This window comes from Candidatus Chloroploca sp. Khr17 (genome assembly GCF_004138165.1).
Lineage (GTDB): Bacteria > Chloroflexota > Chloroflexia > Chloroflexales > Chloroflexaceae > Chloroploca.
On sequence record NZ_RYFF01000023.1, the window covers coordinates 1 to 57,671 of the forward strand.

Below are 57,671 nucleotides of genomic sequence, written 5' to 3' on the forward strand. Positions count from 1 at the left end.
ATTTCTCCAAACGACCACCGACGTACGCGAGTATCGACGCGCCATCGCGGTGCAGTTGGCGCTCCAGGGTACACCCTATGCAACCATCCAGGAGGTGCTTCCCGTTTCAAAAGCGTTTGTCAGCAAATGGAAGAAGATCTATCACGCGTTGGGAACCGACGGTTTGCGCATCGGCTACCGTGGCTCGGAAAGCTATCTGACGGCGACGCAACGGACGGAGGTGCTCATCTGGATTGCCGCGCAGTCCCCCTGCGATGTCGCACGGTTGCGGGCGCATCTGCAGGACCAGTATGGGGTCGTGTATCAATCGGATCAAAGCTACTATGCGCTCCTCCACGCCGCCGGCCTGAACTGGAAGAAGGTGCAGGCGAGCAATCCCAAAAAAACGATGCCCAGGTCGCCGCGAAACATGCCGAACTGACCGCGTATGTGACGGAGCATCAGGACGCAATTGAACGAGAGGAACGCGTGCTGCTCTTTGTGGACGAATGCTTCCTCCATTGGGGGGACGTCTGTGGGTATGCTTGGGCCAAGCGCAACGAGCGCGCGACGCTCGACGTCGTCAACACGCAGGCGCGCCAACCTTTTTATGGAGCGCTCGACGCCTTGACGGGCGAGATGCACCTGATGTCCTATCCGGTGACCCAAACGGACAATACCACCGATTTCCTGGTCGAACTGCGCCTGCGCTATCCGGACGCCAAACTCACGATCTGCTGGGATAATGCACGCTGGCACAAGGGGAAGGAGATGGAGCGCTTTCTCGCCGAGGTGAACGGTGACCTTCCCCCTGAGGATTGGCCGATCACCTGTATCAACTTTGCCCCCCATGACCCGACCCAGAACCCCATCGAAGAAGTTTGGCGCCAAGGCAAAGCTGCCATCCAGAAGCTTCGCCTCGTCGCTACGAAGTTTCAGGACGTCATCGACGCCTTTGAGCAGGGCTTGGAACGCCACACCTTTGACTTTCCCAACCGTCAGCGTTATGGCCGTTTACAAATAATTTAGGACTGCTATATGAAATGAATCTTTTCAATTACGAGGCTCACGACACTCACAGGACACCAGAACAACTCAGGGAAGACCATGACCAGCTTTCGGATCAACTTCGTCACCGAACATGACAAGGCTCAGTGGCGTGTCCTCTTTGACGGGTACGCTGACTTCTATGGTGCGCCGATGGATGACGCCACCGCAGATAAAGTCTGGGATTGGCTGCTTGATCCAGACCACGTCTTGGAAGGCTTGGTCGTGCGTGATGAAGGCGGAGCTATCGTTGGCCTTGCGCATGTCCGCGCCTGTCCCCGCCCCCTCGGCGGCTGCGATGTCGGCTTCCTGGATGATATGTACGTCTCGCCAGAGGCTCGTGGCAGCGGCGCGGCAGATGCTCTGTTCGAAGGTTTGCGCGCCCTAGCCGCCGAGCGAGGTTGGCCGGCGCTGCGCTGGATTACGCAACACTTCAACGAGCGCGGACGCGCGTTCTATGACCGCTACACCTCCGGCCCAAGCGACTTCATTATGTACCAGTGGAAGCAGGGTTAGGCCTGCCCACCCGCATGCGTCTAACATCGAGTTGGAGTCCGACCGTTCTAAAGCCGTGCGGCGGCTTTAGAATGGCGGATCAACTCGGGCGTTAGCCACCGGCCTACCGCGGCCTCCCAGCGCAGGGAGGGTGTAGGTCTTTCCGGCGGCCAGGCAAGGGGGGCTTCTGGGACGACCACATCAAGCGCTCCGCGAAGAGCCGCCGCAAGGCCCCGATCTACTGGCTACTGCAAGCACCCAGCGAAACTACGCGCTCTGGATCTACCTGCACCGCCTGGATGACGATACCCTCTCGAAGGCGCTGGTGAGCTATGTTGAGCCGAAGCTGCGCCGCGAAGAGGAGCGCCTGGCGAGCCTCTGCGAGGCAAAGAGCCGTACAATAGGGTATGATCTCCGTCAGGCCGAGCGTGCCATCGAGCGACAAGAAGGCGTGATCGCTGATATCCGCGAGCTGCGTGACCGGCTCGACCGAGTGGTGGCGCAGCATCACCCGACCTTTAGCACCGCCGTGATCGAACGGTTTGCGGCTGAGCTTGGCATCGCCCCCAGCATTGTCGTTGGGCGGCTCCAGCGTGAGCAATACGTACCGTATAGCCATTTCAACCGCCTCAAACGAGTCCTACCTGATTGAGTAGCGCGATGAGCAGGCTAGGCATGAGAGTTTCTAGGAGGACTCTACCGGTTCGAAGTCGGCCTCGCCGCCGACACGGGCAAACTGCGGGTCACGGACGGCATCGAGGGCAAGGTGAATTAGGTGAGTGAGGAGTACCAACCATGCAAGAACAAGAAGCGGCAAAGAACCTGGCCCAGGGTGCCCTGGCCGATACGGGCAATGCCATCGGGGTGCTGCGTCGGCGTGAGATCGAGGCGCGGATCGTTGGGCCGTTGTTAGAGGCGCTCGGGGCTGAGTTTGGGCGTGAGGCGGTGCTCGAGGTCGCCCGCACGACGATTGTGCGGATCGCCCGCGAGCAAGGGGCGCAACTGGCCGCACAGGTGGGCCGCAATGACCTCGGTGCCTTTGAGCAGACGCTGGAGGCCTGGACACAAGACGATGCGCTGCGCATCGAGGTCGTCGAGCGCGATGCGCAACGCTTTGGCTTCAATGTGACGCGCTGTCGCTATGCAGAACTCTACCGCGCGCTTGGTATGCCTGAACTTGGGGCGGTGCTCTCGTGCAATCGCGATTATGCCCTGATCGAGGGTTTTAACCCTGCGGTTGAGTTGACCCGAACCCAGACGATTATGCAAGGGGCGAGTCACTGCGATTTTCGTTATCGGCTCGCTGAGGCTGCCGCAGGTGAACCAGAAAAACCGTAGACCGTTGGCAGATAGAGCCGTACCTTCAGCGGATCGCGTGGGATGCGGGTCTGCCCCGAACGATTGTCACCCCAGCAGCGCAGTGTCCCACCCTCCAGCAAGGCACAGGTATGGCCGTGGCCTGCGCTGATCTGGGTCGCGGGAGCAAGATCGGCTGGCACATCCACCTGACCATGGTCGTCACTGCCCCAGCACCGCACAGCCCCATCGCTCGTCAAGGCACAGGAATGCAAGCCGCCGGCACTGATCTGGGTGGCAGGGCCGAGATCAGGCGGCACGGTGGCCTGTCCTGCTAGCTTGCCCTCCCAATCCACATTGTTCCCCCAGCAACGAACCAGGCCCTCGTCTGCCAACGCACAGGTATGGTATGACCCTGCACTGACCTGCGTAATCATACCAAGATCTGCTGGGACGGTCGCCTGTCCAAGCGGCTGATCACGCCAATCTGTATTGCTGCCCCAGCAGCGCAGAGTTCCGTTGCTGGTCACGGCACAGGTGTGATAGCCGCCGGCACTGATCTGGATGACCAAACCAAGGTCACGAGGCACCGTTGCCTGACCCTCCCAGTTGTACCCCCAGCAGCGTACGTCGCCACTGCTCGTCAGGCCACAGGTATGTTCGCTGCCTGCGCTCACCTGGGTAACCGTGCCAAGGTCAGGTGGTATGGTGGTCTGGTCATCTTTGTTGTCGCCCCAGCAACGCAGATGGCCGCTATCAGGTATCGCACAGGTATGAAACCAACCAGTGGTCATCGCGGTGACAGGGCCAAGATCCCGTGGCACGGTCGTCTGAGCTGCGATGTTCTCGCCCCAGCAGTGCGCCACCCCGGTACCACTCAACGCACAGGTGTGCCCCCAACCCGTGCTCACCTGCACGGCATCACCAATATCAGCCGGAACATGCGCCTGTCCATAGGCGTTGTAGCCCCAGCAGCGTACTGCTCCATTGACTGTCAGCACACAGGTATGCCCCCAGCCAGCACTGAGTTGCGTCGCACGCCCAACCTCAGACGGCACGGTCGTCTGGGCATGGGTATTCTGGCCCCAGCAGAGGACAAGCCCCCCGCTGGTGAGCGCACAGGTATGGTACCATCCGGCATTGACCTGGGTAAAGCGTCCAAGCGTGCGCGGTACGGTGGTTTGACCATCGTCATTGGCCCCCCAGCAGCGCACTTCGCCGGTCGTGGTCACGGCACAGGTATGGTACCATCCCGCACTAACCTGGGTAAAGCGCTCATAGCCGCCAGGCGCGATGGTCTGACCGTCGTCGTTGGCCCCCCAACAGCGGATCACTCCACTGCTCATCAAGGCACAGGTGTGGCCCCAGCCGGCACTGACCTGGGTCACACTGCTGAGGTCAGGCGGTACCGTGGTCTGACCATCATCATTATTGCCCCAGCACCGCACCTCCCCGGTCTTCACCAGCGCACAGGTATGCAACCCACCGGCACTCACCTGGGTAACGATGCCAAGCTCACCAGGCACGCTCGCTTGACCATCAGCATCCCACCCCCAACACCGCACCTCCCCGGTCTTCGTCAGCGCACAGGTATGCGCCGAACCTGCACTGACCTGGGTGACAAGGCCGAGATCTGTGGGCTGATCACTGGGCAAGCCCCAACACGAAAGCTGACCCACACCATTGATTACACACGTATGCGTGCCACCTGCCTCAACAACCGGTAGCGCAGGGAGACTCGCCGGGAGCACCGGGGTGGTTGCATAGGCGACCGAAGCGGGTTGAGCCGCATTGCCCGCTGGCAACCCGGTAGTGGCCCACAACTGCGCTGCCCCCAAGCCAAAGACCGTTCCGAGGCACACGAGCAAAGATATGGCCCAACCGTAGCGAATCATGCCGTCTATCCTTAGACAAGGAAATAGGGAATAGGGAATAGGGAATAGTGAATAGGACGAGCGTATCAGGAGGGGTTGTATCACCCTGGGCGAAGCGAAGGATCTCGGGCGTCCAGTTGGCAGCGCTGCTTCGCTGCGCTCCGAAGTAACAACATCTCATGCGCGGAGCGCAACGCCTCCGTTGTCATTCCGAACGAAGCCGCAGGCGCAGCGAGGAATCTGCACTGAGTCGTCATGGAAGACCCCTCACTTCGTTCGGGGTGACAAGGGCGAGTCTGGGCAACACTCTGGTTGCTCACGGCGTCACTGGCCCGCGGGCCATGTGATACTCAGGGTGACAAAAAGTCAGAAAACTTCATTCACAGACTAATCAGTAGTGTGTAACAAAAGTTTCCCGGTAGCGCCGCCGACCACGAATACTGAGCACGAATATACGAATAGGAGCGTTGCGGTGCGGTATTCGTTTATTCGTGGCCCCCATTCGTGGTCGGCGAACGCCCCCCCTTTTCAGGCAGCGTCTGACGAGCGTTGGAGTAACCGGCGCACGATCAACATCTGGGTCAGCGCGAGGCTACGGCTATGCTGAGCGGTATCGTCGGTTCGGATCTGTCCAAGATTGACACACTCGGCCAGTTGAAAATCGGGAATGCCGACGCCGAGAATCATCGCGGCTGCCGTCGCTGCTGACTGGCTGATCGTGGCCTCAATGGTCACCAGATCGGCGGGCTTGCCATCGTCATCCTGGTCGAGTTGCGTGATACGCAGGCCAGGCACATTGGCCTGTTGGAGCCGCGCCAGCAACGGATCGAGTGGGGTTGCGCGATCGGCGCGGCGCAGGATCAATTCGGCATCAAGATCGGGGTTCACGCCACTGGGACGATCATGAAAGCGCACCACCACATCGGCCAACACGCGCTGCACCCGAATAAAGCGAGCCCCATCACGTTCGCGCCGCTCACGCTGTTCCAATACTTCGGCGGGCGTATACCCACGCTCACGCACGTCTCGCGCCAGTCGCCACGCTCGCCGCAGCGCCTGGTCGGGTTCAAGATAGACCGTCAGATCAAAGAGCGGTAGCAGATCAGGCAGCGCCAGCGTCAACATCCCATACGCCAGCACCAAACCTGTCGCCGCAACCTCTTCGGGGCCACGCAGCGTACCGGTGCGATGGTCGTAGAAAGGCTTGCGGACGGTGCCACCGGCCCGGAGGGTCGCGAGGTGCTGCATCATCAATTCGAGATCGTTGGCGGCTGGATCGGCTTCGGTGAGCCCACGAGCGCGGCGATCGGCGCGCGAATACCGATAATAGTCATCGAGACAGATCGGCGTCACCCCCTGATTGCCAAGCAGACGCACCACCCCGCGCACCAGGGTCGTCTTGCCGGAAGCCCCATCACCGACAAGCCCTAACATCAATGGCTGCATCGTTTCCATCTAGGTTCGTGATTTCCAATCGGCAAGAAATTGTTCAATCCCGCGATCAGTGAGTGGATGGCGCATGGCCTGTTGCAGCACCTTGAAAGGGCATGTCGCAATATCGGCCCCGGCAAGCGCCGAATCAATAATATGGCGTGGGTGGCGAATCGACGCCGAGAGGATCAGCGTCGTAATGGCGCGATCCTGACGATAGATGGTCGCAATTTCGCGGATCAGTTGCATCCCATCAACGCCCGTATCGTCAACCCGCCCAACAAAGGGACTAATGATAAAAGCCCCTGCCCGCGCCGCCATCAGCGCCTGGGCTGCATTGAAACAAAGCGTCACATTCGTGCGAATGTCACGTTTCGCCAGTTCATAGACCGCCTTGAGACCCTCGGTGGTACTGGGCACCTTGATGATGACGTTCGGATGCCACGCGGCATATTCCAGGCCCTCTTTGATCATGCCCGGGGCATCGAGCGAGATGGTTTCGGCACTGATGGGCCCATTCACCAGCTCGGCGATCTCGCTAATCGTCTGCTGGAAATCCGCCCCCTTCTCGCGTGCAATCAGGGTTGGATTGGTCGTGACCCCGCTCAAGATACCCCAACTCGCTGCTTCGCGAATCTCGATGAGATTCGCGGTATCCAGATAGAGCTGCATGACGTCTCCTTTTGCGTTGCTTAGGCAACATTTTGGCTATTATAGCATGCTCCTCATTGCTTGACGGGCTTGCAACTGATCGGCTACAATCGCGTCCATCCTTGACGATCCCCGCCGGAGGCAAAACCTATGGCTCAGTTCCTGGTCACAGTTGTTCCACGCGAGCCGACCGCGTATCACGAGCAGTTGCATCTGCTCTATTTGCTTGCTGGTGAAGCGTTGCACGCTGCATCAGTTGCCCGCCTGACCGACGAACTGTTGCACGATCCCGTGGTGCAAACAGCGACCTGGTGTGCGCTCGATCGAGTGGCGCTGGCGACCGAGCCGATCGTAGCTGCGGCCCACCTCATCGAGGTCGCCTATCGTCCGGGGGTCACCGATAACGAAGGTGAAAGTGTGCGGATTGGGGCCCACCGCCTCGGCATCGAAGCGGTGGAACGCGCCCGCGCTCTGCGACGCTATCTCTTGCCACCCAGCGGCGATCCCGCGCAACGGGCCAGCGAGCTCGCCATCGATCTGGTGCAGACGACCTTGATCTATCAACCTGGCGGTGCGTTTGATGAGCGCCTGGGTTTCTATGACACCCTGCTGGCGGCCCCAACCGAGCACGCCCTCCATGTGACGGCGGTGCCTTTGTTGGCTGCCGATGATGAAACGTTGCTCCGCATGAGCCGCGAGGGCGTGCTTGCGCTCGATCTGGCCGAAATGCAGGCCATCCGCGCCTATTTTGCGCACCTCGGGCGCGACCCAAGTGATGGCGAGCTCGAGACGCTCGCCCAGACGTGGAGTGAACATTGCAGCCACAAGACGTTTAAGGCTGAAGTTAGGTATCAACAGGATCTTCGTGAAGACACCGCAGCACCGCCTCCCGGGGCTCCAACGCTCTATCCGATGTGGCACGAGCTTGCCAATGCGCCAGTGACGATCAGCAGTCTGATCCGCCACTATCTGATGGCGGCCACCGACGCAGTGCTCGCCGCCCGCGCGGCGCACACCAGCACGCCGTGGGTCTTGAGTGCATTTGTTGATAACGCGGGCATCCTCGCCTTTACCGACGAGCACGAGGTTTCGTTCAAGGTCGAGACCCACAATCATCCGAGTGCGCTCGAACCCTTCGGCGGGGCGAATACGGGGGTCGGCGGGGTGATCCGTGATGTGCTCGGTGTTTCCGCTGAACCAATCGCCAATACCGATGTGCTCTGCTTTGGGATGCCCGATACGCCCCCTGAGCGCTTGCAGCCAGGGGTGTTGCATCCGCAGCGTGTCGCCACCGGGGTTGTTGCCGGCGTGCGCGACTATGGCAACAAACTGGGCATTCCGACGGTGAATGGGGCGGTGCTCTTTGATCCGGGCTACACGGCCAACCCGCTCGTCTATGCCGGCACGGTCGGTTTGGCCCCGCGGGGCTACCACCCGCGCCAGGTCGCCCCAGGGGATGCCGTGGTCGTGCTTGGCGGGCGCACCGGGCGCGACGGCATTCACGGGGCGACGTTTAGCAGCATCGAGTTGACCCACGAGACAGCGACGACGGTGGGCAGTGCGGTGCAGATCGGCGACCCGATTACCGAAAAGAACGTGCTTGATGTGCTGCTCCAGGCGCGTGATCGTCGCCTCTACAGCGCCATTACTGACTGTGGCGCGGGCGGGCTCTCCTCAGCCGTTGGTGAAATGGGCGCCGAGTGCGGCGCAACGGTGGAACTAGCACAGGTTCCCCTGAAGTACGCCGGCTTGCAACCCTGGGAAGTCTGGCTCTCGGAGGCGCAGGAGCGCATGGTGCTTGCGGTGCCCTATGCGAACCTCGACGCATTCATGGCGCTCTGCGCAGCCGAGGATGTCGAAGCAACGGTGATCGGGCAATTCACCAACGACAAACACCTGCGCGTCACGCACAGTGGGCTGAATGTGGTTGATCTGACGATGGACTTTCTGCACGATGGAAGGCCGCAACGCATCCTTGAGGCCCGCTGGTCAGGGGAAGGCAAACCCGCCCCCCTACCGGCAACCGGCCCGTCCGACCAAACTGCGGGCGAGCTCCTGATGGCCTTGCTCGCACACCCCAATATTGCCTCAAAAGAGGCGATCGTGCGCACCTACGACCACGAAGTGCGTGGCGCAACGGTGATCAAGCCGCTGGTCGGGGCACAGATGGATGGCCCCGGCGATGCGGCGGTGCTGCAACCCGTGCCAACGACCACGCGTGGTCTCGCCCTTGGCTGTGGCATCAATCCACGTTACGGGTACCTTGACCCCTACTGGATGGCGCTCGCCGTAGTTGACGAGGCCCTACGCAACGTCGTTGCTGTCGGCGGTGACCCCGCGCAGACAGCGATCCTCGACAACTTTTGCTGGGGCGATCCACGCCAACCTGATCGCATGGCCGGGTTGGTGCGCGCCACCGCAGGTTGTTATGATGCCGCCGTCGCCTTTGGCACTCCCTTTATCTCGGGCAAAGACTCGCTCAACAACGAGTACCGCGACGCTGAGGGCAACCGGGTCGCGATTCCACCGACGCTGCTCGTCTCGGCGCTGGCCTTTGTCCCCGATGTACGCCACTGCGTCACGATGGATCTCAAGCGCCCAGGCAATGCGCTCTACCTTGTCGGCACGACCCGCGCCGAACTCGGGGGCAGTCACCTCGGCCTCGTGGATGCCCATGCGTATCCCGGTAGCACCCAGGTGCCCCGGGTCGACCTGGAGATAGCGCGCACAACCTTCAAAGCGATCCATGCGGCCATCACAGGCGGACTGGTTGCCGCCTGCCACGACCTGAGCGAAGGCGGGCTTGGGGTCGCCGCTGCCGAGATGGTCATTGCGGGCCAGCTTGGGCTCGACCTGACGCTTGATCCGATCTTGCTGCCCGAAGGCGTCGCCGTCACCTTGTATAGTGAAAGTCCGAGTCGTTTTCTGATCGAAGTGCCGGTAGAAGAGCGTGAAGCATTTGAAGACGCCTTGCGCGGAGTGCCGTTGGTGCGGCTTGGGACGGTCACCGTTGACCCACACCTGCGGATCGAAGCCGAGGGTGCGAGTGCGCTCAACTTGCCGCTTGAGGCGTTACGCACAGCGTGGAAGAAGTAAGGGGAACCTACGGCCCCCAAGCAGCGCTGCTTTGCTGGCAAAGCAGCAAGTTATAAAGGCAGCGGCTCAGCCTCGACTTGGTGAATGTATGCGCGAATATCCTATCTTTGATGAACTACGGCAGCGGATTTACCCAATGCTCAAACCGATCCAGTTGCTGGTGGCGATTCGCGAGCGCAAACTCCCGATGATTGTCTACCGCCCCTTCCTGGCCGATCTGATGCTTACCTACGTCATTGATGAACAGACGAGCATTGCCTATCTCAATGAGGATCATCTGGAACGTTGGGAACTGACGGAACACGACCTGCACCCAACGGCGATCGCCAATCTGCGCCAGCGTACCGAAGAAAAGACCAGTTACACGATCGCTGGTGAGGGGGCTTCGCGACTTCTGATCTATAATACCCTTGACGGGTTTGATGCAACCCGTCTGCTCTTGCCGAAGCTGCTCGAGCGCCATCGCATCAATTTTCCTGGGCAGATGGTAATCGGCATTCCCAATCGCGACTTTCTGATTGCCTTTAGCGATGCTGACCGCGAGATCCTGACCAATGTCGCGAATCAGATCCAACGTGATGCAGCCGAACGCGACCACGGGTTGACCGATCAACTCTTTACCCTGCGTGGAGGCCAAATACGTGAGTATGAGTGGCAGTAGCAGCGGCGACACACGCCGCTGTGCTTTTACCAGGGCGGGGCTCAACCTGACCTGTCGCAACGGCGTATGAGCGAATTTTTAACGATTCTCCTGTTGCTGATCTGGTATGCAGCCATCGGCTCTTTCAGTTGGACGCAACGTACACCCATCTACCTCTTTACACTGCTTGCCGGTCATGTGAGCGCCCTTGCCCTCCCCCTCTGGAGCCTTGCGTATGGCGTTGAGTATCGCCTTGATGTGGTGACTGTCCAGATCCTTGCGGCTGAACCTGTTCCTTTAGGAATTATGTTAAGTAGTGCCTGGCTGTTTCCCCTACCAGCGCTAGCCGTCTTTACGCTCTACCGATTGCGCTGGTGGTTCCCTGGGCATGTCACCGGTCTGCTCACCTATCTGGTCTTCCTGCTCTACCACCTGCTCATCGAAGTAGCAGGGATGCGCCTGGGGTTCTGGAGCTACGCAGGCAACGGCGAGCTGCCGTTCGGGTTGAGTGCTTCGCTGCTCGCGGCAATGATGGCGAGCCTGATCAGTTACGGTCTGCTCTACCTGCTGCTGGTCGTCCAGCGCTTTGCGTGGTCAAGCATGCTCATCGCGTTGCTTCCAGCGATCCTGGGCTTGAGCCTGCTGATGTACGGGGTGCTGGGGGCGCCACTCTGGCTGGCATTGGTGCTAAACGGGGCGGACTGGACGATCACGGCCGGCCTGGTCAGCACGTTGCTGTTCCTAGTCTGGGGATGGCAGATCATCACCAGAGGGATCAAGCAGACTGAGCAGCGCTATGGCGAGGTTCGACGGTGACGAGCTTGACGCCTGACATGCTGATCGCGGCGTATAGCCAGGGCATCTTTCCGATGGCGGATGAAGACGGCGCCATTGCGTGGTACGAACCCAGAATCCGAGCTATTATCCCCCTGGACGGGTTTGTCGTGCCACGACGACTGGCGCGTACCGTGCGCAGCGGGCGCTTTGAGGTACGGTACGACACGGCCTTTCGCGACGTGATGCAGGCCTGTGCCGAACCAGCCCCGGGCCGCGAGCAGACCTGGATTAGCGACGAGATGATCGCGGCTTACACCGTCTTGCAGCGGCTCGGCTTTGCGCACAGCGTCGAATGCTGGCGGGACAACCAGCTTGTCGGGGGGCTGTACGGGGTCGCCCTTGGCGGCCTCTTTGCGGGCGAGAGCATGTTTCACTGCGAGCGTGATGCGAGCAAAGTGGCGCTGGTGCATCTGGTCGAACGATTGCACGCCGGGGGCTTTGTTTTGCTCGATTCGCAGTACATTGTGGGCGACCATATGCTACAATTCGGTACCATCGAGATCTCACGCAATGAATACCATCGCCGCTTGCGCGCAGCCTTGCGTGTAACGGCCCGGTTTTAAGGTGTTATGGACGATCTGCTGCTTGAAGAATACGAACTGTGCGCTGCCTTGCGCACCTGGATGGAACAGGCTCCGCCAACGGCGTTTGCGGTCTCACTTGAACGACTCAGCGATGGGCGCGTATTGCTGCGCCCGTTACCTGAAGCAAGCCCGGAATTGCTCGCCCGCCTGCGCATCACGATGGCAAAATATCGTGAAGCGCTGATGAACCTGACCTGAGGCCTATGCACTATCTGCATGCAACCGACCTCCTCATTATCCATCAAGCGCTGATCGAGCAGTTTGGCGGGATGCCCGGCATTACCGAGGCGGGCTTTGCCCGTCTGCAAGCTGCCGCCGCGACGCCGCAACAAAGCATGTTTGAGGTCGATTTATATCCTGATCTGGCGAGCAAGATCGGGGCGCTGGCCTATGCGCTTATTCGCGGGCATCCCTTTTCGGATGGCAATAAACGCGTTGCGGTTGTGGCGCTTGACCTGATGGCAACGCTGAATGGGGCACGGCTCACCGCGAGTAACGATGAGATGTATGCCCTAGCACTTGAGGCCGCTGAACATCACGCACGGGCCGAGGTTATTGCCTGGGTACGTGAACATCTGATGGTGACAAACGCATGACCCACCATATTACGCTGGGGGATTTGGTAGATATTCGTGACCGTATTGCCGTCGATGATCCATGGCGTTTCGAGATCGTCAATTCCTCGGGGCTGCTCTCGGCGCTCACGACGCCCTTTCAGGCCGCCTTTGGGCAAGAATCCTTTCCCAGTCTCGCCGACAAGGCTGCCGCCCTTGTCTTTCTGCTGATCGCGAATCATCCCTTTCGTGACGGCAACAAACGCATCGCCGGCGAGGCGATGCGGCTCTTTCTCAGCCGCAATGGCTTGGCCTTGCAGGCAACCAGCGAGGATCTCGATGCCCTGACGAGGCTTGCCACGACCACGCACGATCCCCGTGATCGCCTGCTCACCACCTGGATCGTGGAACATACCACGGCATCCCCCCCGGGTGCGCCTGCTGTGCTGTGAAGTAAGCCGTACGTTGCAGGGAGGTTGGACGACTTCGCCGCCCACACCTCCCTGCAACAATTCACCCTCTCGCCAGATGAGGAATATGTCACAAATCTCGGTTTCGTGCCATAAATCTTTTGACATTTGACGATCAGAGCGTTATAGTTTGATATGGTTTTTAAGACTACGCCATCAGGAGCAGGAGTCTCTATGAGCAAGAAATGGGTCTACCTCTTTCGTGAGGGTGACGCGACGATGCGGGATCTTCTTGGCGGCAAAGGTGCAGGTGTAGCCGAAATGACCCGCACCGGTGTGCCAGTGCCACCAGGTTTTACCATCACGACTGAGGCTTGTAACACGTATTACGATGTCGGACAGCAATTTCCTGAGGGTCTGTGGGATCAGGTCATTGCCGCAATGAAAGACCTTGAGGTGCAGACCGGCAAGACGTTTGGCGATCCAGCCAACCCGCTGCTTGTCGCCGTCCGTTCCGGGGCCAAGTTTTCTATGCCGGGCATGATGGACACCGTGCTCAACCTGGGGCTCAACCAAGCGACGCGTGAAGGGTTGGCCCAGTTGACCGATAACCCACGCTTTGCCGCCGATGCCTACCGCCGCTTTGTCCAGCTCTTTGGCAAGATTGTGCTCGGGGTTGATGGCGAGCGTTTTGAGCATGTGTTGGACGAGGCCAAAGGCCATGGTCAGCGCCAGGATACCGATCTTTCGGCGGAAGAGTTGACCAAGATCGCCGAGACGTTCAAGGGCATTATCAAAGAAGATGCCGGCGTCGAATTCCCCGAAGACCCGTACGAGCAGTTGCGCGAAGCGATTGCCGCGGTCTTCCGCTCATGGAATGGCCGACGCGCCCGCGATTATCGGCGCATCAATAAGATCTCTGATAGCCTCGGTACCGGCGTCAATGTGCAGTCAATGGTCTTTGGCAACATGGGCAACGACTCGGCCACTGGTGTTGCGTTTACGCGGAACCCCAGTACGGGCGACTCGGCGATTTTCGGTGAGTACCTGGTCAATGCCCAGGGCGAAGATGTGGTCGCCGGGGTGCGTACACCTCAGCCGATTAGCAAGCTGCAAGAGACGATGCCCGAGGTCTATGCCGAGTTTGCAACGATTGCCAAGCAACTCGAGCAGCACTACCATGATGTGCAGGATGTCGAGTTTACCATCGAGCGCGGCAAGCTCTGGATGTTGCAGACCCGCGCTGGCAAGCGCACCGGGGCCGCTGCGGTCAAGATCGCGGTCGATCTCGCCCACGAGGGCGTCATTGATAAGGCAACCGCAGTGCAACGGGTTGACCCGCACGCGCTTGACCAGTTGCTCCACCCGATGATTGATCCCGAGGCCCGCAAGACGGCGACGGTGTTGACCACGGGTCTGCCTGCTTCGCCCGGCGCGGCGAGTGGCAAGGCGGTCTTTGACCCCGATGAGGCCGAGTTGCTGGCAAATACGGGCGAGAAGGTGGTGCTGATTCGGGTCGAGACGGCGCCCGAGGATTTCCACGGGATGGTCGCTGCGCAGGCAATTCTGACCGCCCGCGGTGGTATGACGTCGCACGCTGCGGTGGTTGCCCGTGGGATGGGCAAGCCGTGTGTGGCTGGCGCCGGTGAACTGCGCATCAGTTACGCCGATCAGTCGGTGACGGTTGGGAATGTGACGATCCGCAAGGGCGATTGGGTGACCCTTGATGGCGGCACCGGCGAGATCTTTGCCGGGGCGATGCCAACCGTCGAACCTGAATTGTCCGATGACTTTGCTGAGTTGATGAGTTGGGCCGATGAGATCCGGACGATGGGCGTGCGCGCCAATGCCGATGTGCCCCACGATGCCGAGGTCGCCCGCCAGTTTGGCGCCGAGGGCATCGGGCTCTGCCGCACCGAGCACATGTTCTTTGAGGGCGACCGCATTGATGCCGTGCGCGAGATGATCCTCGCTGATACGGTCGAGGATCGCCGCGCCGCCCTGGCTAAGATCGAACCCTTGCAGCAGAGTGACTTTGAAGGGCTCTTCCGGGCGATGGACGGGTTGCCCGTCACTATTCGTACGCTTGACCCGCCGCTGCACGAGTTCTTGCCCCACGACGATCACGAGATCGAGGCCCTTGCTGCGAAGTTTGGTGCCGATCCCAGGCGGGTGAAAACCAAGGTCGAAAGCCTCCGTGAGGCCAATCCGATGCTTGGTTTCCGTGGTTGCCGCCTGGGGATTATCTACCCTGAGATTACCGAGATGCAGGCCCGGGCGATCTTCAAGGCCGCCGTCGCCGTCAAACGCGAAGGCGTTGATGTCCATCCCGAGGTGATGATCCCGCTGGTCGGCCATCTCAGTGAACTCAAGCCGCAGGAAGAATTGGTACGCAAGGTCGCCGCCGAGGTCTTTGCCGAGGCGGGCATCGAGATTCCGTATCTGGTGGGCACGATGATCGAGTTGCCCCGCGCAGCCCTGACTGCCGATGAGATCGCCGGTGTCGCCGAGTTCTTTAGCTTCGGGACCAACGACCTGACGCAGACGGCCCTCGGGCTCTCGCGTGATGACGCCGGACGCTTCTTGCCCCTCTACGTCGAGCGCAAGATTATGGCCGACGATCCCTTCCAGACGATTGATCAGCGTGGCGTTGGTCAACTTGTTCAGATGGGTACCGAGCGCGGACGGAGCACCCGGCCCAATCTGAAGGTCGGTATCTGTGGTGAACATGGGGGCGATCCGGCTTCGGTCGTCTTCTTCCACCAGGTTGGCCTCAACTATGTCAGTTGCTCACCCTACCGGGTGCCAATTGCCCGCCTCGCAGCGGCGCAAGCCGCGATTGGCGATGCCAAGCGCGATAAATAAGTGGCTCTCTGCTGACGCCTGTCTTGATGGGCGTCAGTAGCGACGTTTCATAGCGAGGGACGCGACAAGCACGAGGATTGCGTGGAGCGTCACCGCGCTGGCGTGAAAGGAGGTCTGGATGAAGCCTGAGTGGAGTGGAAGTCCGGAAGTTGGGCCTACGGTCTTGATGTTTACCCTGGCCGGGGCACTGTCGTTTATGTTGCTCGTCTTTGTCTTTGCTTTTTACTGGTAGAGATAGTGACGAATACCGAGCGGCCCGCCCGTCCTTGCAGGACGAGCGGGCCGCTCGGTGTTTTGCTTGTACGAGGCCCTCACTTCGCCTCTCCGCCGTCGTGGTCGGGCCTCAGCCCGACCACGACGGCTTCGATTACCCCTGTGCGCTCGAAGATGCTGCGACTCGTCGCGAGACCCAGGGTGTCTCCAGGTATCGTCTGTGTGGTACCGTCGGTGAGTTGAAGCGTGATCTGCGCCCGGTCGCCACGCTGGTAGACCACCGGTACCTGGCAGAAGGTGAAGGCGAGCGCATCCGCCGGGAGGGGCAGGGTGCGACGCTGGCCGGCGACATCAAGGTAGTTGAAGACACTCGCTGCACGCCCCCACTCGGCGGGATCGAGCAGGTGCGGGCGGAAGGCGAGACATCCGCCGTCAACCACAAGGCCGAGTTCACCCATCCGCGTGAGCAGTTCCTCTTTGACCTGACCGGTCATGCCAGGTTGTTGCGCCCCACGTCCAAGCGGGGTATGCGAATAGGGATCGAACGGAAAAGCCCCGTACGTGGCCGGGTCTTTGCAAAAGCCGAGCCCCGCCCGTACGCTGTGGTACGCCTCGGCAAGCCCGTTGATCGTCACAGCATCAGTACCGTCGGCAAGAGCCCGCGCATGCGTCTCTTGCACCGCCAGCAACAACTTGGCAACCATGTGCCAGTAGATGCTGCCGAGACCCTCGTAGGCAAAGAAACTGCCCGAGCGTCCGGTGAATTCGCTGTGACGAAAGACTTCTTCAAAGAGCGCGGCCAGCCTGGCACCATCGGTGGCAACGTGGGGCGCAAACTGCGCGTCACGACTCAGTTCGGCCAAGAGCGCCTGCAGATCACGGAGGTTGTGGAGATCGCCGCCAAAGTGGTAATCACCGTCAGCGTCGCGCACAAGCAGTCGGCGATCACCAGTGGCTTCGAGCGCCGCAACCAGCCCGAGATCCTGCAGATGCGTGGCCGCGACATGGTTCTTCTGCAGAAAACCGGGCAGATCGCGATTCGGATAGAGGATGTAGCTCTGCTGGTCGGCTCGGTAGAGGGCACTGGTGCGCAGCGTGCCGAGCAGCGCCAAACTCGCTTCCGCACTCAGCAGGCCCGACGAAAGGATGGCGACTTGGCCCTCCAACATTTCGCCGAGCCGACCAATGGACGCCCGATCCTCCTCAAGCCGTAAGAGATTGTAGCTGTGATAGAGGCCGTCGTCACGCCGATTGACCTGCAGGCTCTGTTCGACAAAAGCGAGCGCAAGCTCGAGACGCTCAACGACGGTGCTGCGTGCGAGCAGGCGGAATGCACCGCTCAGCCCAGAGGCATAGAGGCCTTCGCGGTAATGCTCGCCCACACTGCCCAGCGCATCCATCAAGATGCGGCGGCTTGCATCGTCAAAGCCAGTCGGCAGCAACAAGCAGGCCGACTCCAACAGGCCAAAGACGCCGTCGAAGAGCGAGCGCAGCTCGGCGGTTACGGTGAGATCGCCGGGACTACTGGCAAACAGGGCACGGCAAAAGATGAGGTAGCGCCGCAGGTAGGCGAGGGTGACCACCGAGAGGCCCTTGCCGACGAGAGCATTGTTGGCATCGTTCCATTCAGGGCGCTGGGTATTCATCCAGATGCCGCCCTCGGGCACGAAATTGACGAGCTTGGCAAGCAACAGCACCAACAACTTTTCGGCCAGACTCACGTGGAAGACACGTCCGTCGGGGCCGGGGAGGAGTTTTCCATCGGCACCCTGCGCGGCAACCCGCTGCTCGATCAGGCGCTCACGCTCCCAGTCAAAAACAATCGTAGCGGTTGGATCGGCAAGCAGCGCCGCATACGGCTTAATGCGGTACGGCACCTCAACATGGCTATAGCAGCGCCGGTTGAGCAGCGTACTGAGCCGCCCCGGCTCAAAACGCTCAGTAGCCTCGAGCAGCTTGAGCAAATAGATAATCTGGTGGTCGCTCCAATAGCCAATGTTCGCCCAGGGATTCTCGGGCTCGGGCACTTCCCATTCAACACCCGACCGGGCGAGCCGATACGGATTGTAGCCATCAGCGGTCGTGGCATTGAGGAAGAGCGCCACCATGCTTTCGAGGTAGGCCGGAAACGCATAGCCGAGTGGTTCCCAATTCTGGAAAAGGTCGCGCCAGTTGCCCTCATACGTGAGGCGGCGGCACCCGTCGTGGGTACGGACATTGATCCTGAAGCGATTCCACGGGCGACTGGGATCGCCGTGGCGACGGCTGAAGGTGAGGGGCAAATATTCGGTGCAGAGTCGTTCGAGATCGGGAAGCCCACTGGCCGTCGCCTTCTTCCGCAGGTCGCGGAGTTCAAACTGACGGGGCAGATGCGTAAAAAAAGCGCGGTGCTGGTCAAGCAGGTGCGGGCTCCGGTCAGCTATAAAAGCACGCAGATCATCAGCATCCAGACGATAGCCCTCGGCAAAGACCCCGCCGCGCATAATATTAAAGAGGGTATTGGCGGCGTGATGGGCAATCGTCATCGGATCGGCGCTCTGTTGCAGACCATCGGCGGCAGCGACGAGCGCCTCGACCTCAGCGCGGCCACGGGCAATGTCGGCCTCGAGGTCAGCGACGAGGCCGGCGGGAGCATCGCGCAGCGCCCGCGCAAGATCGGCGACCGCAGCGGCATCCTGGGCCACATCGGCCACGATACGCCACGTATGGGCCGTACCGGGGGCCAATTCAAGCGTCGTAGCAAGCAGATACGCGCCGCGTTGGCCGCGCACATCGTGCTCGGGGACGAGGGGCGCATTGCGGCGGAAAGCCCTGACCTGCGCCGAAGAGAGCAGCGTCACCGCGTTGGGCAGCCCGTGTTGCCAGGCCACCGTCGCCCGCAGCGACTCGCTCGCCTCGGCGAGATCCGTGAGGGTGGAACTGAGCGCAAAGATCGCCAGGCCACTCGGGTCAAGCTCGGTGCGCTTATAGGCATCGAGCAGATTGCTCAGCTGTGACTGGGTAAGCCTGGTCACCCCGTGAGGCAGCATATTCTGCAGACCATCAAGCAGACGGATCGTACATGGCGTCCCAGTCAGTTCGTGGAGGCGACACGTACGCACAAAACCAAAACGCGGGCTTGTCTGCCAGGTCATCGTACACGCAAGCCCGAGCTCATCGTTCACCTCTTCAAAGATCAGGGTCGTGCTGAGCGCATCCTTGTAGAGATGCTGCGTAATCTTTTCATCGTATTGGTCACGGCGCACAAAAGGTTCCCAGATATGGGTAAGGCCCGCACGAGTAACCGCAACGACCGTCAGCGGGCCGGTGTGGGCATGGCTATCATAGAGCCGATCCACCGTCTCGTACGGAAAAAGCGCCGTATCAGGACTCACGCGGCCAGCGGTGAGGCCCCCGCTGCTCGTCACAAACATCCAATGATCAGCCGCACTCACCAAACTCATCAGAAAGGGAGGCATCTGATCAATGTTGCTGATCCGGTAACACGCCAACCCTTCGCGCTCCACAAAATCACCCTGCACCTCAACCATATGCATAGCTCCTCACCCCTTGCTGGGCGGGGCAGCGGCAAAACCGCTGCCCCGCCCAGCAAAAAACCTTACCCCTTGACGGCACCTGCGGTCAAGCCTGAAACGATATAGCGTTGCAGGACAAGGAAGAGCAGCAACATCGGCAAGGTCATAATCAGAACGGCAGCGGCGAGCGTCGGCCACTCACTGCCATAGACGCCCTGGAAGACGATCATGCCACGGGTGATGGGATAGTAATCCTTGCTGGTCAAATAGATCGTCGGCAAGATCAGTTCGTTCCAGATCCCGATGGCGTGCAGCACCGCGATCGTCGCAATCGCCGGCTGGATCAACGGAAAGACAATCGAGGTCACAAAGCGGAAGTAGCCGCAGCCATCCATCGCCGCCGCCTCGTCCAACTCGATTGGCAACGTCTTGATATAGTTGACCAGGATCACAATGCCAATCGGATTGACCAGGAAGAGCATCACATAGCCGAACGGGTTGTTGTAGAGGCCCAGGCCGAGCATCAATTGGAACTGAGGAATCAGCGCGACGGGCAAAAAGAGCGCAATGACATAGAGCGTAAGCAACCAACCCGCACCCTTGACATAGCCACGGGAAATCGGGAACGCGACAAAGACCGCCATCACCACATAGACCACCGTCGCCGAAACCGTATAGAGCAGCGTATTGGTCATGTAACGCAGGAAATTGGCCCGCTCCCAGGCATCAATGAAATTCTGAAAGTGCAAGCCAGAGGGCAGCGCCGTCGCACTCTTCATAAACTCGGGCATCGTCTTGAGGGACGTAATGACCAGCATCATCAACGGCCCGAGGTAGACGATGGCAAAGAGACCAAGAATAAGATAGGAGACCAAGCGGATCCAGTTGAAGCGTCTGACCGGAAATGATCGTTGCTCAGGAAGCGCCTTTGTTTCAGGGTTCGTTATGGTACTCATCCAAGAATCCTCTTTTCACGCTGCTGGAGGAAATACTGCACCGGCAAACCAATCGCCAGCACGATAAAGAAGAGCACAATCGAGGCCGAAGCCGCATAGCCCTGGCGGAACGCACTCGTCACACTCCCCGAGGTCTGCCCAAAGCCCTGGGCAAAAATGAGATAGCCGAGCACCTGGGTACCATTGCGATAGCCGATGAGCACCAGGAACAACTGCCAGGCCTGGAGTGAGCCGATGATATTGAGCAGCAAATTCGTATTGACACTCGGCGTCAAGAGCGGCCATGTCACATGGCGAAAGGCTTGCCAGCCGCTCGCGCCATCAATGCGCGCACTCTCGTAGAGATCGGAAGGGATCGTCTGCAACCCGGCGATGAAGATCATCATCGTCACGCCAACATTAGCCCAGATCTGGACAAAGATCACCCAGGCGATCGCCGTCGAGGGTTGCCCACCGAGAAACTCCGAGCGGATGCCAAACGGCTCAAGCATCGTCGCAAGCGGCCCACCGAGCGGATAGAGAAAGAGTGACCAGATCAGACCTTGGATCACCGCGCCGAGGATCACCGGCATAAAGAAGATCGTCCGAAAGATATTGACACCAATCAGACGCTGGTTCACCAGCAAAGCAAGGAAAAGCCCAAGACTAAACTGGATGCTGGTCACAAAAAACGAAAAGACGAGCGTTCGCCAGAGGGCCCCGTAGTTATCGATGGAAGCCTGGCCCATAAAGAGGAACTCGCGATAATTCTCGAACCCAATCCAGTTGAGTTGCGACCCCTGGATGCCACTGGCATCCGTGAACGAATAGACCGCCGTCGCCAGCGAAGGGCCGAGCATAATCAGGACGTAAAAGAAGAAACCGGGGAGTAATAGCAGATAGGGAGCCCACCTCGCTCGGCCACGCCCAAAATGATAGTTATGCAAGCTACACCTCCACACTGAGTAGTTGGGGAAATAAGTTTTCTGGGGTCGTTCGCCGACCACGAATGGGGGCCACGAATGAACGAATACCCCACCGCAACGCCCCTATTCGTTTCTTCGTGATCAGTATTCGTGGTCGGCGGTGCTACCGGAACACTTCATTCACACACCACTGAGTAGTGTATGAACGAAGTGTTCCAGGGAGTGCCGACTTCAGTCGGCTTCCGGGTCAGCCGACTGAAGTCGGCACTCCGCCTATGCCCAGTTGCACTACTTTTCAAAGAAGCTCACGCAAAGGCGCGAAGGGTGAACGTACCTACGCGAAAGTCCTTGCGCCGTTGCGCCGTTGCGTCAAAACAACCGCCTTCTTTGCAAGGCATTGCGCCTAATTGCTATCGAGACCCGACTGCAGATCAGACTGCACGCGATCGGCAAGTTCCTGAGGATCATCAAAGGTACCAAAGGGCTTGAAGTAGGAAGCAAACGGATTGGCATACTCGCCGGCACCCTTGGGGGCAACCCAGTACTGCTCGTAGCCTACGCGGAAATTCGCGAGATAGGGAGCCACTTCCGAGCCGATAAAGGTATCGAGCGTAGCGCCGGGCTGCGTCGGAATAAAGCCAACGGCATTGATAAAGGCCTGATAGTTCGCTGGCTCTGAGAAGGCCGTCAGATACTTGATGCCCGCCTCGGTATTGGGGCTCTTGGCGGCAAGTGCCCAGCCCTGGTCATACTTGCCAAAGAGGAAGCTGTTGTCAGCAACATCATTGCTGCCTGGGAAGGGAATATAGCCCCACGCAAACTCAGGCTCAGCCGCCTCGATCGCCGAAGCGTACCAGGTACCACCGGGGAACATCGCGACCGCACCCGAAGCAAAGCGACCAGGCGCAGCATCGCCCGCGATCCCACTCGCCCCTGGCTCCATCATCTGCTGAGCATAGATCTGCATCCGTTCCCACATCACCATCGACTCGTCATCGTTCCAGGTTCGCGCCCCAGTCCAGAGGTCTTCGACCAGTTGGGCCTGATCGGGGAACAACGCACCAATCAACCCATAGGCCCCGACGAAGATCGGCCAGCCATCTTTGCCACCCGCCGTCATACAAGAGATATTCGCCTGCGCAAAGGCATCACATGCTTGCACCAACTCGTCCCAGGTGGTGGGTACGGCAACATTGTTGGCCGCAAAGAGATCCTTGTTGTAGTAGATGCCACTGTACGAGACACGGCCCAGGTTGATATGATAGACTTGGCCGTTGTAGGTGCCCGCATCGCGGATCGAGACCTCGTCATAGTTCTTGACGAACGGCTGATCGGTGATATCAAGCAGCAGACCAGCCTCAATCAGGGTCTGCCAGTTCGGCGGCGTCACATTGGACATGAAGGGTTGAGCCTGATTCGAGAAGCCAAAGATGCCAATCACATCAATGTCATTGGCCGTCAGGCGGGTCTGCGTCACCGTGCTAAGTTCATTCGCATTGACGACCGTCATATCAACCTTAATGTCGGAGTTAGCGGCCTCAAAGGCCTTATTGAACTCCTCCATAAAGGCGACCATTGGGGGATTCTGATGGACAAGCACGCGAAGGGTTGTCGACGAACCGGTGGTAGTCTGACCGCCCGGGGTGGACGAAGAAGAGGCACCACACGCCGACAGGAGCAGCGCAAAGACAAGGATCACGCCGAACATCGTTGAACGCCATCTAGACATACGAAACCTCCCAGAGCTTTGAGCGACACGTCGCCATTGACTTGCAACGATGCGTTGCCGGTGCATCATTTGACCGGTGTTGGCTCGTTGCCTGATTAAGAAAGCGGTTTCAGAAATTCAGACTCACCACAATGGTATGTTCTGGGGCTTGCTACAGGTAGACGTCGCCCTCACGTTCGCCGCAAAAGAGCACAAAGAGCACAAAAAGACGCAACAACTCGTCCTATGTTTGGACACTTGACCTTTTTTTTGCGGCAAATACCAATGTGCCCATACGGTGCGATGCAGAGCGGCAGTCAGCGTGAGTAACTGTGAAAAACAGGTATGATGATGTGGATACCACGGATCCTGAACTCTGAAACCGATTTCATTATACAAGGTTAAAATAATCCTGTCAAGTTGTTTTAGGCTTAAATCTGTGAAATCGCTTTCAAAATCATGCCGCTCAAGTGTTGGCTATTTTTTGCTTCTATGGTAGAATACGTCGGTCTATTGCGCATAACAGTTCTTGAAACCGCTGTCAAAGAATAGGGCTTGTTCCTATGTCAAAGCAACCAACCGTCAGTGATATCGCCCGGCTCGCCCATGTCTCGCCAAGCACGGTTTCGCGGGTACTCACCGGGAACAGCCGGGTTCACCCGGCCAAGAGTGCGGCGGTGCTTGCGGCCATCGAGCAGTTGAACTTTCGGCCCAACCTGACGGCCCGTGCGCTCGCGCTTGGGAAGTCGATGGTGATCGGTATTCTGACCCAGAGCATGATGAGCCAGTTCTATGGCGAGCTCGCCCAGGGCATCGAAGATGGCCTGGCAGGCAGTGGGTACCAAGGGGTCTTTGCGAGTGGTCACTGGGAGTCGCTCGATGAACAGGCGGCGCTCGATATTCTGCTGGCCCGCCAGGTTGATGGCCTGATCGTGCTGGGGGGCTATCATCCTGATACCGCTTTGCGTGCGATCAACAAGCAGATCCCGTTGATTGCCGTCGGACGCCACATCGAGGGGCTCGAAGATCACTGCATCCGCGTCGAGAATGCCTCTGGCTCTTTTCAGGCTGTGCGCCATCTGATCGATCTCGGGCATCGGCGCATCGCCCACATCGGTGGCATTCCATCCCACCTTGATGCGTGCGAACGGCAACGCGGGTATACCGAGGCGCTCACCTCAGCCGGGCTGGCCGTTGATGAACGCCTGATCGTCGAGGGTAACTTCACCGAACAGAGCGGCTTGCTCGCCCTTGAGACACTTCTAGCGCGGGGGAGCCATTTCACGGCGATCTTTGCCGCCAACGACCAGATGGCCTACGGCATCAGGCTCGGCCTCTACCGCCGCGGGCTGCGTGTGCCCGATGATATTTCGCTCGTCGGCTTTGACGATCTGCTCGGCTCAGTCTATACCACCCCGCCCCTGACAACCGTCCGCCAATCAATGCTTGAGCAGGGCCGCCAGGCCGCCCGTGGGTTGCTACGCCTGCTTGCCAACGAGCCACCCGCGCTTCCCTCGATCACGACCGAACTCGTGATTCGGGAAACGACCGCCCGCGTACGCGGCTAAGGCAAGGCTGAGGCGCAGCGGAGTGCGCTTCACCTATCAGGGCCACGTAGGAGTAACTGGGGACGTTCACGCTCAAGATAGGCGAGCTCCCACTCGCTCGTAAAGAGCAGCACCGGATCACCATTGTGATCGCGCATCTGGCGTACCGTCGAAAAGAGCCGCGTCTCAGACAACACCTCGGGTGTGCAGGTCGGCCAACGGGCAGTGGTATATGCCAAAGGCTCAAGGGTGGTCTCGACATTGTACTCGGCGGCCATCCGCGCCTGTACCACATCAAACTGCAACTCACCGACAGCAGCGAGAATTGGCTCACGCCGCAGGCCATCAGGGTCATAGAGCAACTGCACAACCCCTTCTTCAACCAGTTGTTCAAGGCCCTTGTGGAATTGCTTGTGTTTGGCGAGGCTGCGATTCTGCAGTACCGCAAAACACTCGGGCGCAAAACGCGGGATGGCGGTGAACGTCAAGGGTGATCCGGCACAGAGCGTATCACCAATGGCAAAAACCCCAGGGTTCGTCACGCCGATCACATCGCCCGGGAAAGCCTCGCTCACCGTCTCACGCTCGCGGGCAAACATCCGACTCGGGCGGGTGAGCCGGATGCTCCGCCCAAGGCGCGGGTTCTGAACCTGCATATCCTTGGTGAAGCGACCCGAGCAGACCCGAATAAAGGCGGTGCGGTCGCGATGCTGGGGATCCATATTGGCCTGAATCTTGAAGACAAAGCCCGCGAAGGGTTCAGCAATTGGATCGATCAAGCCCCGGTCACTCATCCGCATCCCAGGCGGCGGGGCGAGTTCAACCAGCGTCTGCAAGAAGGCCTCGACCCCAAAGTTGTTCAGCGCACTGCCAAAGCAGACCGGCGTCACCTCACCGCGGAGGAAGGTTGCCTCATCAAACGCTGCGCCAGCCCCTTCCAGCAGCGCCACATCATCACGCAGGCGCTGGGCAGCCGCAGCGCCAATCAGGGTCTCAAGCGCCGGATCAGCGAGATCAGCCACCTGAACTGGCGCACGGTGGGCACCATGGGCGGTACGCGTAAACCGTAGCACCTGACGCTCAGACAGATTGTAGACGCCCTGAAAATCCCCGCCCGAGCCAATGGGCCAATTGAGCGGCGTCGCACCGATGTCCAACACCCGCTCGATCTCGTCAAGCAGATCAAGCGGCTCGCGCCCTGGTTGGTCAAGCTTGTTGATAAAGGTCAGAATCGGCACCCCCCGGCGGCGACAGACTTCAAAAAGCTTGCGCGTCTGCGCTTCAATGCCCTTCGCGGCATCGAGCACCATAACGGCACTATCAACCGCCATCAGCGTACGGTAGGTATCCTCGCTGAAATCCTGGTGGCCGGGGGTATCAAGCAGATTGATCCGATAGCCGGCATAGTCAACCGCCAGCACCGTGGACGTGATCGAAATGCCACGCTCACGCTCCATCGCCATCCAGTCAGAGGTCGCATGGCGCTGGTGCTTGCGGGTTCGCACTGAACCGGCAAGATCGATGGCCCCCGCGTAGAGCAGCAACTTCTCGGTGAGCGTTGTCTTGCCTGCATCGGGATGCGAAATAATCGCAAACGTACGACGGCGGGCGGTCTCGGAAACCAACTGCTGATCGGCAAGCGTTTGCTCAGTTGGTGGGGTGATCATCATAGACATCAGGCAGGTATCTCCTGGGATAACGTGGACAGCATCAATGCAGTTCATCGCGCCGCGTATCGCTCTGGGTTTTCAAGGCAAGCACATCCTGAACAAGATCACTCCGCCCGCTGCCACCAACCAGAAGCACGGTGGCCGGGAGTTCGCTCTGGTTGGCCCAGGCAAACGCCATCCCAGAGGGCAGATAGGCACTATCACCAGCCGAAAGGATCTCAACTCCATCATTAGTAACAAGCGCAAGGCTGCCGCTCAGCACCAGCGCAAACGTATCGTGGCGATGCACTTCGGGATGCTGGCTACTCATCCCCGCAGGCGCAATGACCAACTCAACGGCGGCGAGACGCCGCTCAGGCGAAGCGTCGCTCAGCACGCTGATCGTCGTCTGGGAGCAGGCGCTCGTATGGCTCGCACGATCACCACGGCGAATTACCGTTCGCACCGCAGCATTCTGTTCAAGCGAGCTAAAGAGTTGGCCGAGGGTTACTCCGAGGGCACTGGCAATCTTCTCGAGTGACGCAAGCGAAGGCGAGGCGGCATCGGCCTCAATCTGCGAGATAAAAGAGGGCGAAAAGCCAACCTGGGCGGCCAACGTCCGCACCGAAAGCCCGCGCTGGGTACGCAACTCGCGCAGCATTACCCCAAGGCCCTGATGAGCCCGTTCTCCTGATGCCATCCAGATGCATCCCTGTTATACCGTGCGCAGCAATTGCGTCGTAACCTCAGGCCCATATTGTACACTAGTATTGTATATATGTGAAACAGGAGTGATCAAGTACGCAGGGCTGATTGCCGAGGCGAAGTTGACGGGGGTGGTGCAGACCCGCGTTGAAGTCGCAGCACCTGCCCGATGGGAACACCGCCTGGGTCGTGGCCGCCATCTGGGTGGATCTGGCCGCATGGCAAGCCATGGGTGCGCGGTTGGGCTGGCAGGTCTCTGTGACCAACACCACGCCTGCGCAGGATGACGTCGCGGCGCTGGTGACAAGCTCTCACCAGCAACCGGTGCATGAGCGCAGCTTCAGTCGGCTCAAGACGCGCAATCTGCACGCCCCAGCGGCGCTAAGCCCAAAGTCGGCGCTTTTTCAGGCCCGGTAGCCTTCAAAACGCTTTGAAAACGGTGAGCAACGCGATGGTCAAGCCGCTTATTGGCCCCCCCGGGACCATCTTCACAGTGATCGGCATTGGTTTCGCGCCGGGTGAGAAAGTCGGGGTCTACGTCACCGCACCGGATGGACAGGTCGATGGCGCACCTTTCCAGATCGGCGCGAACGGCGTTGGCTTCACAGATAAAGTCTCTTTTGAGACGGAGGCGGATATCCAGCTTGGTGTATGGGCAATGACCTTTGAGGGGGTGAGCAGCGGCCATAAGGCCATCGCCTACTTCCGCATTCAGTAGCACGCGCTGTTCAGGGAGGGCAAGCCCTCCCTGAGAACCCCTCCCTACCGCAACTTTTCCCTGGAAGTCTTTAGAGGCTGCCTGAAAAGGGTGTGAAGGCGATCCGGCGCCGTGGTTGCGGCGCATCACGATGAATGAGCAGGTAGGCCAGGAATGCCTGGAGGCGCGGCGCATGCAGGGTATGCAGCGGCGTTCCGCCTACGTACACCTGAAAGGTTCCGAGCATCTGGATCGACATGGGCTGATGATCCATTGCCGCTCTCCTGAACCGTACATAATATGCTGCAGCCATCATCAGAATCAGAACTGCGCATATTCGGATAGCCGCTGAATGAAGCACAAGCGACTGTTACGACAGGTAGCAAAACATCAGATAGTGAACAAACACCTGCTTATCGTAGCATAAATCAAGTGAAATGACTGGAGCGAAAAGGAGTTGCTAACTTATGGTATATTGCCTTAACGGATGCCTGCTTCTACGGTGAGGCGGGTAAGCTTGGTACAATAGCAACAGCATCTTCCCTGCCCTGCTGAGGATACGCTATGCGCGAGATTGACGTCATTCGTGAAACCCGTCGGTTGTTCCAGGCTCACGGGTTGCTTGGGCAACCGATCCTGGATCTCTATACCGATGCACATCCATCATTAATAGGCGATCCTTCTTTAGAGCCATTTCAGCGCTTCACCCTCCAATTTGATGCGTTTGCCACCCATCCAGATCTGGTTGGCCGCCTCGCTGATGGCGCAACCATGTTTGCAGTTGAAGCCAAAGGCGAAATGGATTGGCTCAAAGGCCTCGCCCAGGCCGAGACCTATCGCTATGGCTTTCACGCCGTGCTCATGGCGGTCGCGGGCACCCCCTCACCAGATCTCGTCACATTTGCCCGGCAACGAGGAGTGGGCATCCTCGCGATCACAACCGGTACGCTGCAACTCCTGGAGCCTCCGGTGCTCCACTTACCTCTGCTGAAACATGCCGAGCATATTCGGCGTCAGTTTGCCACGGGAAGTGCGCTGCGCACCCAGTTTAGCTACAATCTCCCGACCCACTACCTCGCCTGTGCCGCCTGTCTGTATGCCTGGGAACGTGAGGAGGGGGTTGCGCCGGTTGCGCTTGCGCAGCTCGAAGCGGTGGTACGCCAGCACTATCCCGTCATGCCCCGCCAGTTCAAGCCAGCTTTGCAGGGAGCCGAAAAACTGGGCCTACTCGTGATCCAGGGGCGAACGATCAGCCTCAGTCCGCTGGGGCGTACCTGTGCCAGCTTATTGCCTCCCGCGGTGGAACTCGCCACCTTGCATCGTGCCGCGATCAAGCGGCAGCCGCTCGTTGACCTTGATCCGCGTACGGCGGCGGTCTTGCGCATCCTGTTGCTTCGCGATCCCATTGCCGGATTCTTACACGAGATCCTCACGCAGATCGGCCCGCAGCAGCCGGTACCCATGCCCGTGCTCGTGGAAACCGCCGCCCGGTTCGACAAACTCCTTACGCCGCTGGTCTTCTTCTTTCCCCGTGATGTCGCAACGTTGCTTGACGACCAAGGCTTTCTGATCTGGCGCAAGATCCAGCCCCAACACTATCGTACATCCATTTATATGCAGTACAAGCAGATCATGACCCACGCTGGCATGCTGCACTACCACGGTGTCGGGGGAACATCGTCGCAGCACTATCAGCCCGAGCGCGATCTTTGGGAGGTACGGCTCTAAACGGAGGTACGGATGCCATCCGTATATTCCCCACAAAATGCAATCGCCGCTGATCCGTTGCAACAACCGGAGCAATCAGCGTGAACACCCGCTCTATCTCCCGATCTGGATAAAGATCAGGATACATCGGTATTGGATCTATTGATAAAGCATTTAATTGTTTAATCTGAGCAGCTGTAAACTGCGGAAGCAAGGTCGTCTGAAACGATTGCACACCCATCTTCCGCATCAAAAAAATCATATTGGCGGCGAGATGAGAGCGCCCATAGGTGACATGTGGGCTGACCATAGAGATAAAGGTGTCGTGATGCAGCTGCGAATTCCGCGCATGAGCAACCAGAAACTTGGCATGGTTGGCGACGGGATCCGCACGACTGACTTCAAATTCAACCCACACCGCGTGTCGTCCATCGTTATGGCGAAAAAGCACATCAACCCGCGATGAATAGCCCATACGTCGTTCAAATGTTTCTGAAAGAAGGCGTTGTTCGGTGTGACACGTCCAGCCGATTGGACATTGCTGCTTAAACATAGTCTGCAAATATTCAGCGAGGAAGCCCATCATCTGCACTTTCTAGTTGCTCGCAATGGTGCAAAGAATTGCCAGCGATCGCTGGAACCATTTTAGCGCTTGCGTTTGCAATAGGATGTGATTAACACACTCATCCCAATCTTGTCAGGCACTTAAGCGTGGCCTAGGGATTATTGCGATCTAGCCTGCACAGATCAGGCACCACCGTTAGCTTCCCAACGTTGCAAAGCATGAGCGGGAACAGTAATTACCCCTCGCGTCGTACCGTCTGCGTCAAAAAACTCCACACTATATCCCATCTCATAACCCGGGCGGTCATGACGATCAACGACGGTACCGACAGCGCCAGCAAACATACCCTCTTCCGGTATATCAATCAACAACAAAACATCTTCATAGAGTGAAAACTTTAGCATAACGCCTCTTTCTAAAAACAACATTTTACATCATTGCACAAAAAGGATCCCATAGAATGGGATCCTTTTTGACCTTGACCTTGTCCACCGGAACAGCGCTTCCTTGCTTATTCCGGGTCTGGTGCGCTTAAACGCTCGTCACGTATGGCGTCAAGACGCTCGCTTTTCCCCAGAAGGTAGGATGGCATCACCCCCGCACCAGCGTCACCACGCGCCCGCTCGTCGTGGTGGCGCTGGTCGCGCTGGTGCGTTCGGCAATGGGTGGCTGCCCTGGGCGCTGGTCGAAGACCACCAACCAGCCGGTGTCGAGGCCCAATCCGGCTAGGTAGCCATCGAGTTGGGCCAACCCTTCGGTCTGCGGGTCGGGGTTGCCTTCCCGCCAGACCTTCACCTCAATCGGCAGGACCACGTTACCAAACTCCAGGCGCAGATCGAGTCGCCCGCGCCCCACGGCGGCCTCGCGCTCGACACGCCCGCCACCATTGGCGACCCGATCGAGGAAGGCCATCAACACGAGGTGGGGCGCGATCTCATGGTAACTGGTCGTGCCCAACAGGGGCTGCCCGTGCTGCCGCCAGAACGACAGAAAGGCCTCCAGCAACCGGGTTGGCTCAAGCTGCCCATCTGGGCCGATCCATGTCGGCACCACCGGCGGAAAGAACGAGCGCGTCGTGAAGGTCAGCGTGCGCGGAATGACCGCCGCATAGATCGGGTTGGCCAGCACCAGACCCTGATGTGCATCGAGGCGTACCAGGCCAAGATCCAACACGAACTGAATATCATCATTCGGCATGTTGCTGGGCAACAGCCCCGCCAACAGCGGCTCGATCACCGCACGCACCCGCGGTTCGCGCAAGCGCTCGGCCAGACTATCGAGGTGGGTATCCTGCCGTTCGATCAGCACATCCCTCGCGGCGCTGATCAACTCCGGCGTAATTGGCGTTGCCGGGTCGGGCGCGAGTTCTTCGACCGCGACTTTGGCCAGCGCATTGACCAGCCACGGTTGGCCCTGGGTCAGCGTGAAGGCCAACGCGCTCGCCTCGGGGGCAAAGAGTTGGCCGGTGTCGGTGGTGTGCTGCGCGTAGAGGGCCGCAACATCATCCGCATTGAAGTTGTCCAGCGTCAGCGAACGCGTCTTGATGTTGAAAGGGCTGGCCGTGCCGAGGCGGGTAGTTCCGCCAGCGGCAACCTTATAATCACGCACATCGCGCATGCCGATCAGGGCCAGGGCATGGGGAAAGCCGTCGGGGCGATCCGGATAACCCGTCCGCAACTGGCGCAAGACCGCGATCAGCGCCGCGTCCTGCAAGGCGTCAATCTCATCAATCAGGATCACCAGCGGGCGGGGCGAGGCTTGAGCCCAAGCGCGCAGCGCGGCGCGGATCGCTGTCCCAGACTCAGCGGTGGGCCAAGGTGGCGGTTGCAGTTCCGGCGGCAAGCGTAGCAGCGCATCCTCGCGCCACGAATCCAAGATCGCCGCCTCGGCCTGTTCTGGCGTCGCCGAAAATGGTGCCCCCACCTCGACCGAGAGCATGATCGCCGTCCAGTCTCCGCTCGCCGTCAGCGCCTGGGCCAACGCCAACATCGCGGTGGTCTTACCGGTCTGGCGCGGGGCGTGCAGCACAAAGTAAGACTGCTGCACAATCAGGCGCTCAAGCTCAGGCAGCCGCGCCAACGGCGGGAGCATATAGTGAATAGTGGGGCGGCAAGGGCCAGCCACGTTAAACCAGCGCATAGATATCCTTAGGCTCATGCAGGCCAGTAGTGTCCATTGTACCATTAGACCATTAGACCAGACCTCACAGGTCTTCAAGAGCTGTAGGGGGGACTTTCATGATCACGAGCCAACGATCACCATCGCCCAGAGTGGCAGCAACGGCAGCATGCGCCGCGACTATCGGCTGGCGATTGCGACCACCGGCGAGTATGCTCAGTTCCACGGGGGCACCAAGGCCAGCGTCATGGCTGAAATCGTCAATGTAGTGAATGCGCTCAATGCGATCTACGAGCGCGACATGGCGGTGCGCTTTACGCTGGCCGCCAATACCGACCAACTCTTCTTTCTTGATCCAGCGACCGATCCCTATCCCAATGATCCTGATGGGGATGATCGACGCGATTTGCGCCTGATCAACAATCAGGTCATTCCCAATACCATTGGCATTGATAATTTTGATCTTGGACACGTATTTTCAACAGAAAATGGCGGCACCGCAGGTAGTCTTATCTGTGCAAACACCCAGGGGCGATCACTGCGGAAAGCTGAAGGAACCAGCGGTAATCCAACCCCAGCAACTGCAGCCATTGTGCGGATTACAACCCACGAAATTGGTCATCAGTTTGGGGCTGATCATAGTTTTAACAGTACGGCTGGACGCTGTGGTGGTGTAGGGCCAACCAGTGGCAATCCCTCACGAGCTGAAGGATCAGCCTATGAAGCCGCAAGCGGTACGACGATTATGAGTTATGCGGGCATCTGTGCGCCAGAGAATATCCAAAATCGTGCCGATGCTTATTTTCATAGCCACAGTTTAGGGCAGATGCAGAGTTGGATTCGAGGTTCGCTGGCCAGTTCGTGCGGTACCGATGTTCCCTCCGGCAATGGTTCGCCCGTGGTGGATGCGGGGCCGAGCTATACGATCCCAGCACGCACGCCGTTTGAACTGGTTGGTACGGCGAGCGATGTAGATGGCGATGCGCTCACGTTTACCTGGGAGCAGTACGATCTTGGGCCGCCCTCGCCGCCACTGACCGATGACGGGGCGCGCCCGATCTTCCGTTCGTTCCCGCCGAGCGCCAGCCCGAGCCGGCTCTTCCCGCGCTACCTCGACATTGTGACGGGGCAGGAAACCATTGGCGAGACGCTGCCAACGACCAATCGCACGCTCACCTTTCGCTTCACCGTGCGCGATAACCAACCCGGTGCGGGAGCCTTTGCCTTCGATAGTACGGCGCTCACGGTGGTGGCTGAGGCTGGCCCGTTCCAGATCACGAGCATTGCCGGCGGCGAACGCTTCGCCCAGGGGGCAAGCCTTGGCGTGACCTGGGATGTTGCCAATACCAACCTCGCGCCGATTAGCTGTGCAAACGTGCAGATCGATCTCACCGAAGATGCTGGCTCTACATACACCGCACTGCTCGCCAGCACGCCCAACGACGGCAGCGCTAGTGTCACCCTCCCCAACCGTGCCATGCTCGCCGCCAACCTGCGCGTCAAATGTGCCGACAACATCTTCCTCGACCTCTCGCCCACCTTCAGCACGGCAGGTTCAATCGTCACCAAAACCAGCGACGACAACGGCACCTGCACGCGTGAGGATTGTGCGCTGCGTGAAGCGGTCGCGTTGGTCAACGCCCTCCCTGGCGCGAACATCCTTGAACTGAACGCCGGGGTGTACCAACTCAGCCTGAACGCGGCAGGGCCACTGGTGCTCAGCGATACGCTGACGATCGAAGGCGCTGGGCCAGATCAGACGATCATTGATGGCGGGGGGCTGGATCAGATTATCCGCGTTACCCGCGAGACCAGCGTGACCCTGCGCAATCTGACTCTGCGCAATGGCACAACAACGGTTGACGGCGGGGGGCTCAGCAATCAGTTTGGCAACGTGACCCTGATTGATGTCATTGTAGAGAACAATCACGCCGACGGACGCGGTGGCGGGGTACATAACGATGGACAGATGCGGATCGAGCGCAGCATCATCCGCAATAATCGTGCGAAAACAGATGGCGGTGGGATAGGCAGCAGACTCTCGTTCCGCTTCTTCGATTACGATCCGCTCGGTTCGCTAGAGATTGTAGATAGTGTTATTCGTGATAATACTGCCGATAATCGCGGCGGCGGCGTCTACTTCTCCAGTTTCTCAGCTGATCCGGCGGCGCACTTGCGTATCGAGCGTAGTGCGCTAGTGCATAACACGAGTCTCAGCGGCGGGGGTGGTCTCTCATTCCTCACCAATAACTCCACCAGTCAGAGTGTGATCGAAAATGTTACCTTTAGTGGCAACAGTGCCGACTTTGGTGGCGCTATCGAGACCTTCGCCAGCACGCCCAACGAGGTCCGTTTCGCCTTTAATACCCTGACAAACAACCGTGCCCGCTTTGTTGGCGGCTTCTACTGGGGTGGCAGTGCAGTCACTGCGACGGGCAACATCATCGCCGCGAATGGCGACCGCGACTGCGGTTTTCCTAGTGATGCCGCCACGCGCCCAGGCAGCCTCACCTCTGGCAGCTCCAATCTCGTTGGCGATGGAACCTGCCTGTTTGACGCCACCTCAGACCAGAGCGGCACGCGCCAGGCTCCGCTTGAACCTCGCCTCGCCCCGCTCAGCGATTACGGCAGCACCACGCTCACCCACCCGCCCTACGATGAGAGCCCTGCACTCGACGCGGCGGGAGGCACCTGCCCCGCCACCGATCAACGGGGTATCGCCCGCCCGGTTGGGCCAGCCTGTGATATCGGTGCCGTCGAGCGCAGCGCCAGTGATCCCCTTGCGCCCACGCCTACGCCTACGAGTACACCCACGGCAAGCCCATCACCCACCACCACCACCTCACCCACCGCTGGGCCGTCAGCTACAACCACCGCGAGCCCGTCACCCACCGCTGACCCGTCAGCCACCCCGACCACCACACCCACCGCTGGCCCGTCGCCCACCCCGACGACCACACCCACCGCCGGCTCGTCACCCACCCCAACCACCACACCCACCGCTGGCCCGTCGCCCACCCCAACCACCACACCCACCGCTGGACCGCCAGGGACACCCACGGCGAGCCCGTCACCCACCGCTGACCCGTCAGCTACGCCCACCACCGCGCCCACCGCTGGCCCGTCGCCGACGCCATCACCCACCCCAACAACTGGCACGATCAACGCGAATCGGGTCTACCTGCCGCTGGTGCGGCGCTAGGGGTGGGTGCATCGTTACAGTTGTTACCGCTGCCACAGCGGGGGTGCGGGGCCTGCCCTGAGCTTGTCGAAGGGGCATGGCTCCCGCAAAACCCCCATTCCGATGGGGTGGATGCAGAGGGCAAGAGAAAGCTGAAAGCTGAAAGCTGAAAGCTGAAAGCTGAATCTTCACTGATCTTCATGGAAGACCCCTCGCATCCGCTCCTAAGAAACAACCCGTGTTGTCGGCTCCAGCGTGTCCTCGGTCATTCCGAACGGAGCGGAGCGCAGTGAGGAATCTGCACTGATCCGCACGGAAGACCCCTCACTCCGTTCGGGGTGACAGGGCGGGCGCAACGGGGTGAGAGGGCGGGCGCAGCGGGAGGCAACGCCAGCCATGTCATTCCGAACGCAGTGAGGAATCTGCACTGATCCGCACGGAAGACCCCTCACTCCGTTCGGGGTGACAGGGCGGGCTACGCACCGGCACTGTTTCTCTCCCCACCACTGGCCCGCGGGCCATAGGATACTCGGGGTGACATGGGGGGCAACGCATCCGCATTGGTTTCCCTCCGCACCAGTGGACTGCCGGCCTTTGAACACTCAGCATGGACCTTGCGGCATCATCAACAGTAATTGGTATAACTCACCGCAGCAGCAAGCGCACTGACATCAGGCGATAACAAGATTGTCATCCAAAACGCCCCTTCTCGCGCAAGCGCGGGAGGGGGCGTTTGGCTACTTATTGATGTCCACCGAAAGCACGCTGTTTGATGTGTCAAAACGTCAGCCTTCTGCACATGTAAGGAGACAACCATGCGTCGTATGCCCACCCTCTTGTTCGCCCTACTGTTCGCCCTGCTGCTCGTCAGCTTCATGCCCGCCCACGCTACCCACGCCCAGACCGCCCAGCGCTGTTTTGCCGAGACCAATCAGTGCATCAGTGGGCCGATCCGTCAGTATTGGGAGCGCAACGGCGGCCTGGCCGTCTTTGGCTTCCCGATCACCGCACAGAACGCTGAGACCGTCGAGGGCCAGACGCTGCAAGTGCAGTGGTTCGAACGCGACCGCCTCGAAATCCAGGCCAATGGTCAGGTAACCGCCGGACGACTCGGGGTCGAGTGGCTGGCACAGCAGGGGACCCCCTGGCAATTCGGCCCCGGCGAAGCTGCAAATGCGGACTGTCTCGCCTTCGCCGAAACGGGCCACCGTGTCTGTGGGGCGTTTGCCACCTACTGGCAGCGTAACGGCGGCCTAGAGCGCTTCGGTTTCCCGATCACCGGTGCGTACGAAGCGGAGATCGAGGGCAAGCGTCTGACCGTCCAGTACTTCGAGCGCCGCCGCTTCGAGTTGCACGATGTCAACACAGTGCTGCCCGGATTGCTCGTCAGCGAAGTGCTACAGGGGCGCGGTGGAGTGTCTGTGCCCGTTCCAGCAACCGAGCCAGCACCGGCAACCGAGCCAGCACCGGCAACCGAGCCTGCGCCGGCAACCGAGCCTGCACCCGCACCTGCGAATTGTGACGGGATTCCGGAATGGGTTGGCGATGGGGTTATCTTCTACGACTTCAATGAAGAGGAACTCCTGCTTACCGACTGCTTATATCCCTCCAATGATTTTTTTATTTGGATCTATGACTTCCGCGCCAATGAACAGATCCGCTGGCGTACAACCGGGCCAGATGGACGAGTCACTGAGCAAGTCGTTCAGGCCGATCGTGATGGCAGTTGGTTCGAATACTTTGTACCGCCCTCTTCTGGCTGGCCGCTGGGCGATTACAAAGTTGAGTTCACCGGCCAGAGCAGCGGTAAGGTTGTCATCCTCTACTACCGGGTGATTCCCTAAGAGAAGGCGCGAAGGCGCAAAGGTTTACATCCATACCTTTGCGCCTTCGCGCCTTTGCGTCAAATAAATACCCTCAGAACTTCACATGGAAGGCCGCTTTGCCGGCGTACTTCGCGGCACCACCAAGCTCCTCTTCGATGCGCAGCAACTGGTTGTACTTGGCGATCCGGTCGGTGCGGGCCGGCGCTCCGGTCTTGATCTGGCCGGCGTTGGTGGCGACCACCAGGTCGGCAATCGTGACATCCTCGCTCTCACCTGAGCGGTGCGAGACAACCGCCGTCATCGCGTGGCGCTGCGCCAGTTGGATCGCCGCCAGCGTCTCGGTCAGGCTCCCGATCTGATTGAGCTTGATCAGGATCGAGTTGGCCGCATTCTCGTCAATCGCCCGCTGCAAGCGACTCACGTTGGTCACCAGGAAATCGTCGCCAACGAGTTGCACTTTGTGGCCGATCTTCTGCCGCAAGAGCTTCCAACCCTCCCAGTCATCTTCGTGCAGGCCGTCTTCGAGTGAAATCAACGGGTAGCGATTGGCGATATCGGCCCAGTAATCAACCATCTCTTCGGTGGTCAGTACCTTGCCGTCACGCTTGAGGTGATACTTGCCATCCGCGTAGATCTCGGTACAGGCCGGATCCATCGCGAGCATGACCTGCTCGCCGGGGCGATAGCCCGCCTTTTCGATGGCCTCCATAATCACCTGCAGGGGCGCCTCGTTACTCGGCAGGCTTGGCGCAAAACCACCCTCATCACCGACCGTCGTGCTCAAGCCACGGTCGTGCAACACCTTCTTCAGGCTCTGATAAATCTCGGAGCCCCAGCGCAGCGCGTCGCTAAAGGTTTCGGCACCAACTGGCATGACCATAAATTCCTGGAAATCGGTGCTGTTCGAGGCGTGCTGCCCACCATTCATAATGTTGAGCATCGGCACCGGCAAGACATGCGCATAAGCACCACCAAGATACCGATAGAGTGGGAGGCCAAAGGCTGCCGCAGCGGCCTTGGCACAGGCAAGCGAAACCCCAAGGATCGCATTCGCCCCAAGCTTGCTCTTGTTCGGCGTGCCATCAAACGTGATCAACTCCTGATCAATCCCGATCTGATCAGCCGCATCAAAGCCCACCAGGGCCTCGGCAATATCTTCATTGACCGCACGGACAGCCTTCAACACACCCTTGCCGCCGTAACGCGCCTTATCGCCATCGCGCAACTCGAGCGCTTCGTGAGCGCCGGTTGAAGCCCCACTCGGCACAATCGCTCGCCCGACATCACCACTCTCCAGGCGAACATCAACCTCAACCGTCGGATTGCCGCGTGAGTCGAGAACTTCACGGGCGATGATCTCTTCGATCAGCGTGGACATACTTCCTCCGCTCTATCATGCGTCTTGTTTTGCAGCCCCAGGCCACATACGCCCGCCAGTATAGCATATCGTATTTTTGACTGCCAATCCTCAATGATGGAATCGCTTTACTGAGACGCACAAAAGCCAGCATTGCTGGCTTTTGTGCGTCACGGTAAGAATGGGCTGTGCCTATGGCATTTAGTTGGCAACAAAGGGCAAGTAGACCCGATTCGGCTCACGGAGACCAAGCACAACCGTGCCTACATCCTGATTAACCCCATCACCAACCGCAAAGACGGTGATGTCGTCGCCTGCGACCAGCGTAAACGGCGGCAGGTCGAGCAACGTGGTAGAGCCATCCGGCGTGGCAATGATCAGGTCATACGTCCCAGGAGGCAAGTCCAGGGTGCCCGTACCCTTGTACGGCACATTGCCCAACCCAGGCACGAGCGTGCCATCCTGAAGACGGATCGAGACATTTGCCCCTTCACCAGCGGCAAACGGCGCAGCGTGGTAGATCCGCACCCGCGCCGTATCAGTGATTGGGGGTGTGATGGGATCGTTCAAGAGCACCAACTCAGGCGCAAAGCCATTGGCCCCACCAATCGCCATCGCCGTGTAGCGCATCCCCGGCGCAAGCGTCACCGACCCCGAAATCGCCACGGTGTCGGCCAGCGCACGCGGCGCACTCGGAATGACCACATTGATCGGATAGGTGCCATCAGTCAATGGCACATAATCAGTCGTATCGCCAAACCCAAAATCACTGACCAGGGTCAACGGCGTGTCACCCGGCACAACCACATTCACCGCCGCACGGCCCCCCGCAAACGGGGCCAGGTGCGCCAGGCGAACCTGCGCAGGGACACGCTGCGTGCCGCCCAGGAAAAAGAACTCGGCAGGGTACGTTGCCGTGCCAGTCCCAATCGCAAAGACCGTCGTGATCGACTGGGACGGGACATTCAAGTTGGCCGGGCCAATAATGGGCGGATCGGCCATAGGATTGCTCGTAGGCACCACCTTGACCGGAATGTCGGTATCGCCAGGCACAGGGAGATAACCACTGAAGGCACCAAAGGCGACCCCGGTGAGCCCGCCAATCACTTCATTGGTCGTTGCATTGCGGAGATCAACCGCTGTGTCGGCCAGGGGCGCGAATGGTGCCGCATGAACCACGCGTACATTCGCATTCGGAGCCGCAGGCACGCTGTTATTGTCAACGAGAGGGAAGAGGCCGAGCGGAATGGTATTCGCACCCCCACCGGCAAAGACAGTGTAATCAGTACCGGCCTCAAGACTCAACGTTGCCGTAATCGCCGGGGCAACTTCGAGATCGGTTCCCGCAAAGACCTCTACCGTGTAATCACCAGGGGGCAGCGTCGCGGTCAGCGGGGCATCCTTGTACTTGAAGTCACTAGCTAGCGTTGCGCCATTGACCACCACCGTCACCGCCGTACCATCAACTGTTGCCGCAAAGGGGGCCAGATGCAGGATGTTCACCCGCGCATTCGCCTGGGCGCGACTCGGGGGCGAAACGACAAACAGACCAACCACCAGGGCAGTAATGACCGCAACAGCTACCGACAAGACACTCCGTCGCATGCATTGCTCCTTTTGAATGCAGAGAGAGGCTATGTACAGCCAAGCTTTGGCTGTACAAGCACCACTTTTCAGGCTTCACCAGATTGCGTTACGTAGGCTGCACTGTTCTGTACGTACACTGGTAAGATCTGGATGCATTGAAAGAGTATAATAGAGGTATAAGTGCTGAGAAGGATAGTGAAGGAGCAAAGTTTGTGAAGCGTCTTTCTCTCTGGATGATCTTTGTCTTCATCCTGACCGCGTGTGGCAGCTATGCCCCACCGGTAACTTCCGAGACAACCGAAGAACTTCGTCAGACAAATATAGCGATCAATCGGCCCCCAACCATCCCTCCCTTGCCACCTGGGCCAACGCCAACACCGCGCCCAGAACTGGCCGCGATCTTTGATCTTCGTGATGACGACCCCCGTGCGCTTGGCGATCCCAATGCGCCCGTGTTGATCGTAGAGTTTACCGACTTTGAATGCACTTTTTGCCAACGCTTTTTTCAAGAGACCCGACCGCAGATGTTGAGCGAACTGGTCGAAACGGGCAAAGTGCGCCTGGTTGTGCGCGATCTGCCGCTGACCACGATCCACCCCTCAGCGCTCGTCGCTGCGGTCGCGGCGAACTGTGCCGCTGATCAAGGCCAGTTTTTTCCGATGTACGAGCGGCTCTTTAGCAGTCATCAGCAAGAATGGGGCGGGGTTCCCCAGCGTGATCGCGTTGTGTTTGGCGAATTTGCCGATCAACTGGGCCTTGACGGTACCGCCTTCCGCGCGTGCCTCGATGACCCCGCAAGCGAAAAAGCGGTCTTGAATGAAATGCAGGCCGCGCTGGCACTTGGCATTAACTCAACACCAAATTTTGTTGTCAATGGGCAGCTGGTGCGCGGAGCCCAGCCGTTCCGTGTCTTTGAGGAACTGGTCAGCCAGCAATAAGTTCTGCTTGCGCCCACATCAGGCGCGTAAGGACGTTCAGATGGACCCACAACCTGAGCCACGGCAAAAGATCCTGCTGGTTGACGACACACCGGCGAATCTTGTCATTCTTGGTGAGGAATTACAACACGATTATGAGGTTTTTGTCGCTACCAATGGGTTCCAGGCGCTCAAAATAGTTGACTCTAATCCACCCGATCTGATCTTGCTTGATATCATGATGCCGATGATGGATGGCTACGAGGTGTGTCGTCGCCTCAAAGATACTTCCGAAACCAGTGGCATTCCGATCATCTTTATTACAGCCATGGACGCCGAAGAAGATGAAGCCCGCGGGCTTGAAGCGGGGGCAGTGGACTATATCACCAAGCCGTTTCATCTACCCATCGTCAGAGCCAGAGTGCGCACCCACATGGATTTGAAGCGCAAGACCGATATCTTGCAGCACCTCTCTAGCCATGATGGCCTGACGGGGATTTTCAACCGCCGTCGTTTTGACGAAGTCATCGATCGCGAATGGCGTCGCGCCGCACGAAAAAGACAGTCATTATCATTAATCCTGCTGGATATTGATGGATTCAAAGGCTACAACGATAACTACGGTCACCTGATCGGTGATCAGTGTTTGCAACAGGTAGCCACCATTTTGAACGCCTCGTTGCGCCGGGCCGGTGATTTCCTTGCCCGCTATGGTGGCGAGGAATTTGTCGTGGTGCTGCCCGATACCGACGTCGATCAGGCTATCTATATCGCCGAGCGCATGCGTCAGGCGGTCGCAGAAAAACGTATTGAACATGCGTTTTCACATGTAGCCCCCTACATTACGATCAGCGTAGGGGTTGTCTCGACGAAGCCAGGCAATATCATCAACCATCAGGCCCTGCTTGAACTAGCTGATCAAGCGATGTATTGCGCAAAAAACTCGGGACGCAATTGTGTTGTCCATCAGGTGCTGCCACACACCAATACGTGACTCAGTCAGATACCCAGCGCTAAAGCTACTGGGCTTGTGCTCGCTCCTCCACCCGAAGGTGGCGCAGCACCATAGGCCGTCTGACGTGCGGCCCGAAAGGCGATATTCACCGCAGCGTTTGTGTCAGCGTTTGCCGTATACCCGCACGAGAGGCACTTGAAATGGGCCTGATCTGCACGGTTCTTCTTGTCGCAATGTCCGCAGACCGAACAGGTGCGGCTGGTGTTGCGCGGATCTACCGCAATCACCAGAACGCCCGCCTGCTGCGCCTTGTAGGTGACAAAGCTCCGCAACTGCCGAAAAGCCCAACTTGTGCGAAGACGACGCTGCGAACGTCGACAACCATTGTCTGTGCGCGTGCGGATATGGCTCAACTCCTCAAGCGCCAGTGCCTTCCGTTCCGTCTTCGCTTTTGCCACCAGCTTCTTGCTGATGCAGTGATTCACATCCCGCTGAAAGCGTGTCTCACGACGGGCGTTCTTCCTCAACCGCCAGCGGGCGCGGCGCGTGTTGGCTTTTTGAAGTCGCTGACGGTGGCGGAAGCGCCGTTCACGAGTCTGCTTCACATCCTCGCCGCTCTACGTTTCACCATCACTATCGGCGGCAAGGTTGACAATGCCGAAATCAACACCCAGGAAGCCGGTCGGCTCGTCGGGCGCAGGGCTGGCCTTGGTCTGCGTGATGTGCAGGAAGAACTGCCCGTCCCGCTGCATCAGCTCGGCGCCGCCAATCTTCCAGCTCGTATCGTACAGATAGCGTCGCTGAAACTCGCCCAGCACCAGTTGGCCCATGACCCGCCCCGTCAGGGTGTTCAGGCTCACGCGGTCGAGGCTCATCAGGCGATAGGTGCGTGCGTCGTAGCGGATCGAGCTATCCGGCTTAAAGGTAGGACAGGTGTCCGAACCATTCGCCCGCGCCGCTCGAACCGCTTCAGCCGCCTTGTCCCTGGCGCAACAGGCCAGTTGCGCTCCCAGACCGTAATTGACGCGGGTGGGGCCGTAGACGACGTGATGGAGCTTGTTCTTATTGGTGATACGCTCCTCCCACGCAACCGAGGCGCAGTAGGTTGCCGCCGCGTTGAACGCTTCTGCCGTCGCAAGAATAGCGGCAACAGCGTCGGCATCAAGCGAGAGCTTGCAGCATACGGTTCGTGTGGAGAGCATTTGTATCATAAGACAAGTATACCACATATCGAACGCCCGTGCGAGCGCACGCTGAAGCGGGCTAAAGCAGAGCGCTCCTCCCAGCGCGAAAGCTGCTGGGTTTCCGCGCCTAAAGGCAAGCATTCTATGAACAAGACCAAGTGGACACGATTCAGATCAACGTTGATCTTGCTGTGCTTCTTGCTTGTTGCCGTACTAGGCTGGGGTTGTCAACTCACCAGTACGAGTTCGTCCGAGCCAATCAAGGTTGGCATTCTCCATTCCCTGACGGGGACGATGGCCATCAGTGAACAGAGCGTGAGCCAGGCTACGCTGCTTGCTATTGAAGCGATCAATGCCCAGGGGGGCGTGCTTGGCCGCAGGCTCGAGCCAGTCCTTCGCGACGGTGCCTCGCAGAGCGCTATCTTTGCGCGTGAGGCCGAGGCCTTGCTTGTCGAAGAAGACGTGGCCGTGATCTTCGGCTGTTGGACCTCGGCGGCGCGCAAAACGGTCAAGCCCATCGTCGAACAGTATCAGCGCCTCCTCTTCTATCCAGTGCAGTATGAGGGCCTCGAGGCGTCACCCAACATCATCTATACCGGGGCCGCCCCCAATCAGCAGATCATTCCCACCGTCAAATGGGCGATGGATAACCTCGGCCAACGCTTTTTCCTGATCGGCTCGGATTATATTTTCCCGCACGCCGCCAATGCGATCATGAAAGACCAGATTGGCTCGCTACGTGGCACTATCGTCGGTGAACAGTATGTGCTGCTGGGCAGTACCGACGTCGCCGGAGCCGTCGAGGCGATTGTGCAGAGTCGCCCGCAGGTCATTCTGAATACCCTCAACGGCGATAGCAATGTCGCCTTTTTCCAGGCCCTCCGCGCCCAAGGCATTACGCCACAGGATATCCCTACGATTTCGTTCAGCATTGCAGAAACTGAACTCGCGACGATGGGCAGCGCTGCATTCGCGGGTGACTATGCCGCATGGGGCTATTTCCAGAGTCTCGCTGGGCCAGTCAATGCCGCGTTTGTCCAGGCCTATCAGGCCCGGTATGGCGCTGATGCGGTGATCACCGACCCGATGGAGGCAGCCTATCTGGGGGTCAAGCTCTGGGCCGCTGCGGTTGAGCAAGCAGACAGCCTGGAATTCAACCGGGTACGCAATGCGCTGCACGGCCTCTCGCTTGAGGCACCCCAGGGTGCGATCAGCGTTGACCCTATAAGCCAGCACCTCTGGCGTACGGTGCGGATTGGGCAGATCCAGCCTGATGGTCAATTTGAGGTCGTCTGGAGCTCGACCAAGCCCGTGCGTCCGTTGCCCTATCCAGCCTATCGCTCGGTCGAACGCTGGGAAGTGTTGCTCAGCGAGCTTCATACCCGCTGGCAAGGCCAGTGGCAGAATCCGTTTGCCCTCCCAACCATTATCGAGGCCGAACCATGATCAAACTCAAATCTATTGCAACCGAACTCGGCCTGATCTTTTTGACTATTGCCCTTGTGCCAGTCCTGATTGGCTCGATCGTCATCAATCAAGCTTTCAGCAACGCGATGCAGCAAAAAGAGCGTGACGCCCTTGCTGAACGTGCTGATGCGGCCCATACCCGCATCGAGAGCTATGTGCTGAACATGATCCAGGATGCCACGACCCTCGCAAACTTGCCCGACCTGCCTCCTTTGTTCGATGCCCCCCCAGGTATCATCTCCCCATCTTATGAACTCATCGCCTACCTGAAAACGTTCATTGCCGAGAAGGGCTACTACGACCTGCTGCTCATTGATCAGGGCGGGACGATCCGCTATTCGCTCAAGGCCGAGGCCGATCTGGGCCAGAATATCTACGATGAAATGCTTGGGCAGACCGAATTGGCCCGTACGATTGATGCCGCCAATACCCTCTTGCAGACCGAGGTCTCTGATTTTGGTTTCTATGCGCCCAGCAATGCTCCGGCCGCGTTCCTCGCTGCCCCGATCTTCCAAGATGGCGTCATCGTCGGCAATATCGTCTTGCAAATCGAGCCGCAGGAACTCTACGCGATCGTCAATCGCTTCGCCGGGCTCGGAACAACGGGCGAAATCCTGATGGGGGCCTATGATCATGAACGCCTGATGATCACGGTACCACCCCGGCATAACCCCGACCTGCCGCATCAAGCGCTTGACGAGGCCGCCTTTCTCCCCCTTCGCGAGGCCTTGCGGGGTGCGCAGGGTAGCGGGATCTATCCAGACTATCGCAACGAGGAGACGCTGGCCGTTTGGCGGTATCTTCCCTCGCTCAACTGGGGCATGGTCGTCAAAATTGACACCGCCGAACTCTATGCCCCGATTCGACGCAACGAGATGATCGGACACTGGATTTTGGGCGGGTCGCTCATTCTGGTCATTGGGGCAATGTTGCTCGCCAATCGGTTGATTTCCCAACCAATCATTCAGTTCTCACAGGCCGTACGGGCCCTGCGCCATGAGCCCATGCCATCGCAGGTGCAGATCAAGGCTCGTCACGAGATCAAAGAGTTAGTGGATGATTTCAACCTCTTGATTGTTGATGTCCGCTCAGAATTCGAGCATCTCGTGGCAGATCGCACGGGTACCATCCAAGAGAGCATGGAACGTTTTGATCAACTGGCCCGCCAGAGTCGCACCGTTACCTGGGAAGTTGATCCCACCGGATGCTTCCGCTTCCTCAGCCCGGTCGCCGAAGAGGTCTTTGGCTATCATCCTGAGGAGATTATCGGGAAGAAGTATTTCTACGACCTGCACCCTCCCGAGGAACGTGAACGCTTTAAAACCGAGGTATTCGCGGCCTTTGAACGTCGTGAGGCTTTTGTCGATCTCGTCAATCCCATCGTTGCCAAAGATGGACACCAGATCTGGGTCGCCTCCAACGCCTTGCCAATGCTCGGCCCGGATGGTGAACTGCTTGGCTATCGTGGGACTGACACCGATATTTCGGCTCGCAAAGCGCAAGAACAACATCTGCTTGAAACGAGTCGCTTTCATGCCACAGCCGCGAAACTCGCCACCGCCAATGCCAATCTGCGCATTGATGCGATTGATGAGGGCATCCATGCATGCCTCGCGATTCTCGGCGAGTTTATGTCAGCCCAACGCGCTTATGTCTTCAGCAATGATTTCGCCAATGAAACCTGGTCAAACACCTACGAATGGTGCGCCGAAGGCGTGGCGTCACAGATCGCCGATCTGCAAGACGTCCCGTTTGACACGTTTCCCGGGTTGATCGAACGGTTCCAGCGTGGCGAGCTGCTCGCGCTCGGTAGCCTTGACCAGATCCCTGCCGAGATGCAGGATGCCGCTGCGCTCCTGGAGATGCAAGAGATCAAGGCAATGATTATGCAACCAATGATCGTTGACGGTGCCTTGATCGGGTTTCTTGGGTTTGATGATACGACCCGGGAACGGGTTTTTACCAATACCGAATATGCCCTGCTCGCGCTTGCCGCCGATAATTTTGCCGCCACGCTGGCCCGTCACGGCCAGTTTATGCGCGAGAAAGCAACCAATGAGCAACTCAAGCAAACCATCGCCCGGGCCAACGAATTGGCCATCCGTGCCGAGGCCGCCAGTGTCGCCAAGTCCGAGTTTCTCGCCAATATGAGCCACGAAATTCGCACCCCCCTCAATGCGATCATTGGCTTCCTGGAACTGGCCCTCAAGACCGACCTTATGCCCAAACAGTCTGATTACCTCGTGAAGAGCCGTTTTGCGTCGCAGACACTGCTCAGAACGATTAACGATATTCTCGATTTTTCGAAGATCGAGGCAGGCAAGCTAGAACTGGATCATGCCCCGTTTGTGCTGGCCGAAACGCTCAACAATGTCTCGAATATGCTCGCCGAACGAGCCGCCCTCAAGGGCATCGAATTGTGCCTTCACCTTGACCGTACAATGCCCAGGATGTTTGTGGGCGATGCCTTCCGCCTCGAACAGGTGCTGATCAATCTGGTCGGCAATGCGATCAAGTTTACCGAGACCGGTGAAGTCAATGTGCGTGCGGAACTGGCCGAACACCACGACGATCAAGTCTTGCTGCGCTTCACGGTGCAGGATACCGGTATCGGGATGGCTGCCGAGGAACGTGCCCGCCTCTTTGTTCCCTTTGTCCAGGCCGATGGCTCAATGACCCGCCGCTTTGGTGGCACCGGGCTGGGCCTCGCGATCTCACGTTCGCTTGTAACGATGATGAGTGGAACCATTGAGGTCACAAGCACGCCAGGCGAGGGCAGTACGTTTGCTTTTACCATAGCCTGCAGGCTCGCCGATGAACAGATGCAGCCTCACCCCGATTTTGCCTTGCCCGCCACGTTGCACGGACGCAAAGCACTGGTGGTTGACGACAACGCGCATGCCCGTGAACTCTTGCAAGAGATGCTCCAAACGTTTCAATTTCGTGTAACGACGGCTGCATCGGGTGAAGAAGCCCTCGCCCACCTCGAAGCAACGCCCGCCGATGACCCCTTTGCGCTCGTGCTGATGGACTGGCGTATGCCAGGGCTCGATGGCATTGAAGCAACAACCCAGATCCAGCGCAAGCTTGCCGATCGCGCGCTGCCGCTCATCATTATGGTCACTGCCTATGGCCGCGAAACAATTATGCGCCGCTCGGCAGAGGTCGGCATCGGTGCCTTCCTCACCAAGCCGATCAACGAAGCGTCGCTCTACCATGCCATCCTCGATCTCTTTGATCAGCCTGACAACCTGAACCTTCACCACGACCAAACAGCCGGGGCTACCACGATCGAAAGCTATCGCAACAACCTCATGGGCCGTCGCATCCTCCTGGCCGAAGACAGTCCCTTCAATCAACAAGTCGCGGTTGAATTACTCGCCGAAGTGGGCATCGAGGTTGCCGTGGCTTGGCATGGCCGCCAGGCGGTCGAGATGTTGCTGGGCGACGATCCAAAGCGCTACGATGCCGTCTTGATGGATGTGCAGATGCCCGTTATGGATGGCTTCGAGGCAACCCGTACGATTCGCGAAGACGCAGCGTTGCGCGATCTCCCGATTATCGCCCTGACCGCCCACGCCATCAGCGGCGACCGCGACCGCTGTCTGGCCGCTGGCATGAACGATTACATCAGCAAGCCGATCGCAAGCCAGCAACTCTTTCAAACCCTGCTACGCTGGGTATCACCTGGTGAAGAACCGGGTACACTACCGCCGATCATCACAGGAAGAGCGATGTCGCCCCAAACAGACCCCGCGGAAACCGACCCGCCTGAAGCAAACCAGGCCCTCCCAGAAACACTTGAAGGCCTCGCCATCAAGCGGGCGATCCAGCGTCTGGGGGGCAAAACCAAACTCTATCGGCAACTCATCCAGAGTTTTCTGGTTGAGCATGGCAATGATGCCGAACGCATCAAAGAGGCCCTCACGACCAATCAACCCAACGAGGCGCTGCGCATTGCACACACCCTGAAAGGCGTTGCAGGAACTATCGGGGCAACCGAATTGCACACCGAGGCCGATCGCATTGAACAGGCCCTCAAAACCGCCCCCAACGAACCACTGGATCTGAAGGCTCTGCAGCAGACCTGCACGCGTCTCAAAAACCTCTTGCCAACCCTCTTCCACCAAGAACAAGAGGAGGTGGAAACAAGGACACAACCTTTGCCGCTCCTCGATGATCAGACACGTCTCCTTGCCCAACCACAATTTGAACAATTAGCGGCTCTACTCAGCACCGGCAACTTTGCCGTCCGCAAATACCTCACCTCGCTCGAGCAAAGCATCCCTAGCCTCAGCAGCCTCCCCGAATTTCAAACCCTCGCGCGCCACGTCAACAACTTTGCCCTCGACGAAGCCCGCACCGCCCTCCCCCACCTCACCGCCCGCCTTGGCTTCACGCCTATGAACGATCCACCTGAGACATAAGAAACGTTGGATTGCGCACCCCAGGCATCTCTTCGAACGCTTCCGGGAAGCTCTCATGCTTCCCGGAGGCGTTCGAAGAGATGGTACAATACCCGGTATAATCCCTAAAGCCCCGGTGCAACCATGGGCCTCGGGGTCCAACGTGTACCTCACATCATGGAGGAGCGCTTGTGTATGTTCCGGCATCGCCGTATCTGCTTGGCCTGGAAAACCGCATTCGGCTTCAAAAGATCCCTTTTAGCGATCGAGGCTCACGGTTACTGATCTATCAAGAACGCCGCATTCCCGATACGCTCTATCTGAAACTGGCCGAACGCCTGACCGCCCTTACCCCCGGCCTCTCTTCATATCGCGCACGACCACCGTTTATCTCCAATCTGCGCCTGGTTGATGCCGAGGGACGCCCGGTGCGCTTCGAGGTGACAACCTATCCCCACGCGCTTGTCTTTCAAACCCCGATCGGTGAGTTCCGGCTTGTGTTTCAAGATCATCAGACGGTCAGTTTTGGGCTCCCCAATGGGATCGCTAGTGGAATTCGCTTTACCGTCTCACCCGATCTCGCCCGGCCAGATGCCTACGGCGGTGAGTTCAAAACGGTACGCAACTGCGCCTATTCAACCAATGGCGAATTGGTGCTCAATCAGGTGGAACATAATGGCAGTGGCTACGATGTTATTTTAACGGCTCAGGGCGACGCCGATACGGCCATTACGCTGCATATTCAACCCGGGATGGAACTCGACCGTACCATCGTCCCGTTTCGGGCAGCGCTCGCCGCCGCCGAGGTTCGCTGGCACCGCTGGTTTGATGCCGTGCCCTCGGTTGACGAACCCTATCGTTCACAGTACTACTACGCATGGTGGGTGCTTGGTAACAATATCCTCGCGCCGTATGGCTATTTTCGCCGTGAGAGTGTCGCCCCTAGCAAGGCTCACTATGTCGGTGCGTGGCAGTGGGATAACTATTTTCACGCCCTGGCCTTTCGCTATACCGATCCCCGCCTCGCCAGCGATCAGATCCAGTTTATGCTCGACCATCAGTTGCCCGATGGCATGATCCCCGATGCAGTCTACGATGAAGGGACGATTACCCAACTCGAGGTGCCCGTCGCCGCAGCGGTGACTAAACCCCCTATTGCCGCCTGGGTCGCCATGCTGGTCTATGCCCAGACCGGGGATATGGCGATGCTCCGTGAGATCTATGATCCACTGGTGCGCTGGAATTCATGGTGGTTTGGCCTTAATGACGATGATGCCGATGGCATTGTGCAGTATTCCCATCCCTTCTCTTCTGGCCTCGATGATAGTCCACTCTGGGATTATGGCATGCCCGTTGAAGCTGTCGATCTCAATACATATCTTTGTTTACAGATGGAAGCTTTAGGAAAAATGGCCCGTCTGCTCGGGCGCAACCGTGAGGCCGAGCTGTGGAAACATCGTTCCGCCGCCCTGGCCCATCGGATGATCGAGCATTTTTATGATGCCCAGCGCGGCCTCTTCTGGTCACACCATCACCATCAGCCTCTCCAGGTGATGACCCCTTTTAGCCTCTACCCGCTCTGGACAGGGCAGATGAGTCCGGCCATCAATGATCGGTTGGTCGCCCATCTCCACGATGCGGGGACTTTCTGGACGCCGCATCCATTGCCGACGGTGGCGATCAGCGATCCCCACTTCGACCCCAACCAGATGTGGCGCGGCCCCGTCTGGATCAATATTAACTATATCTTTGTCGAGGCCCTGCAACGCACTGGCTACCGCGATCTGGCCCAAACGCTCGCCGAACGCACGCTGCGTCTAGTGATGGGGCAAAGCGATATTTATGAGTATTATCATCCACTGACTGGTGAACCGCCGCCCAAAGCAGCCCCGATGTTTGGCTGGTCGGCGGCATGTTATATTGATCTGGCGATCCGTATGAGTCGAGGGGAGATCTAGTGGAGACGGTGGCTATCTTGCACTACGCTGGTCCGCCCTATGTTGGTGGGGTCGAAATGACCATGGCCGCCCATGCACGGGTGCTGGCTGCCAACGGGTATGCGGTGCGTATGATGACAGGCAAAGGTGAGGCGACTGGTTCCAGCCTTACCCAGGTGACCATCCCTGAGCTTGACTCACGTGGGGCGTTGCTTGAAACAATTGCCCGTGAGTTGGCGCAGGGCCAGGTCAGCGCGACCTTTGAGGCTCTGGTTGATCAGTTGAGTATCTGCCTCGCCGAAGCGCTCGTCGGGGTCAAGGCCCTGATTGTCCATAATGTGCTCAGTTTGCACAAAAATCTCGCTTTTACCGCTGCGCTGCACCGTCTGCACCGCAGCGGGCAGCTGCCCCCCTTGCTTGCCTGGTGTCACGATTTTGCCTGGCTCGATCCTCTGTATCTTCCCGAACTTCATGCCGGCTATCCATGGGATCTCTTGCGTCAACCATGGCCCGGGGTGCGTTATGTTGTGGTCTCGGAAGATCGACGAGGGATGCTGGCAGGTTTGCTTGGTCTTGATCCCGCCGAGGTGACGGTCGTTACCCCCGGGGTCGACCTGGCAACGCTCCTTCATCTGGGGCCTGCCACCCTGGAACTGGTCAACCGCCTCGGCCTCCTCAACGCCAATCCGCTCTTGCTCTTGCCCGCACGGATCACCAGGCGCAAAAATATTGAACTGGCGATCACGCTTACCGGAAGTTTACAAGCCTACGGGTATGCGCCCCAACTGGTCATCACCGGGCCACCAGGACCACATAACCCAGCCAATGCCGCCTACCTCGCTGAATTATTCGCCGTTCGCGAAGCCTCTGGGGCCAAGGTTGCCTTTCTCTATGAAGCCTATACCGATGCGGCAGGGCAGCCGCTGCCCGTTTCCGACGCGATGGTCGCAGATCTCTTTCGTCTGGCCGATGGGCTGCTCTTTCCGAGTCGCTACGAGGGTTTCGGCATCCCCATGCTCGAAGCTGGTCTGGTCAATCTGCCCATCTTCTGTAGCGATCTTCCGCCTCTGCGGGCGACTGCTGGCAATGCCGCCACCTATTTCCAGCTTGACGAGCCACCAGACCAGATCGCCAGGCGGATGGCGTCCGTGTTTGCCGCCGATCCACGCACCGCCCTCAAACAGCGTGTGCGCACACACTATACATGGGAGGCGATCTTTCACCGTGAGATTGCGCCCTTGCTTGCTGATGGGTAAGCCTATCACCAAGCAACTGTCGTCACAACCCTAACTACGGCGAGAGGAAAGTATGACTCAGATACACAATGGAAATGGTGATTTTGTGGTGCTCATGCCAGCCCGTGACCCTGATAAGGTTCAGGTGCTGCTCCCTACCGCTACGGCCCTCGCCCATCACCACAATGGGCGTGTGATTATCCTCGGCATTGCCCAGGTGCCCGAAGGTCAGCCGTTGAGCGATGGCATGCTCGAAACTCGTCGCATCCGCGCTGGCTATGATACCCTCAGAGACCTGAATGCCTCGGGGGTTCCCGTCAGTACGATGATTATGGTGGCCCACGATCTGACCGAGGGCATTCGTACCGCCGTCAAAGAACAGGCCGCTGGGATGATTTTGCTCGGCTGGCAGGCCGATCAGTCTTCGTCAGAACGGCTCTTTGGGCCACCAATTGATACGTTGTTGCGTGAACCCCCTTGCGATGTGGTGGTGATCCGTTTGCAAGATGGCGAGCGCTGGCGCCGCGTGCTCTTGCCTGTCCGCGGTGGCCCGCATACGCCGCTGGCCTGCGAAGTCGCGCTGGCCCTGGCGGAACAGCACGAGGCCGCGATCAGTGTGCTCTATGCCGCGAATCCGCGCATGCCCGATAATGTCGCCGTGCGCGAAAGCCTCCAGGCGCTCCGGACGATGCCTCGGGTCACACGCTGGCTCGAACGCACGATTCCTGCCGAACAAGCGATCCTTTCTGAGGCCCCTGACCATCAGGCGATTGTGCTCGGCGTCACTGGGCGTCAGGGCGATCCCGAAGCCCCCCTTGGCCCCCTTGCCGACCGGATTTTGCGCCACGCTGACACAACCGTTGTCCTCGTTCGCCACCGGATGGCCCAGGACGAAGAGCGCGCCCAACAGATCTGGCAGCAGAATCGCGATCTCTCGGCGACCGTCGATCGCTGGTTCGCCGAAAATACCTTTAGCTCCTCTGAGTTTGAAGATCTGCAACGCTTGCTCGCACTCAAGCAACAGCAGGGGGTGACGATTAGTCTGGCCCTGCCAACGCTCAATGAAGAAGAGACGATTGGGCCGATTATCGAGCAGTTGCAAGCACAACTCGTTGCCGGAACACCAATCCTTGATGAACTGGTCTTGATTGATAGTGGCTCCGATGATCGTACCCGCGAGATCGCCGCGAGCCTCGGCGTTCCTGTCTATGCCCATCAAGAGATCTTGCCCCAGTATGGCTCCTTTGTCGGCAAGGGCGAGGCGCTCTGGAAGAGTCTCTATGTGCTCAACGGTGATCTGATTGCCTGGTGCGATACCGATATCAGGAATTTCCATCCCCGCTTTGTCTTCGGCGTGCTTGGCCCGCTGCTCCACGATCGCCGCATCGTCTATACCAAGGGCTTTTATCGTCGCCCGCTTCAGTTTGGCGATCAGTTGACCGCCAGCGGCGGCGGACGCGTGACCGAACTGACCGCACGCCCGCTCCTCAATCTCTTCTACCCCGAGCTCTCGGGCATGCTGCAACCCCTTTCGGGTGAGTATGCCGGGCGACGCACGGCCCTCGAGCAGATCCCCTTCTTTACCGGCTATGGCGTGGAAACCGGGATGCTGATCGATCTGCTCGAACGGTATGGCCTCGGTGCGCTGGGCCAGGTTGACCTGCTCGAACGGGTGCATCGCAATCAGACGCTGGTGTCACTCTCCAAGATGGCCTTTGCCATTACGCAGGTGGTCATTCAACGCATGGAACAGCGCCAGCGTGTCAGCCTGCTTGAGCCAGTGAACCAGACGATGAAGCTGATTACGCAACGTGACGACGGCGGCTTCCACCTCGAACTCCGTGAAATTCGTGACCACGAGCGCCCAGCAATGGTGGATATCCCCGAGTACCGCCGTCTCCGCGGCCTCGAGAGTGACGCTGAACCGCGTCAGGAAGGCTAACGCAACGATGCACGCGACCTCTCAAGACCGGATCGAGGCGCTGCTCGCCTCACTCTACGGGGCAGACGTGGGCCAGCAAACCAGTCAGCGCTTGCTGACCATGCTTCAGGCCTATGCTATCCGCTGCCCCCAACCCGGCCCGGCCCGCCCTCTCGATGAACGCCTGGCCGCCGACGATATCATCCTGATTACCTACGGCGATCAGTTCCGCGAGCCAGAACGCACGCCGTTGCAGAGCCTGGCCTCGGCGCTGGACGGTCCTTTTGCCAATATTGTCAGTGGCGTTCACATCCTGCCCTTCTATCCCTCCACCTCTGACGATGGCTTCTCGGTGGTTGACTATACGGCCGTTGACCCTGCGCTCGGCACCTGGCACGACATTGAGGCGTTACGGGCCAGGTATCGCCTGATGTTCGATGCTGTGGTCAATCATATTTCGGCCAGTAGCACCTGGTTTCGCGATCTGCTCGCTGGCGTGCCCGGTGCCGAGGCACGTTTTATCAGCCTCGACCCCAACACTGATCTCCGCCAGGTCACCCGCCCCCGCGTCACGCCACTCCTGACGCCCTTCAAGACGCCGATGGGGGTGCGGCATATTTGGACAACCTTCAGTGCCGACCAGATCGATCTCAATTTTGCCAATCCCGACCTCTTGCTCGAGATGACCGCCGTGCTGCTGGAGTATGTCGCCAAGGGTGCCAGTTTGATCCGGCTTGATGCCATCGGCTATTTGTGGAAGGAGGTCGGCACACGCTGCATCCATCTCCCCCAGACCCATCAGGTCGTCCAACTCTGGCGGGCGGTACTCGATCACGTCGCCCCCGATGTGCTACTCATCACCGAGACCAACGTGCCCCATGCCGATAATGTCAGCTATTTCGGCGACGGTAGCAACGAAGCCCAACTTGTCTACCAGTTCCCGCTGGCCCCCCTGGTGCTGCATAGCATCGCAACCGGCGACGCCCGTCAACTCAGCGGCTGGGCCGCCGGGTTAAGCCTGCCATCGTCAACGACAACCTTCTTCAACTTCCTCGCCTCGCACGACGGCATCGGCGTCGTGCCGGCAACAGGCATCTTGAGTCAGGCGGAGATCGGGGCGCTCTGTGGCCAGATCGAGCGCCATGGGGGGCGCGTCTCGTACAAGTCCAACCCCGACGGCTCGCAGAGTCCCTACGAGATCAATAGCACCTGGTTCGATGCGCTCTCTGACCCAGCGAGCGACGAACCGATGACCCGCAAAATCGACCGCTTCATCGCCTCACAAGCGATCATGCTGGCCCTCCAAGGCGTCCCCGGGGTCTACATCCACAGCCTGGTCGGCTCAGGCAACGATCACGCCGGCCTACAAGCGAGTGGCATCCACCGACGACTCAACCGCGAAAAATGGGGTCTCGCCGAACTAACGGCGCGGCTCGCCGATTCTACCCGACGTGAAGGAACGGTGCTCGCACGCATGGCGCACCTCATCCGCACCCGCCGCGCTGCACCCGCCTTTCACCCCAACGGCAGCCAACAGATCCACAATCTCGACCCCGCCATCTTCGCCGTCGAACGCCACGCACCCGACGGCAGCCAGCGGATCCTCTGTCTCCACAATGTCAGCGCCACAACCCGGCAAGTCAACCTACCAACGGATCCAACCTGTACCCTGCTCGATCTGATCAGCGGCAGACCCGTCACCCTCACCGGCTCAACGTGTACCCTAGAACCATACCAGGTACGCTGGCTCACCGTGAGCTAGCAAAGTGGTTGTCACTTCAGCAAAACGCACAATGCACCAGGCAGGGCAGCGCGTACGCGCTGCCCTGCCTGGTGCAACATTTCCCGCACAATGTTCGTTGTATAACTAGGTCGCCTTGTACGTAAGCCAAGGTTTCAAGCTATGGTACAGTTCGAAGGCGTGCATCGCATGCTGATGCGGTCGGCTCTACTTCCTATTTTCTACTTCCTAACTGCTTGTCGAAGGAGAATCTCATCATGGGCGGATCTCTCATCTTTATCCTCTTGATCGTCATCGTCCTGGCCGGTGCTGTCACGTTCCTGGTGCTCTACAACAGCCTGATTGGCAAACGCAACCAGGTTGATCAGGCCTTCGCCAGCATTGACGTGATGCTCAAAAAACGCTACGACCTGATCCCGAACTTGATCGCGACCGTGCAAACCTATATGGGCCACGAACGCGCCTTGCTGACTGAATTGACCGAACTGCGCACGCGGGCAATGGCCGGGGATATTACCCCCGAACAACGCGTCGCGACCGAGAATCAGATCAGTGGCGCCATTGGGCGTTTGATGGTGTCAGTCGAGAATTATCCCGATCTGAAATCCAGTCAGAACTTCTTGCAACTTCAGGCCAGCCTAAACGAGACCGAAGAGCAGATCTCGGCCTCACGGCGCGCCTACAATGCGGCAGTCACCGACTACAATAATGCCGTGCAGATGGTGCCGACCAATATCATTGCCGGCATGATCGGGATGCAGCCCCGCACCCTCTTTGTGGCCGCCGAAGCCGAGCGCCGCAACGTTGATGTGCAGAGCATGTTTCAGAGGTAACGGCTATGACTGATCATACGACAACGCTTGCATCACTCTACGAGCGCGAGTTGCGACCTATTGCAACCGAACTTGAGCAGCATCGGCGTAGTGTGCGTCAACGTGCGATGGTCGTAGGGCTAGGCCTGTTTGGCGGCACAGCCCTCCTGCTCCTCCTTAGTCTGATCATCGTGCCCACAAGCTTCTTCTTCTTCGTTGCCTTTGGCCTCATTGCCCTTGCCGTTGTTGCCTGGAATGCCCTTATGAATGGAGCGTTTCAGAACTATCGCCGCTCCTTCAAAGACAATGTGATCACCCGCCTCGTCAAACTGGTTGACGATTCATTGCAGTACGCCCCGGGTCAGGGCATCTCCCGGGAAGAGTTCCGCACTAGCCAGTTGTATACCCACGGCATCGACCGCTACAAGTGCGAAGATCTCTTTTATGGGCTGGTCGGCGCAACGGATATCCGCTTTTCCGAGATCCACGCCGAATACAAGCAGACGTCAACCGACTCAAAGGGCAATACGACCACAACCTACCACACCATTTTCAAAGGCGTCTTCTTCATTGGCGATTTTCACAAGGATTTTCTCGGCCAGACGATCGTTATGCCAAGTGGAGGCAGTGGTCTCCTGGCCGACTTCGGGCGCACGCTGCAAAACTTTGGCACAACGCTGATCGGTCAGGGTGACCGCATCGTCCAGCTTGAAGACCCTGAGTTTATGGAACTCTTCTCGGTGCGTTCCACCGATCAGGTCGAAGCACGGTATATTCTTTCCACAAGCCTAATGCGCCGCCTGATCGAGTTCCGCACCCGCCTCAACACACCAATTGCGGTCTCATTTATCAATTCCAACATCTACATCGCGATCCCGACCACCAAAGACCACTTCGAACCACCCGGGCTCTGGTCGGGCAATGCGCAACTCTCGATGCAACAATTCGAGGCCTACCTCGAAGATATTCGCCTCGCCGCAGCGATTGTCGAGGATCTCAACCTCAACACCCGCATCTGGAGCAAGCAATAGTGATCTGTTGCCACCAATGGTCGTGAGCCGATCATGCTCGGGTTGGTCGCGAGCATGATCGATCGGCTGA

At 58.8% G+C, this 57,671-nt stretch carries 46 protein-coding genes; 30 read left to right on the forward strand and 16 right to left on the reverse strand.

The window, feature by feature from the left end:
* The 5 genes from EKD05_RS14170 to EKD05_RS14190 all read left to right on the forward strand — a co-directional run.
* Positions 1-421 (forward strand): winged helix-turn-helix domain-containing protein (locus EKD05_RS14170; RefSeq protein WP_165360737.1); only part of this gene is annotated, 421 nt, incomplete at its 5' end.
* Between the two features lie 47 nt (positions 422-468).
* Positions 469-1,008, forward strand: coding sequence for a transposase (locus EKD05_RS25775; protein ID WP_165360738.1), 540 nt, complete (start codon positions 469-471; stop codon positions 1,006-1,008).
* A gap of 78 nt (positions 1,009-1,086) precedes the next feature.
* Positions 1,087-1,542, forward strand: a complete 456-nt coding sequence (locus EKD05_RS14180) for a GNAT family N-acetyltransferase (protein ID WP_129673818.1) — start codon at positions 1,087-1,089, stop codon at positions 1,540-1,542.
* A gap of 304 nt (positions 1,543-1,846) precedes the next feature.
* Complete coding sequence (locus EKD05_RS14185) at positions 1,847-2,173, forward strand: hypothetical protein (RefSeq protein WP_129673821.1); 327 nt, start codon at positions 1,847-1,849, stop codon at positions 2,171-2,173.
* A gap of 143 nt (positions 2,174-2,316) precedes the next feature.
* Positions 2,317-2,859, forward strand: a complete 543-nt coding sequence (locus EKD05_RS14190) for an L-2-amino-thiazoline-4-carboxylic acid hydrolase (protein WP_165360739.1) — start codon at positions 2,317-2,319, stop codon at positions 2,857-2,859.
* Here the strand turns inward: EKD05_RS14190 and EKD05_RS14195 are convergent.
* The 3 genes from EKD05_RS14195 to fsa all read right to left on the reverse strand — a co-directional run bounded on the left by EKD05_RS14195 (position 2,814) and on the right by fsa (position 6,794).
* The gene (locus EKD05_RS14195) at positions 2,814-4,712 is read right to left on the reverse strand and encodes a hypothetical protein (RefSeq protein WP_129673823.1); all 1,899 of its coding nucleotides are present in this window, start codon (positions 4,710-4,712) and stop codon (positions 2,814-2,816) included. The genes EKD05_RS14190 and EKD05_RS14195 overlap by 46 nt on opposite strands.
* A gap of 507 nt (positions 4,713-5,219) precedes the next feature.
* On the reverse strand, positions 5,220-6,137 hold the full coding sequence (locus EKD05_RS14200) for a uridine kinase (protein ID WP_165360740.1): 918 nt from the start codon (positions 6,135-6,137) through the stop codon (positions 5,220-5,222).
* A gap of 9 nt (positions 6,138-6,146) precedes the next feature.
* On the reverse strand, positions 6,147-6,794 hold the full coding sequence (fsa, locus tag EKD05_RS14205) for a fructose-6-phosphate aldolase (protein WP_129673827.1): 648 nt from the start codon (positions 6,792-6,794) through the stop codon (positions 6,147-6,149).
* Positions 6,795-6,923: 129 nt separating this feature from the next.
* Here fsa and purL point away from each other — a divergent pair, with 129 nt between their 5' ends.
* From purL to ppdK, 8 genes are all read left to right on the forward strand, one after another.
* The gene (gene purL / locus EKD05_RS14210; RefSeq protein WP_129673829.1) at positions 6,924-9,869 is read left to right on the forward strand and encodes a phosphoribosylformylglycinamidine synthase subunit PurL; all 2,946 of its coding nucleotides are present in this window, start codon (positions 6,924-6,926) and stop codon (positions 9,867-9,869) included.
* Between the two features lie 88 nt (positions 9,870-9,957).
* A complete protein-coding gene (locus EKD05_RS14215) occupies positions 9,958-10,530 on the forward strand; it encodes a DUF1444 family protein (protein ID WP_129673831.1) in 573 nt (190 codons plus the stop codon).
* 66 nt (positions 10,531-10,596) lie between these two features.
* Positions 10,597-11,325, forward strand: coding sequence for a hypothetical protein (locus EKD05_RS14220; protein WP_129673833.1), 729 nt, complete (start codon positions 10,597-10,599; stop codon positions 11,323-11,325).
* Positions 11,326-11,342: 17 nt separating this feature from the next.
* Positions 11,343-11,909 (forward strand): leucyl/phenylalanyl-tRNA--protein transferase, encoded by a 567-nt coding sequence (gene aat / locus EKD05_RS14225; RefSeq protein WP_129673931.1) that lies wholly within the window; start codon positions 11,343-11,345, stop codon positions 11,907-11,909.
* A 6-nt stretch (positions 11,910-11,915) separates the two neighbouring features.
* The gene (locus EKD05_RS14230) at positions 11,916-12,128 is read left to right on the forward strand and encodes a hypothetical protein (RefSeq protein ID WP_129673835.1); all 213 of its coding nucleotides are present in this window, start codon (positions 11,916-11,918) and stop codon (positions 12,126-12,128) included.
* A 5-nt stretch (positions 12,129-12,133) separates the two neighbouring features.
* The gene (locus EKD05_RS14235) at positions 12,134-12,526 is read left to right on the forward strand and encodes a type II toxin-antitoxin system death-on-curing family toxin (protein WP_129673838.1); all 393 of its coding nucleotides are present in this window, start codon (positions 12,134-12,136) and stop codon (positions 12,524-12,526) included.
* Positions 12,523-12,936: a type II toxin-antitoxin system death-on-curing family toxin gene (locus EKD05_RS14240; protein WP_129673840.1), complete on the forward strand. Its 414-nt coding sequence runs from the start codon at positions 12,523-12,525 to the stop codon at positions 12,934-12,936. Before EKD05_RS14235 ends, EKD05_RS14240 begins: the two co-directional genes overlap by 4 nt.
* Before the next feature lie 192 nt (positions 12,937-13,128).
* The gene (gene ppdK, locus EKD05_RS14245; RefSeq protein ID WP_129673842.1) at positions 13,129-15,759 is read left to right on the forward strand and encodes a pyruvate, phosphate dikinase; all 2,631 of its coding nucleotides are present in this window, start codon (positions 13,129-13,131) and stop codon (positions 15,757-15,759) included.
* 311 nt (positions 15,760-16,070) lie between these two features.
* Here ppdK and EKD05_RS14250 read toward each other — a convergent pair whose 3' ends face one another.
* The 4 genes from EKD05_RS14250 to EKD05_RS14265 all read right to left on the reverse strand — a co-directional run bounded on the left by EKD05_RS14250 (position 16,071) and on the right by EKD05_RS14265 (position 23,077).
* Positions 16,071-19,502 (reverse strand): hypothetical protein, encoded by a 3,432-nt coding sequence (locus tag EKD05_RS14250; RefSeq protein ID WP_129673844.1) that lies wholly within the window; start codon positions 19,500-19,502, stop codon positions 16,071-16,073.
* 68 nt (positions 19,503-19,570) lie between these two features.
* Complete coding sequence (locus EKD05_RS14255; protein ID WP_129673846.1) at positions 19,571-20,443, reverse strand: carbohydrate ABC transporter permease; 873 nt, start codon at positions 20,441-20,443, stop codon at positions 19,571-19,573.
* Positions 20,440-21,369: a carbohydrate ABC transporter permease gene (locus EKD05_RS14260; protein WP_129673848.1), complete on the reverse strand. Its 930-nt coding sequence runs from the start codon at positions 21,367-21,369 to the stop codon at positions 20,440-20,442. Before EKD05_RS14260 ends, EKD05_RS14255 begins: the two co-directional genes overlap by 4 nt.
* Before the next feature lie 382 nt (positions 21,370-21,751).
* A complete protein-coding gene (locus EKD05_RS14265) occupies positions 21,752-23,077 on the reverse strand; it encodes an ABC transporter substrate-binding protein (protein ID WP_165360741.1) in 1,326 nt (441 codons plus the stop codon).
* Positions 23,078-23,619: 542 nt separating this feature from the next.
* On the opposite strand from EKD05_RS14265, the gene EKD05_RS14270 reads away from it, so the two are divergent.
* Positions 23,620-24,624, forward strand: coding sequence for a substrate-binding domain-containing protein (locus EKD05_RS14270; RefSeq protein ID WP_129673852.1), 1,005 nt, complete (start codon positions 23,620-23,622; stop codon positions 24,622-24,624).
* Between the two features lie 29 nt (positions 24,625-24,653).
* Here the strand turns inward: EKD05_RS14270 and EKD05_RS14275 are convergent, their stop codons facing one another.
* Both EKD05_RS14275 and EKD05_RS14280 read right to left on the reverse strand, forming a co-directional pair.
* The gene (locus tag EKD05_RS14275) at positions 24,654-26,270 is read right to left on the reverse strand and encodes a peptide chain release factor 3 (RefSeq protein ID WP_129673933.1); all 1,617 of its coding nucleotides are present in this window, start codon (positions 26,268-26,270) and stop codon (positions 24,654-24,656) included.
* 43 nt (positions 26,271-26,313) lie between these two features.
* Positions 26,314-26,952 (reverse strand): helix-turn-helix domain-containing protein, encoded by a 639-nt coding sequence (locus EKD05_RS14280; protein ID WP_129673854.1) that lies wholly within the window; start codon positions 26,950-26,952, stop codon positions 26,314-26,316.
* Between the two features lie 152 nt (positions 26,953-27,104).
* On the opposite strand from EKD05_RS14280, the gene EKD05_RS14285 reads away from it, so the two are divergent.
* Together EKD05_RS14285 and EKD05_RS14290 are read left to right on the forward strand one after the other, a co-directional pair.
* Entirely contained in the window at positions 27,105-27,374 is a 270-nt protein-coding gene (locus EKD05_RS14285; protein ID WP_129673856.1) for a hypothetical protein, read from the forward strand.
* Positions 27,375-27,408: 34 nt separating this feature from the next.
* Positions 27,409-27,675 carry a hypothetical protein gene (locus EKD05_RS14290; protein ID WP_129673858.1) on the forward strand — a complete coding sequence of 89 codons (267 nt, stop codon included), beginning with the start codon at positions 27,409-27,411 and terminating at the stop codon, positions 27,673-27,675.
* Positions 27,676-27,745: 70 nt separating this feature from the next.
* On the opposite strand, the gene EKD05_RS14295 is transcribed toward EKD05_RS14290, so the two are convergent.
* Positions 27,746-27,928 (reverse strand): hypothetical protein, encoded by a 183-nt coding sequence (locus tag EKD05_RS14295; protein ID WP_129673860.1) that lies wholly within the window; start codon positions 27,926-27,928, stop codon positions 27,746-27,748.
* Between the two features lie 290 nt (positions 27,929-28,218).
* Here EKD05_RS14295 and EKD05_RS14300 point away from each other — a divergent pair, with 290 nt between their 5' ends.
* Together EKD05_RS14300 and EKD05_RS25780 are read left to right on the forward strand one after the other, a co-directional pair.
* On the forward strand, positions 28,219-29,382 hold the full coding sequence (locus EKD05_RS14300) for a hypothetical protein (RefSeq protein WP_129673863.1): 1,164 nt from the start codon (positions 28,219-28,221) through the stop codon (positions 29,380-29,382).
* A 307-nt stretch (positions 29,383-29,689) separates the two neighbouring features.
* The gene (locus EKD05_RS25780) at positions 29,690-29,827 is read left to right on the forward strand and encodes a hypothetical protein (protein WP_165360742.1); all 138 of its coding nucleotides are present in this window, start codon (positions 29,690-29,692) and stop codon (positions 29,825-29,827) included.
* 281 nt (positions 29,828-30,108) lie between these two features.
* Here the strand turns inward: EKD05_RS25780 and EKD05_RS14305 are convergent, their stop codons facing one another.
* The gene (locus EKD05_RS14305) at positions 30,109-30,354 is read right to left on the reverse strand and encodes a DUF4926 domain-containing protein (protein WP_240695783.1); all 246 of its coding nucleotides are present in this window, start codon (positions 30,352-30,354) and stop codon (positions 30,109-30,111) included.
* 163 nt (positions 30,355-30,517) lie between these two features.
* The gene (locus EKD05_RS14310) at positions 30,518-32,065 is read right to left on the reverse strand and encodes an ATP-binding protein (protein ID WP_129673865.1); all 1,548 of its coding nucleotides are present in this window, start codon (positions 32,063-32,065) and stop codon (positions 30,518-30,520) included.
* A 148-nt stretch (positions 32,066-32,213) separates the two neighbouring features.
* Between EKD05_RS14310 and EKD05_RS14315 the strand changes: the two genes are divergently transcribed.
* On the forward strand, positions 32,214-35,246 hold the full coding sequence (locus EKD05_RS14315) for a reprolysin-like metallopeptidase (RefSeq protein ID WP_165360743.1): 3,033 nt from the start codon (positions 32,214-32,216) through the stop codon (positions 35,244-35,246).
* Between the two features lie 794 nt (positions 35,247-36,040).
* Entirely contained in the window at positions 36,041-37,069 is a 1,029-nt protein-coding gene (locus EKD05_RS14320; protein ID WP_129673869.1) for a hypothetical protein, read from the forward strand.
* A 73-nt stretch (positions 37,070-37,142) separates the two neighbouring features.
* On the opposite strand, the gene eno is transcribed toward EKD05_RS14320, so the two are convergent.
* Both eno and EKD05_RS14330 read right to left on the reverse strand, forming a co-directional pair.
* Positions 37,143-38,429 (reverse strand): phosphopyruvate hydratase, encoded by a 1,287-nt coding sequence (gene eno / locus EKD05_RS14325; RefSeq protein ID WP_129673871.1) that lies wholly within the window; start codon positions 38,427-38,429, stop codon positions 37,143-37,145.
* A 180-nt stretch (positions 38,430-38,609) separates the two neighbouring features.
* Positions 38,610-40,013, reverse strand: a complete 1,404-nt coding sequence (locus tag EKD05_RS14330; protein ID WP_129673873.1) for a DUF4397 domain-containing protein — start codon at positions 40,011-40,013, stop codon at positions 38,610-38,612.
* 194 nt (positions 40,014-40,207) lie between these two features.
* On the opposite strand from EKD05_RS14330, the gene EKD05_RS14335 reads away from it, so the two are divergent.
* Positions 40,208-40,933 (forward strand): thioredoxin domain-containing protein, encoded by a 726-nt coding sequence (locus EKD05_RS14335; protein ID WP_240695784.1) that lies wholly within the window; start codon positions 40,208-40,210, stop codon positions 40,931-40,933.
* A 40-nt stretch (positions 40,934-40,973) separates the two neighbouring features.
* On the forward strand, positions 40,974-41,906 hold the full coding sequence (locus EKD05_RS14340; protein ID WP_129673875.1) for a diguanylate cyclase: 933 nt from the start codon (positions 40,974-40,976) through the stop codon (positions 41,904-41,906).
* A 5-nt stretch (positions 41,907-41,911) separates the two neighbouring features.
* Here EKD05_RS14340 and EKD05_RS14345 read toward each other — a convergent pair whose 3' ends face one another.
* Together EKD05_RS14345 and EKD05_RS14350 are read right to left on the reverse strand one after the other, a co-directional pair.
* On the reverse strand, positions 41,912-42,472 hold the full coding sequence (locus EKD05_RS14345) for an RNA-guided endonuclease TnpB family protein (protein WP_129673878.1): 561 nt from the start codon (positions 42,470-42,472) through the stop codon (positions 41,912-41,914).
* A 12-nt stretch (positions 42,473-42,484) separates the two neighbouring features.
* Positions 42,485-43,078: a hypothetical protein gene (locus tag EKD05_RS14350; RefSeq protein WP_129673880.1), complete on the reverse strand. Its 594-nt coding sequence runs from the start codon at positions 43,076-43,078 to the stop codon at positions 42,485-42,487.
* A 117-nt stretch (positions 43,079-43,195) separates the two neighbouring features.
* Between EKD05_RS14350 and urtA the strand changes: the two genes are divergently transcribed.
* The 8 genes from urtA to EKD05_RS14390 all read left to right on the forward strand — a co-directional run bounded on the left by urtA (position 43,196) and on the right by EKD05_RS14390 (position 57,601).
* Positions 43,196-44,497, forward strand: coding sequence for an urea ABC transporter substrate-binding protein (gene urtA / locus EKD05_RS14355; RefSeq protein WP_129673881.1), 1,302 nt, complete (start codon positions 43,196-43,198; stop codon positions 44,495-44,497).
* Complete coding sequence (locus EKD05_RS14360) at positions 44,494-48,945, forward strand: response regulator (RefSeq protein WP_129673883.1); 4,452 nt, start codon at positions 44,494-44,496, stop codon at positions 48,943-48,945. Before urtA ends, EKD05_RS14360 begins: the two co-directional genes overlap by 4 nt.
* Positions 48,946-49,115: 170 nt before the next feature.
* Positions 49,116-50,882: an amylo-alpha-1,6-glucosidase gene (locus EKD05_RS14365; protein ID WP_129673885.1), complete on the forward strand. Its 1,767-nt coding sequence runs from the start codon at positions 49,116-49,118 to the stop codon at positions 50,880-50,882.
* Positions 50,883-50,890: 8 nt separating this feature from the next.
* A complete protein-coding gene (locus tag EKD05_RS14370; protein WP_165360744.1) occupies positions 50,891-52,117 on the forward strand; it encodes a glycosyltransferase in 1,227 nt (408 codons plus the stop codon).
* Positions 52,118-52,169: 52 nt separating this feature from the next.
* Positions 52,170-54,038 carry a glucosyl-3-phosphoglycerate synthase gene (locus tag EKD05_RS14375; protein ID WP_129673889.1) on the forward strand — a complete coding sequence of 623 codons (1,869 nt, stop codon included), beginning with the start codon at positions 52,170-52,172 and terminating at the stop codon, positions 54,036-54,038.
* 7 nt (positions 54,039-54,045) lie between these two features.
* On the forward strand, positions 54,046-55,779 hold the full coding sequence (locus EKD05_RS14380; protein ID WP_205703946.1) for an alpha-amylase family glycosyl hydrolase: 1,734 nt from the start codon (positions 54,046-54,048) through the stop codon (positions 55,777-55,779).
* Between the two features lie 236 nt (positions 55,780-56,015).
* Positions 56,016-56,591 carry a LemA family protein gene (locus EKD05_RS14385; protein ID WP_129673891.1) on the forward strand — a complete coding sequence of 192 codons (576 nt, stop codon included), beginning with the start codon at positions 56,016-56,018 and terminating at the stop codon, positions 56,589-56,591.
* 5 nt (positions 56,592-56,596) lie between these two features.
* Complete coding sequence (locus tag EKD05_RS14390; RefSeq protein ID WP_129673893.1) at positions 56,597-57,601, forward strand: DUF3137 domain-containing protein; 1,005 nt, start codon at positions 56,597-56,599, stop codon at positions 57,599-57,601.
* The last annotated feature ends 70 nt before the right edge of the window (positions 57,602-57,671 follow it).

Coding starts and splice junctions, on each gene's coding strand:
- EKD05_RS14180 (WP_129673818.1), top strand. CDS start 1,087: ATGACCAGCTTTCGGATCAACTTCGTCACCGAACATGACAAGGCTCAG.
- EKD05_RS14310 (WP_129673865.1), bottom strand. CDS start 32,065: ATGCGCTGGTTTAACGTGGCTGGCCCTTGCCGCCCCACTATTCACTAT.
- aat (WP_129673931.1), top strand. CDS start 11,343: ATGCTGATCGCGGCGTATAGCCAGGGCATCTTTCCGATGGCGGATGAA.
- EKD05_RS14270 (WP_129673852.1), top strand. CDS start 23,620: ATGTCAAAGCAACCAACCGTCAGTGATATCGCCCGGCTCGCCCATGTC.
- EKD05_RS14390 (WP_129673893.1), top strand. CDS start 56,597: ATGACTGATCATACGACAACGCTTGCATCACTCTACGAGCGCGAGTTG.
- EKD05_RS14385 (WP_129673891.1), top strand. CDS start 56,016: ATGGGCGGATCTCTCATCTTTATCCTCTTGATCGTCATCGTCCTGGCC.
- EKD05_RS14295 (WP_129673860.1), bottom strand. CDS start 27,928: ATGGATCATCAGCCCATGTCGATCCAGATGCTCGGAACCTTTCAGGTG.
- urtA (WP_129673881.1), top strand. CDS start 43,196: ATGAACAAGACCAAGTGGACACGATTCAGATCAACGTTGATCTTGCTG.
- EKD05_RS14320 (WP_129673869.1), top strand. CDS start 36,041: ATGCGTCGTATGCCCACCCTCTTGTTCGCCCTACTGTTCGCCCTGCTG.
- EKD05_RS14230 (WP_129673835.1), top strand. CDS start 11,916: ATGGACGATCTGCTGCTTGAAGAATACGAACTGTGCGCTGCCTTGCGC.
- EKD05_RS14195 (WP_129673823.1), bottom strand. CDS start 4,712: ATGATTCGCTACGGTTGGGCCATATCTTTGCTCGTGTGCCTCGGAACG.
- EKD05_RS14200 (WP_165360740.1), bottom strand. CDS start 6,137: ATGCAGCCATTGATGTTAGGGCTTGTCGGTGATGGGGCTTCCGGCAAG.
- ppdK (WP_129673842.1), top strand. CDS start 13,129: ATGAGCAAGAAATGGGTCTACCTCTTTCGTGAGGGTGACGCGACGATG.
- EKD05_RS14375 (WP_129673889.1), top strand. CDS start 52,170: ATGACTCAGATACACAATGGAAATGGTGATTTTGTGGTGCTCATGCCA.
- EKD05_RS14275 (WP_129673933.1), bottom strand. CDS start 26,270: ATGATCACCCCACCAACTGAGCAAACGCTTGCCGATCAGCAGTTGGTT.
- EKD05_RS14255 (WP_129673846.1), bottom strand. CDS start 20,443: ATGAGTACCATAACGAACCCTGAAACAAAGGCGCTTCCTGAGCAACGA.
- EKD05_RS14280 (WP_129673854.1), bottom strand. CDS start 26,952: ATGGCATCAGGAGAACGGGCTCATCAGGGCCTTGGGGTAATGCTGCGC.
- EKD05_RS14340 (WP_129673875.1), top strand. CDS start 40,974: ATGGACCCACAACCTGAGCCACGGCAAAAGATCCTGCTGGTTGACGAC.
- purL (WP_129673829.1), top strand. CDS start 6,924: ATGGCTCAGTTCCTGGTCACAGTTGTTCCACGCGAGCCGACCGCGTAT.
- EKD05_RS14305 (WP_240695783.1), bottom strand. CDS start 30,354: ATGTTGTTTTTAGAAAGAGGCGTTATGCTAAAGTTTTCACTCTATGAA.
- EKD05_RS14250 (WP_129673844.1), bottom strand. CDS start 19,502: ATGGTTGAGGTGCAGGGTGATTTTGTGGAGCGCGAAGGGTTGGCGTGT.
- EKD05_RS14380 (WP_205703946.1), top strand. CDS start 54,046: ATGCACGCGACCTCTCAAGACCGGATCGAGGCGCTGCTCGCCTCACTC.
- EKD05_RS14190 (WP_165360739.1), top strand. CDS start 2,317: ATGCAAGAACAAGAAGCGGCAAAGAACCTGGCCCAGGGTGCCCTGGCC.
- EKD05_RS14350 (WP_129673880.1), bottom strand. CDS start 43,078: ATGATACAAATGCTCTCCACACGAACCGTATGCTGCAAGCTCTCGCTT.
- EKD05_RS14300 (WP_129673863.1), top strand. CDS start 28,219: ATGCGCGAGATTGACGTCATTCGTGAAACCCGTCGGTTGTTCCAGGCT.
- EKD05_RS14315 (WP_165360743.1), top strand. CDS start 32,214: ATGCGCCGCGACTATCGGCTGGCGATTGCGACCACCGGCGAGTATGCT.
- EKD05_RS14215 (WP_129673831.1), top strand. CDS start 9,958: ATGCGCGAATATCCTATCTTTGATGAACTACGGCAGCGGATTTACCCA.
- EKD05_RS25780 (WP_165360742.1), top strand. CDS start 29,690: ATGCAGCTGCGAATTCCGCGCATGAGCAACCAGAAACTTGGCATGGTT.
- EKD05_RS14330 (WP_129673873.1), bottom strand. CDS start 40,013: ATGCGACGGAGTGTCTTGTCGGTAGCTGTTGCGGTCATTACTGCCCTG.
- EKD05_RS14290 (WP_129673858.1), top strand. CDS start 27,409: ATGGTCAAGCCGCTTATTGGCCCCCCCGGGACCATCTTCACAGTGATC.
- EKD05_RS14235 (WP_129673838.1), top strand. CDS start 12,134: ATGCACTATCTGCATGCAACCGACCTCCTCATTATCCATCAAGCGCTG.
- EKD05_RS14360 (WP_129673883.1), top strand. CDS start 44,494: ATGATCAAACTCAAATCTATTGCAACCGAACTCGGCCTGATCTTTTTG.
- fsa (WP_129673827.1), bottom strand. CDS start 6,794: ATGCAGCTCTATCTGGATACCGCGAATCTCATCGAGATTCGCGAAGCA.
- EKD05_RS14265 (WP_165360741.1), bottom strand. CDS start 23,077: ATGTCTAGATGGCGTTCAACGATGTTCGGCGTGATCCTTGTCTTTGCG.
- EKD05_RS14220 (WP_129673833.1), top strand. CDS start 10,597: ATGAGCGAATTTTTAACGATTCTCCTGTTGCTGATCTGGTATGCAGCC.
- EKD05_RS14240 (WP_129673840.1), top strand. CDS start 12,523: ATGACCCACCATATTACGCTGGGGGATTTGGTAGATATTCGTGACCGT.
- eno (WP_129673871.1), bottom strand. CDS start 38,429: ATGTCCACGCTGATCGAAGAGATCATCGCCCGTGAAGTTCTCGACTCA.